Below are 56,045 nucleotides of genomic sequence, written 5' to 3' on the forward strand. Positions count from 1 at the left end.
CCACCGGGTTGTCCAGCAGAGCGGGCAGGGCAGGCCGGATCCGGCGGACCAGCGCCATGGAGGCGCGCAGGCTGGTGAGGAAGGCGGTGGCCTCCCGGTCGGTCCAGAAGCCGCCCGGGTCCAGCGCCACGTTGTCCCGGCCGAGCCCCCGCCGGGACAGCTCCAGCACCATCCGGGCCCCCAGCGAACTGCCGACCAGCGGGGCGTCGGCCAGCCCCGCCGTCTGCAGCCAGTCGGCCAGCACGTCGGTGAGCGAGCCGAAGCCCGCGTCCGGCAGCGGCGGGGTGGCGCCGGCGAAGCCGGGGAGGTCGACCGCCACCACCTCCCGGGAGGCGGCGAGCCCCGGCAGCACCGTCTCCCAGGAGCGCCACGAGCCGCCCAGGCCGTGGACGAGGACGAGGGGGTCGCCGGAGCCGGTCCGGTGCGCAGCCAGGTGCATGCCCTCCCCCCTACCCAGCCCGGCGGCTGGGCAGCCGCCGGCTGCCCAGGGACGTCCGGCGGGGGGTGGGACTGTGAGGATGTGCGCGGGGCGGGTGTGCGTGCGGGGACGCCGTCCGACAGCATGTGCTGGTCCGGCAGGAGCGCGGCAGGAGGAGTGCAGACGGTGAGCACGTCGAGGAGCAACCGGGTGCGTGCGGCCATCGGCACCGTCAGCCTGACCGGCGCGGCCATGGGGTTCATGACCGCCTGCGGCACCGGCTACGACGACGAGGAGGCCGAGGCCCGCACCGTCTACTGCGTCGACGAGCAGGACCAGGTCGTCGACGAGGACCTGTGCGAGGAGGCCGAGCGCAGCGGCGGGTACGTCGGCGGCTTCCCCTACTTCTTCCTGCTCGGTGGGTTCGGCGGCAACCGGTACTCGGTGGGCCAGACGATCCCGCAGCAGTACACCGGCGCGGCCAACCGGGTGAACCCCTCCGACACCTCGGCGCGGACGCGGGCCGGGCTGCCCGGCAGCGGCCGGGTCAGCTCCGGCAGCCGGATCTCCGGCGGGATCGGCTCCGGCCGGGTCGGCAGCGGCAGCGTCGGGTCGTGAGGCGGCTCTACGGCACGGCACGGCTCGGCTGGGAGGCCGAGATCGAGAGCCAGGGGCTGGTCTACAACAAGACGACCGTGCCCGGGGAGGACCCGCGCTCCTACTGGCGCGAGGACGTCTTCTACGACTTCACCGCCGACGAGGTCGACACCCTCGCCGACGTGACCGACCAGCTCTTCGCCGCGTGCGTGGAGGCCGGCGACGTCGCGCTGGCCGACGAGCGGCTGCTGGACCGGATGCGGATCCCGCGGGACGCCCGCGACGTCGTCCGGGCCACCTGGGACGCCGAGCCGCCCAGCGTCTACGGCCGGTTCGACCTGTGGTGGGACGGCAAGGACACACCCCGGCTGCTGGAGTTCAACGCCGACACCCCCACGTCGCTGGTCGAAGCCGCGGTCGTGCAGTGGGCCTGGCACCTGGAGACCGGGCAGGGCCGGGACCAGTGGAACCAGCTCGACGACCGGCTGGTGGCCGCCTGGCAGCGCAACCTCTCCCGCTGGGAGGGCCACCACCACCGCAAGCCCGTCGTGCACCTGGCCTGGACCGCCGGCGACCGCAGCGGCGAGGACTGGATGACGGTGGCCTACCTGGCCGACACCGTGCAGCGGGCCGGCTACGAGGCGGTGGTGATCACCACCGAGGAGATCGGGCTGGACACCGGCGACGCCCGGTTCTACGACCCGAAGGGCAACCGGATCGACGTCGTGTTCAAGCTCTACCCCTGGGAGTGGCTGCTCGCCGACGAGTACGGCCCGTCGGTGATCGCCGACATCCGCGACCCGGGCGGCACGACCTGGATCGAGCCGGTCTGGAAGCTGCTCTGGTCGAACAAGGGCCTGCTGCCGGTGCTGTGGCAGCGCTACGAGAACGACCCGGTGATCTCCCGGTACCTGCTGCCGGCGTTCTTCGCCGACGACCCGCGCGCCGGTGAGCTGGCCGCGACCGGGTACGCCCGCAAGCCGCTGTTCGGCCGGGAGGGCGGCAACGTCGAGCTGGTCGCGCCCGGCGGTGAGGTGCTGGCCGCGCAGGGCGGGCAGTACGGCGCGGAGGGGTGGATCGTGCAGCAGCTGTGCGCCCTGCCGGACTTCCCCGGCCCCGACGGCCCGCACCACCCGGTGCTCGGCGCGTGGGTGGTCGACGGCGAGGCCGCCGGGCTGGGCATCCGGGAGTCCGACGGGCTGATCACCGACGACCTGTCCTTCTTCGTCCCGCACACCATCGGCTACCAGCGCCCTCCGAACACCAGCTGGTCGGCCTGATCCAACAACAAGGGCCACGTGAGATTCTCACTCGTTGAGAATCCAAACAGCGCGGGGGTCCTTTGGCGACTTGCCGTTCCATCGAATGAGGTCCTCTGCCTCGAGCGCACGCAATCGTGCGGTCGTAGCAGGTCGACTGTATCCCAGAGCCTCCGCGATATCCCCAGTACCTAGCGCCCTGTCGGAAGCGCGCAAGATGTCGAGAACCTGCTGACTTCCCTTAGGTAGACGAGCGGCAACCCGCACATCAAGGCTGGGAACCGCCTGAAGGAAGAGGCGGACGCTTCCCCCACTCTGCTTGTAAACGGGGTCGGTCAAGCCCACGCGACGCATCTCTTCGAAGATTCTCTTGATCCCCTCCCCCAACTCTTGACCGATGCGCAGATCGGCACACACACGCGCCACACGAGGGTTGCGCGCGAACCGACTGATTTCCAAAGGCTTAGCTGGATTAGCAAGACCAGGGAAGCGCCCAGGACTCTCAATCTCCACACGGTTCGGGTAGATCTCAACCCTGATGTGATCCCCCGCGAGGCTGTAGGACCGGTGGATGACTGCGTTGACGAGCCCCTCGAGCCATGCGTCGCGCGGAACGATCGGGCGACCTTCGAAGCGCCCGCTCTCCACAAGTCGCCTACGTGAGGGAACCTCGCGCTCTATGATCCGACTCGCCTCTTGGATAGCCCACGGGATCGGGCCCTCAATCCGGTAGTCCGACCCCTCTTCGATGCCCAAACGAGCCCCGGTGCCGCGTTCAACATCCAGGAATTTTACTACTCGAATGAATGCTTGAGGGAACAGGTCCTGAGGGTTCTTGCCGAAAAGAAGATACCCAGCGTTCGTCATCTCCCCGGCGCGCGTCAGAAGACTGCGGGCTTGCAATAGGCCGGTGACCGTTCCAGTGGAACCTACGCGCTCGCGATAGTTCTCGAGCAGTCGACTATCGAGATCTGAAGCCGTGACACCCTTAGCGGCAAAGCCGTCGTATTGTGCTTGCCCCTTGTCGAACTCAAGCTCGGTGCGCTGCTGATAGTTGAGGCGGCGCGACTCGTCGCCGATCCGTAGGTAGCAATCCCCGTTCGGGAGTTCATGTACGCGCTCTCCAGGATCGATACGAGCCACCAGCAGCTCATCGTCCTCACCTGCATCGTTAACGCACGGAACCTCCTCGAACAGTGCGCGCACAGGGGGCACCGTGAAGTCGATCGGAGCCTGACGCAGGTCGTTGAGCTTCTTGCGGTTAGTGCGGGTTCCCTCAACCTTGCCGTTGTGGAGACCGATCACCAGGGTGCCACCCTCCGCGTTGGCGAAGGCAGTCAGAGGTACGGCCACGTCCTTCGCGGCTAGCTTGATGCTCTTGCGGTCGAACCACTGGTCTTCGATAAGCCCGAGAAGTCGCTTCCCCACCTCGGCGCGAGGCGCTGACAGCGCGGCATCTACCTCGTTCGCGGTCATGGCCCCTACTCTAAACTCTTGCAAGTAGCAGCTTCCCGGGGTTCGACGCGCCGAGCTTCGTCGAAGTTGCAAGTAGTGCTTCATGTAGACGGGGCAAGGATGAAAAACTGCAGGTCAGAGGCCTGCGAACGCTGTTCGATCACCTTGCAAGCGGCTTACATGCAGCGAGAATCGCCCAAGCTGAACCCTCGCGCACTCCTGCAGTGACGAGTCAACCCCCTAGGCAGGGCCTACAACCCTGGTCGCCGCCCCCACCAACGCGTCCTGGCGCCGACAGCGCGGTAGATCAAGACTCGAACACCACCTGGTCGGCCTGATCCGCCCTGCCTGACCCGGGCCGGTTCCGGTCCCCGCCGGCGCTGCCGAGAACTGCTGGAGCAGGTACTCGGCGATGAGGAGCGGCACACGGTGACGACGGCGGGGACGACGGCCCGGGACCAGCGGCGGGCGGTGCGCCCCACCGGGCAGGAGCGGGTGCTGGAGCCCGACGACCTGATCGTCTCCAAGACCGATCCGCGCGGGGTGATCACCTACGCCAACGAGGCGTTCCTGCGGGTGTCACGGTACGAGGAGGACGAGGTCCTCGGGCAGCCGCACAACCTGATCCGGCACCCCGACATGCCCAAGGCCGTCTTCGCACTGCTGTGGGACACCGTCGCCGCCGGCCAGGAGGTCTTCGCCTACGTCAACAACCTCGCCGCCGACGGCGCGTACTACTGGGTGCTGGCCAACGTGACCCCCAGCTACGACGCCCGCGGCCGGATCGTCGGCTACCACTCCAGCCGCCGCGCGCCGACCCGCCCGGCCATCGCCGCGGTGAGCGCGGTGTACGACCAGCTGCGCGCCGTCGAGCGCGCCCAGCCCAACGGCCGGGCGGCGGTCGAGGCCTCCACCGCGCTGCTGGGCACGCTGCTCGCCGCCCGCGGGGAGTCCTACGACGAGTTCGTCTGGTCGCTGATCTCCGAGGGAGGTTTCTGAGGTGGGGTTCCGTCCCTCGCCGGGCACGTCGGCCGAGCAGGAGCTGGCGGTCTACCGGGCGTTCGTGTCCGAGCTCAGCCGGGTGTGCCGCGCGGCGGCCGCCGGCGACCTGGAGGCGCGCAGCCGCGCGGTGGCCGGCTCCCGCGGGGTGCCCGAGCTGCGCGAGCTGCAGGACGGCGTCAACCAGCTGCTCGACGTCTCCGACACCTTCGTCCGCGAAGCCGGCGCTGCGCTGACCTCCGCCGCCGACGGGCGGTTCCACCGGCGGGTGCTGGAGCGCGGCCTGCCGGGCGCGTACCGGCGCGCCGCCGGCATCCTCAACCAGGCCGGTGCGGCGATGCGCGCGTCGGCCGACCGGGTCACCGAGGCGCAGGCGGCCCGGCTGGCGCTGGCCGACGAGTTCGAGTCGGTCGTCCTGGCCATGTCCGAGCAGGTGGCGACGGCGGCGACCGAGCTGAGTGCCTCCGCCGCCGGGCTGACCGGGGCCGCTGCCTCGGCCGGCACCGAGGTCGGCCGGGCCGAGGACAGCGTGGTCTCCCTCGACCGGTCCTCCACCGAGATCAAGGAGGTCATCGCGCTGATCGACTCGGTGGCCGCGCAGACCCGGCTGCTGGCGCTCAACGCCACGATCGAGGCCGCGCGGGCGGGACAGGCCGGCCTGGGCTTCGCCGTCGTCGCCTCGGAGGTCAAGGACCTCGCCGACCAGACCGCGAGCGCCACGGAGCGGGTGACCGCCCAGGTCGCGTCGGTGCGCGCCGCCTGCGGCGACGTCTCGGACGTGATGACCAACGTGGGGACGACGGTGGCGGACATGACCGGCCTGGTCGACGGGATCACCACCGCCGTCGACGGCGCGGCGGCCGACCCGCTGGGGACGACGTCGCCGGGGCTGTCCCAGCTGGCCGAGAAGCTGCGCGCGGAGATGACCACGTTCCTGGCCCACATGCGCAGCTGAGGAAGGACCCCGTCCCCCTCATCCCTCGCACGCTCGGGACGAGCCTCTGGACGGGGCCTGGCGACCACCGGCTCGGGCCAGGGCGGCCGCGGCGGGGAGCCAGTCGATGCGGCCGCCGTGCGGGTCGGTGTACGCCAGCGGCTCGCCGTCCAGCGCCAGCAGGAACCGGCGTTCCCCCGCGGCCGGGGCCTCCGGCAGCCGCGCCGCCACCGCGGGCAGCACCCCGACGCCCTCTTGGGAGACCCACCGCACCGGCAGCCCGCCGACCAGCTCGACGAAGGCCTCCTTCGCCGCCGCCGGCAGGTAGGCGAGCACCGCGGTGTGGACGACGACGACGGTGCAGTCGGCGGGCATCGCCGCGACCAGGCCGGGCAGCTCCGCCAGCAGGTCACCGCGCACGATCGACGCGGGCTCCCGGGCGGCGATCGCGGCCGCGGCGGTGAGCCGGTCGCGGCGGGCGTCCATGCCGGGCCAGACCAGCGCCTGCAGCCACGCGACGTCGTCGGGGTCGGCCGGGTCCAGCGGGTTCAGGTCGATGCCGGCCCGGCGCACCACCCGCGGCACCGCGGCCGGCACCGGCCCCCGTCCGGTGACCTCACAGCTCAGCTGGACCGGGCTGGACGCCGACCCGACCCGGACGCCGCCCTCGTCGTCGTCCCGGTGGTACTCGTAGCCGTACCGGTCGGGGTACAGGCACAGCCCGGCCGAGGCGCCCACCTCGATCAGCGCCAGCGGCCCGGGCAGGCCGGCCAGCAGCGGCAGCAGAGCGGCACAGCGGGCGGCCTCGTTGGTCTGGGTGGCCCGGGCGAGCATCGTCGCCCGCAGCCGGTCGGCGTCGCCCAGCACCCGCTCGTGCAGCTCGGCGCCGTCGCGCGGTGGGCCGCCGTGCAGGTACTGCAGCGCGCCCAGCAGCAGGTTGGCCTGCCGCTTCGGCGTCGGCAGCGTGCCCAGGAAGGCGAGCACGTCGTCGTCCCTGGCCACCGCGGCGGCCAGCTCCGCGTACCGCGGGGAGACCGGCGCGGCCTCCACCCCGGCGAACCACCGGTAGTGGTCGGCCAGGTCGGTGAGCTCCTCGTCGAGCGATCTCACGTGGTGGTCAGGTCCCGTGCCGTGCCGGCGAACCGGGCCAGGTCGTCGCGGGTGGGCTCGACGAGCACCCGCCCGTCGGGGGTGAGCACCACCGGGGACGTCGCGTCCTCCGCGCCGATCTCGGCCAGCAGCCGGCGGGCGGCGTCGTCGTCGGCGGGGTCGAGCCACTGGTGCGGCACGCCGTCCTCGGCCAGCTGCTCGCGCAGCGCGACGCTCGCCGGCCAGCGCCGGTCGCCGACCACCCGCAGGCCGCTGGCCTGCCCGATGAGCATCGCCCGGCGCAGCAGGAACGACCGGGTGACGACGTCGGCCAGGCTCCGGTCGCGGACGAAGGCGGCGCGCAGCTGCTCCAGGCTGAGCACGATCACCTCGCCGTCCTCGGCGGCCACCAGCGACCGCACCGGCCGCTGCCCGGCCAGCATGTTCAGCCCACCCAGGAACCGGCCCGGGCCGTTGACCGCCACCACCCGCTTGCCGCCGTCCGCGCCGTGCTCGAGCGAGCCCTCGACCACCGCGACGGCGCCGGACACGACGACGAAGAAGTCGAACTCCGCCTGCCCCGAGCGCAGCAGCACCTGGCCGCGCACCGTGCTCATCCGCCGCCCCATCCGGCGGAACACCGCGATGTGCTCGTCGGAGAGCCGGGGCGAGGAGCCGTCGTCGGGCGTCTCGGGGAGCGGGCCGCCGGGCAGCACGTCGATCGCCGGCATCTGCACCGGCGGGGAGAGGATCCGCAGCTGCTGCGCCGGCGCCACCGGCTCGGCCGGCGGCAGCAGGCCGCCGTGGCCCGGTCCGCGCGGGTCGGAGGCGACCAGCGCCGCGGCCAGCGACTCGGTGGTGGTCGGCCCCTCGTGCCGGACGCCGTTGACGAAGAACGTCGGGGTGCCCTGCACGCCGCTCGCCTCGGCCCCGACGACGTCGGCGCGCACGCGGGCGGCGTGCACGCCGGACCCCAGCTCCTCGGCGAACCGGCCGAGGTCCAGGCCCAGGGCGGCGGCGTGGTCGAGCAGCTCGTCGGCCTCCAGCTGGTCCTGGTGGGCGTAGAGCCGGTCGTGCATCGCCCAGAACGCCCCCTGGGCGCCGGCGGCCTCGGTGGCCTCGGCGGCGAGCTCGGCGTGCGGGTGCACGTCGGGCAGCGGCAGGTGGCGGAACACGTAGCGCAGGTCGTCGCCGAACCGGCGGCGCAGCTCCTCGACGACCCCGGTGGCGCGGCCGCAGAACGGGCACTCGACGTCGCCGTACTCCACCAGGGTCAGCGGCGCGTCGGCCCGGCCGCGCAGGTGGTCGGCCTCCGGGTCGACGGGCGGGTCGAGCTCGCGGGCCCCGGTCTCGGTGACCTGGGGCGCGCGGCGGCCCAGCACCCAGAACCAGACGGCGCCCAGGACGGCGGCGACCACCCCGGCGGCGAGGACGCCGATCATCGCCTCCTCGCGGAGGACCGCGTCGTCGAAGGCCAGGTCGGCGACGAACAGCGAGACGGTGAACCCCAGACCGGAGAAGGCTGCGCCGCCCCACACGCTGGGCAGGGCCACGCCCGGCGGCAGGGAGCCCATGCCGAACTTCACCGCCAGCGTGGAGACCAGCCCGATGCCGACGAACTTGCCGACGACGAGGCCGAGGAAGACCCCGATCGTCACCGGCGAGGTGAGCGCCCGGTCCAGCACCTCGCCGCTGAACTGCACCCCGGCGTTGGCCAGGGCGAAGACCGGGACGACGACGTAGCCGCTCCACGGCACCAGCAGCGCGCCGATCCGCTCGTTGGGCGAGATCGCCCGCTCGACGGAGAGCTTCGCCCGCCGGGCCAGGGCGACGTCCGGGGCCTGCCGGAAGGCGCGGGCCAGCGTGCCGGCGGACTCGACCTCGGCGCGGCGCGGGGTGTAGGCGCTGACCAGCAGGCCCAGCACCACGCCGCCGATCGTCGCGTGCACGCCGGAGGCGTGCATCGCCAGCCACATGACCACGCCGACGGCGAAGTAGGCCGGGCCCCGCCACACCTGCAGCCGGGTGAGCCACCCGAAGGCGACCACGCACAGCGCGGCGATCCCGAGGGCTACCAGGTCGATGTCCGCGGAGTAGAAGACCGCGATCACGGTGAGCGCGCCGATGTCGTCGACCACGGACAGGGAGAGCAGGAAGACCCGCAGCTGGGTGGGGGCGCGGGAGCCGACCAGGGCGAGCGCGCCGAGCACGAAGGCGGTGTCGGTGGCCATCGGGATGCCCCAGCCGTGCGCGCCCGGGCCGCCGGCGTTGATCACCAGGTAGATGCCGGCGGGCACCACCAGTCCGGCGATCGCGCCGAGGGCCGGCACCGAGAGCCGGCTGCGCTGGGTCAGCTCGCCCATCGACAGCTCCCGGCGCACCTCCATCCCGATCAGGAAGAAGAAGAACACCATCAGGCCGTCGTTGACCCAGTGCCGCAGGTCCATCGCGACCTCGGTCGAGCCCAGCTGCACGGCGAACTCGGTGTGCCACACCCGCTCGTAGGAGTCGCCCCACGGGGAGTTGGCCCACAGCAGGGCCAGCAGCGTGCCGGCGACCAGCAGCACCGCGCTGGAGGCCTCGGTGCGCAGGAACCGGCGGGCCGGGGTGGAGAGCTGGGCGAGCAGGTGCCCGGTCCGCGAAGACCGGCTCTGCGTGCGGGACGGGGGCGTCACGCGGTCTTCCTACCTCCCCGATGTGACGACGGGGAAACCGTCTGCGCCCCGCCGTCAGCCCAGGACGGCGAGCAGGTCACCGCCCTCGACCTGCTGGACGGCGCCGATCGCCACCCGCGTCACCGTCCCGGCCCGCGGTGCGGTGATCGCGGCCTCCATCTTCATCGCCTCGATGGTGGCGATCGCCGCCCCCGCCTCGACCGCGTCACCCTCGCCGACCTGCAGCGTGACCACCCCGGCGAAGGGTGCGGCGACCTGGCCGGGGTCGGTGCGGTCGGCCTTCTCGGCGGGCTGCACCTCCGACGTGACGGACCGGTCCCGCACGCTGACCGGCCGGAGCTGGCCGTTGAGGGAGCACATCACCGTGCGCATCCCGCGCTCGTCGGCGTCGGACACCGCCTCGATGCCGATCAGCAGCCGCACGCCGGGCTCCAGGTCGACCGAGTGCTCGGTACCGGACCGCAGCCCGTACAGGAACTCCTTGCTGGGCAGCACCGACACGTCGCCGTAGGACTCGGCGTGCGCCTCGAACTCCGCCGTCGGGCCGGGGAAGAGCAGCCGGTTCAGCGTGCGCCGCGGCTCCGCCGCCAGCCCGGCGAGGTCGGCGTCGGACAGCTCGGCCGGGGGCTGCGCCTCCCGCCGGCCCGCCAGCGCCTTCGACCGGAACGGCTCCGGCCAGCCGCCGGGCGGGTCGCCCAGCTCGCCGCGGAGGAAGCCGACGACGGAGTCGGGCAGGTCGAACCGGTTGGGCTCGGCGGCGAACTCCGCGACGTCCACGCCGGCGCCGACCAGCTGCAGCGCGAGGTCGCCGACGACCTTCGACGACGGGGTGACCTTGACCAGGTGGCCGAGCAGCCGGTCGGCGGCGGCGTACATCGCCTCCACCTCCTCGAACCGCTGCCCCAGGCCCAGCGCGATCGCCTGCTGGCGGAGGTTGGACAGCTGCCCGCCGGGGATCTCGTGGGTGTAGACCCGCCCGGTCGGCGCCGGCAGCCCCGACTCGAACGGCGCGTAGACCCGGCGGACCGCCTCCCAGTAGGGCTCCAGGTCGTTGACCGCCCGCAGGTCCAGGCCGGTGGCCCGGTCGGTGTGGTCGGTGGCCGCGACGATGCTCGACAGCGCCGGCTGCGACGTCGTCCCGGCCAGGGCGGCGCTGGCGCCGTCCACCGCGTCCACGCCGGCCGACCAGGCCGCCAGCAGGGTGGCCAGCTGCCCGCCGGGGGTGTCGTGGGTGTGCAGGTGCACCGGCAGGTCGAACCGCTCGCGCAGCGCCCGCACCAGCGTGGCCGCGGCGGGTGGACGGAGCAGCCCGGCCATGTCCTTGATCGCCAGCACGTGCGCCCCGGCGTCGACGATCTGCTCGGCCAGCGCGAGGTAGTAGTCCAGGGTGTACAGCGGCTCGGCCGGGTCGGAGAGGTCGCCGGTGTAGCAGAGCGCGACCTCGGCCACCGCCGTCCCCGTCTCCCGGACGGCGTCGATCGCCGGGCGCATCTGGCCGACGTCGTTGAGCGCGTCGAACACCCGGAAGACGTCGATGCCGGTGCGCGCGGCCTCGGCGACGAACGCCGTGGTCACCTGCTCCGGGTAGGGGGTGTAGCCGACGGTGTTGCGGCCGCGCAGCAGCATCTGCAGGCACACGTTGGGCACCGCCTCGCGCAGCGCGGCCAGCCGCTCCCACGGGTCCTCGTGCAGGAAGCGCAGCGCGACGTCGTAGGTGGCCCCGCCCCAGGCCTCGATCGACCACAGCTGCGGCAGCAGCCGTGCCTGGTGCCCGGCGACGGCGACCAGGTCCTTGGTGCGCACCCGGGTGGCCAGCAGCGACTGGTGCGCGTCCCGGAAGGTGGTGTCGGTGACCGCCAGCGCGGTCTGCGCGCGCAGGTCCGCGGCGAACCGCTCGGGGCCCAGCTCCCGCAGCCGGTCGCGGGAGCCGTCCAGCGGCGCCAGGTTCAGGTCGACGGCGGGCAGCTTCTCGGCCGGGTCGACCAGGTGCGGGCGCTCGCCGTGCGGGGCGTTGACGGTCACGTCGGCCAGGTAGCTGAGCAGCTTGGTGCCCCGGTCGGCGGACTGCCGGGCGGTGAGCAGCCCGGGCCGCTCCTCGATGAACGACGTCGTCACCCGGCCCGCGGCGAAGTCCGGGTCGTCCAGCACCGCCTGCAGGAACGGGATGTTGGTGGAGACGCCACGGATGCGGAACTCGGCGACCGCCCGCCGGGCCCGGGCCACCGCGATGTCCCAGGTGCGGCCGCGACAGGTGAGCTTGACCAGCATCGAGTCGAAGTGCGCCCCCACCTCCGCGCCCAGCGACGCCCCGCCGTCCAGCCGCACCCCGGCGCCGCCGGGCGAGCGGTAGGCGGTGATCCGGCCGGTGTCCGGGCGGAAGCCGTTGGCCGGGTCCTCGGTGGTGATCCGGCACTGCAGGGCCGCGCCGCGCAGCTGCACCGTCTCCTGGGACAGGCCCAGGTCGGCCAGCGTCGCCCCCGCGGCGATCCGCAGCTGGCTCTGCACCAGGTCGACGTCGGTGACCTCCTCGGTCACCGTGTGCTCGACCTGGATGCGCGGGTTCATCTCGATGAACACGTGCCGGCCCTCGCGGTCGAGCAGGAACTCCACGGTGCCGGCGCAGGAGTAGCCGATGTGGCGGGCGAAGGCGACGGCGTCGGCGCAGATCCGCTCGCGCAGCGCCGGGTCCAGATTCGGTGCCGGCGCCAGCTCGACCACCTTCTGGTGCCGGCGCTGCACGGAGCAGTCCCGCTCGAACAGGTGGATCACGTTCCCGGCGCCGTCGGCCAGGATCTGGACCTCGATGTGCCGCGGGTCGACCACGGCCTGCTCGCAGAAGACGGTGGCGTCGCCGAACGCCGACTCCGCCTCCCGCATCGCCGCCTCGATCGCCCCGCGCAGCTGGGCCCGGTCGTCGACCCGGCGCATGCCCCGCCCGCCACCACCGGCGACGGCCTTGACGAAGACCGGCCCGTCGATCTGCCCGGCGGCGGCGATCAGCGCGTCGACGTCGGTGCCGGGCTCGGTGCCCTGCAGCACCGGCAGGCCGGCCTCCCGCGCCGCGGCGATCGCCCGGGACTTGTCCCCGGTCAGCTCCAGGACGGCGGCGCTCGGGCCGACGAAGGTGATCCCCGCCCGGGCGCAGGCCTCGGCGAGCTCCGGGTTCTCCGACAGGAAGCCGTAGCCGGGGTAGACGGCGTCGGCGCCGGCGCGCTGCGCGGCCCGGACGATCTCGGTGACGTCGAGGTAGGCGCGCACCGGGTGGCCGGGTTCGCCGATCTGGTAGCTCTCGTCGGCCTTGAGCCGGTGGACGGAGTTGCGGTCCTCGTGCGGGAAGACCGCGACCGTCCCGGCGCCCAGCTCGTAGGCGGCCCGGAAGGCCCGGACGGCGATCTCCCCGCGGTTGGCGACCAGGACCTTCTCGAACACGGGCGCGTCCTCTCGGCTCACCGGGCGGCCGGCGCCGGCCCCTCGTGCCGCCCGACCGTAGCGGCGGGGAGGGGAGGACGGCGGGCGCAGCGAGCCGGTTGTGCACGACAGGCGTGCGCCCGGGACGCTCCGGGTAGCGGGGGAGCGTGACTGCCGAAGAGACCGCAGACCGGACCCGCGAGGTCGTCCTCGTCACCGGCGCCTCCTCCGGGATCGGGCGCGCCTCGGCGGTGCAGTTCGCCGAACGCGGCGCCGCCCTGGTCCTGGTCGCCCGCAGCCGGGAGTCCCTCGAGCAGGCCGCCGCCGAGTGCCGGGCCGCCGGGGCGCGCGAGGTGCAGGTGTGCCCGGCCGACGTGCTCGACGGCGCCGCGGTGCAGGCCGCCGTGGACCGCGCCGTGACCTCCCACGGCCGGCTGGACGTCGTCGTCCACTCCGCCACCGTGATGGCCTACGGGTCGATCGAGGACCTCCAGCCGGAGGTGTTCGAGCGGGTGGTGGACACCGCCATCAAGGGCACCTTCCACGTCTTCCGGGCCGTGCTGCCGCAGTTCCGCGCCCAGCAGCGCGGGTCGCTCGTCGTCGTCAGCTCGCTGCTGGCGTCGGTGACCACGCCGACGATGGGCGCCTACAACACCGGCAAGTGGGGCCAGCTGGGCCTGATCCGCACCGTGCAGCAGGAGCTGCGCGACCTGCCCGACGTGCACGTCTCCGCCGTCGCCCCGGGCGGGACGTCGACCCCGATCTACCGGCAGGCGGCCACCGTGCTGGGCAACACCGGCCACCCGCCGCCGCCGGTCTACACCCCCGAGCGGGTGGCCCGCGCCGTCGTCGCCCGGGTGGCCGACCCGCGCCGGCTGAAGCAGTCCGGCTTCGCGAACCCGCTGATCATCGCCGGGTTCCGGCTGCTGCCGCCGGTGTACGACGCGCTGGTCGGGCCGCTGCTGAAGGTGTTCGGCTACGCCCGCGACTCGGTGCCGCCGACCACCGGCAACGTCTTCGCCCCGGTGCCGGAGAAGGAGGCCACCCGCGGGCCGTTCGTCGGCATCTGACCCCGCGCCGGGACGGCGAGTGCGCAGTTGCGGTCGTCGACACGCACCGCCACGCCGAGGCAGGCGACCACCACTGACCACTCGGCGCCGGCGGGGCATCGGGGAGGATGGGCCGGTGACCGACGTCCGCACCTCGTTCTCCGCGGAGGTCTCCGACGCCGTCCGACGGCTCGCCGGGGTCGCCGAGCGGACCCCGCTGCAGCGCAACGCCCGCCTGTCCGAGCTGACCGGCGCCGAGGTGTGGGTGAAGCGGGAGGACCTCCAGGTCGGCCGCTCCTACAAGGTGCGCGGCGCCTACAACACGATCAGCCAGCTCGACGCCGCCGGCCGGGCCGCCGGGGCGGTCTGCGCCAGCGCCGGCAACCACGGGCAGGGCGTGGCCTACGCCTGCCGGGTCCTCGGCGTCCACGGCCGGGTGTTCGTGCCCGGGACGACGCCCCGGCAGAAGCGGCAGCGGATCGCCGCCCTCGGCGGGGACATGGTGGAGCTGGTGGTCACCGGCGACACCTACGACGACGCCGCCGCCGCGGCCGCCGCCTCGGCGCAGATGACCGGGGCGACCCTGGTGCCGGCGTTCGACGCGCTGTCCACGGTGGTCGGGCAGGCCACGGTGGCCGTGGAGGTGCTCGACCAGCTCGGCGGCGCCCCGGACGTCGTCGTCCTGCCGGTCGGGGGCGGTGGGCTGCTGGCCGGCTGCGGCACCTGGCTGCGGGAGCACAGCCCCGGCACCCGGCTGGTCGGCGTCGAGCCGGCGGGCGCGGCGAGCATGGCCGCGGCGCTGGCCGCCGGCGCACCGGTCGAGCTGCCCGAGATCGACACGTTCGTCGACGGCGCCGCGGTGCGCCGGGTCGGCGCGGTCACCCACCCGCTGGTGCGTGACGCCGGCGCGGAGCTGGTCGCGGTCGCGGAGGGGCAGATCTGCACCGAGATGCTGGAGCTCTACCAGGTCGACGGGGTGATCGCCGAGCCCGCGGGGGCGCTGGCCACCGCGGCGCTGACCGGGGGTGTGGTCCGCGTCGAGCCGGGCCAGACCGTCGTCTGCCTGCTGTCGGGCGGCAACAACGACGTCAGCCGCTACGCCGAGATCGTCGAGCGTTCCCTGGTGCACCAGGGGCTCAAGCACTACTTCCTGGTCGAGTTCCCGCAGGAGCCCGGGGCGCTGCGCCGCTTCCTGGACGAGGTGCTCGGCCCGGACGACGACATCGTGCTGTTCGAGTACGTCAAGCGGGACAACCGGGAGACCGGTGCGGCGCTGACCGGGATCGAGCTGGGCAGCCCCGAGGGCCTGGCGCCACTGCTGGCCCGGATCGAGGCGGGTCCGCTGAAGATCCAGCACCTCGCCCCTGGCACCACGGCCTACCGCTTCCTCGTCTGAGGCCCCGCCGCCCTCCGGCACTGTGCGCGGAGTGCCCGCTCCGGCATTGGAACGGGCACCCCGCGCACAGTGCCGGAGGGTTCGAGCCGGTCAGGGTTCGACGGTCACCTTGATCGCTTCACCGTTCTGCACGATGGAGAAGGCGTCGAGCACCCGGTCCAGCGGGATGTGCTCGGTGATCAGGTCCTTGACCGGCACCTGACCGGTGGAGATGTACTCCAGGGCGCGCTTGTTGTGCTCGGGAGCGGAGCCGTTCGCGCCGTGGATGTGCAGCTGCCGGTAGTGCACGACGTTGGAGTCGCAGGTGATCGTGGGGTTCGTCTTCGGCAGGCCGCCGAAGAAGGAGATCCGCCCGTTGCGGGCGGCCATCGCGATGGCCTGCTCCTGGGTCACGTTCGCCGCGGTCGCGGTGATGATGACGTCGGCGCCCCGCCCGCCGGTGAGCTCCATGACCCGGGCGACGACGTCGACCTCGGCGCCGTTGATCACCTCGTCGGGCTGCACGGCGTCGGCGGACATCTTCAGCCGCTGGGCGTTGACGTCGACCAGGATGACCCGGCCGACCTTGTGCACCCCGCGGGCGATGCGGATGTGCATGCACCCGATCGGACCGGCGCCGAAGACGACGAGGGTGTCGCCCTCCTCGATGCCGAGCAGCTCCTGGGCGTTGATGGCGCAGGCGAACGGCTCGGCGGCGGACGCCTCGTCGTAGCCGACGTTGTCCGGGATGCGGTTCAGGCCGTCCACCTTGAGCACCTGCTCCGGGACGATCATGTACTCGGCGAACCCGCCGTCGTACTGGTAGCCGACGGAGGTCTGGTTCTCGCAGACCGCCATCCAGCCCTTCCGGCACTCGTGGCAGTGCCCGCACGGCACCGCCGCGATGACCTGCACCCGGTCACCCGGCGCCCAGCTGCTGCCGTGGGTGGCGTTGACGTCGGCGCCGACCTCCACGACCTCGCCGGCGATCTCGTGCCCGATGGTGCGCGGCGGCGTCAGGTTCTGGTGACCGTTGTGGAAGATCTTGACGTCGGTGCCGCAGGTCGAGGTGTTCTTCACCTTGATCTTGACCTCGCCCGGGCCGCACTCGGGCTCCGGGACGTCCTCGAGCCGTACGTCCTCCGGGGCGTAGAACCGCAACGCCTTCATGTCGTCCTCCGGGGTGCTGTGTCGATGAGTGACGCCGTCCGGCGCCGGGGGCTGCCCACTGGCTGGATGCGTCGATCACTGTAGGACGGCGTCGCCGCACCCGGATGAGTGGATCTCTCTGCGTTCACGTTTGTTTGGACCCCTTGACCCGGCCTACGCGGGCGGATATACAGGCATACGCAGATTCTGGTGATCGGCGTCACAGCACCGCACACACAGTCCACCCGCCCGAACGACCCCTGTCGATCGCGGTTGCAGATCCAGCCCAGGAGGGTCCTTCATGGCCACGACCACCCGTCCAGCCGCGCGCTCGGGAGGGATGCGACTGCACGTCCAGCGGTTCGGCACCTTCCTGTCCAACATGGTGCTGCCCAACATCGGCGCGTTCATCGCCTGGGGGCTGATCACCGCCCTCTTCATCGAGACCGGCTGGATCACCCTGATCGGTGACGCGCTGGGCTACACCGGTGGCTACGGCTTCGTCGAGGACCTCGGCGCCTGGGGCTCCGGCGCCGAGGGCACCGGGATCGTCGGCCCGATGATCACCTACCTCCTGCCGCTGCTCATCGGCTACACCGGCGGCCGGATGATGTACGACGACAACCTCCGCGGCGGCGTCGTCGGTGCCATCGCCACCATGGGCGCCATCACCGGCGCCGAGGGCACGCCGATGTTTCTGGGCGCCATGATCATGGGGCCGCTCGGCGGCTGGTCGATGAAGAAGCTCGATGCACTGTGGGCGCACAAGATCCGCCCCGGCTTCGAGATGCTGGTCAACAACTTCTCCGCCGGCATCTGGGGCGGCTTCCTCGCCGTCATCGGCTTCGTGCTCGCCGGCCCGCTGGTGCAGGCCTTCAGCAACCTCGCCTCCGACCTCGTCGACGTCCTGGTCGAGAACAGCCTGCTGCCGCTGACCTCGATCTTCATCGAGCCGGCCAAGGTCCTGTTCCTGAACAACGCGATCAACCAGGGCATCCTCACCCCGCTGGGCACCACCGAGGCGGCCGAGGTCGGCCAGTCGATCCTGTTCCTGCTGGAGGCCAACCCCGGCCCCGGCCTGGGCCTGCTGCTCGCCTTCGCCGTCTTCGGCCGCGGCGTCGCCAAGGCCTCGGCGCCCGGCGCGATCCTCATCCAGTTCGTCGGTGGGATCCACGAGATCTACTTCCCCTACGTGCTGGCCAAGCCGAAGCTGATCGCCGCGGTCATCCTCGGCGGCATGGCCGGCGTGGCCACCAACCTGCTCTTCGGCTCGGGCCTGCGCTCGCCGGCCTCCCCCGGCTCGATCATCGCCGTCTGGGCGGCCTCCCCACCCAGCGCCCTGCTCGGCGTCACCGCCTCGGTGATCGTCGCCGCCGGTGTCACCTTCGTCGTCGCCGCCTTCCTGCTGAAGCTGGACAAGGACGACGACGGTGATCTGACCGCCGCGACCGCGGCGATGGAGGCCAACAAGGGGAAGAAGTCCTCGGTCGCCTCGGCCCTGGCCGGCGCCGGGGCGGCCCGCACCGACGGCCCGATCCGCTCGATCGTGTTCGCCTGCGACGCCGGCATGGGCTCCTCCGCCATGGGCGCCTCGGTGCTCCGCAAGAAGGTGCACAGCGCCGGCTTCGACGACGTCACCGTGGTCAACAAGGCCATCTCCAACCTGACCGACGACTACGACCTCGTCGTCACCCACGAGGACCTGACCGACCGGGCCCAGCAGAAGACCGGGTCGGCGGTGCACGTGTCGGTGTCGGACTTCATGTCCAGCCCGCGCTACGACGAGATCGTCGAGATGCTGAAGCGGACCAACGCCGCGCCCACGGCCGAGGCGGCCACCGCCGCCGCCGCGCCCGACGGTGCCGCCGTCCCCGGGCGCCATGCCACCGCCCCTGCCGCGGACGGCGGCCTCGGCCGGCTGACCGGCGACGGGCACGACGCCGGCAGCGAGGTGCTCGCCGTCGAGAGCATCGTGCTGGAGGGCACGGCCACGAGCCGCGACGAGGCGATCACCGAGGCCGGCGAGCTGCTGGTCGCAGCCGGCGCCGTCGACCCTGCCTACGTGCAGGCCATGCACGAGCGGGAGACCTCGGTGTCGACCTACATGGGCAACGGGCTGGCGCTGCCGCACGGCACGAACGAGGCGAAGCCGGCCATCCGGCGCACCGCGATCTCCTTCGTGCGCCACGCCCGGGGCGTCGACTGGAACGGCAAGGAGGTCTCGTTCGTGATCGGCGTCGCCGGCGCCGGGGACGACCACCTCAAGCTGCTCGGCCGGATCGCGGAGGTGTTCGTCGACCCCGCGCAGGTCGCTCGGCTGGAGGCGGCGCAGAGCCCGGCCGACGTCCTGGCCGTGCTCGGTTCGCTGCAGCCCGCGTAGGCGACCAGCACCCACGACGCCACCGGCCCGGTCCCCCGAGGGGGGCCGGGCCGGTGGCGTCAGCGGGCGTAGCGGGCCGCAGAGCGGGCGCGGGCCTGGGCGGCGAGCACCTCGCGGTCCCGGGGCGGCGCGGTGGTGACCAGGTCGGCGAGCAGGTGCTCGGTGGCGTGCGCGATCTCCTCGACCGCCCGGTCGAACGCCGCCTGGTTCGCCTGCGAGGGCTTGGCCGACCCGCTGACCTTGCGCACGTACTGCAGCGCCGCCGCCCGGACCTCGTCGGAGGTGGTGGCGGGCGCCAGGTTGTGCAGGACGTGGATGTTCCGACACATGCCCGGCAGCGTAGGACTCAGCGGGTGACGACGGTGGTCCGCTCGTCGCCGCCACGGGCCAGGGCGCGGCTGATCACCAGGCGCTGGATCTGGTTGGTGCCCTCGAAGATCTGCATGACCTTCGCCTCGCGCATGTACCGCTCGACCGGGAAGTCGCGGGTGTAGCCGTAGCCGCCGAGCACCTGGACGGCGTCGGTGGTCACCTTCATCGCGTTGTCGGTGGCCACCAGCTTGGCGATCGAGGCCTGCCGCCCGTACGGCCGGCCGGCGTCGCGCAGCCGGGCGGCGGCCAGGTAGGTGGCCCGGGCGGTCTCCACGGCGGCGGCCATGTCGGCGAGCAGGAACCCCAGCCCCTGGTGCTCGATGATCGGTTTGCCGAAGGTCTCCCGCTCCGCGGCGTAGGCGACCGCGTCGTCCAGCGCTCGCTGGGCGAGGCCGGTGGCGACGGCGGCGATCCCCAGCCGCCCGGCATCCAGCCCGGCGAGGGCGATCGACAGCCCCTCGCCCTCCGCGCCCACCCGGCGGCCGGCGTCGACCCGCACGCCGTCGAACCGCATGGTGGCCGTGGTCGAGCCGGTGAGCCCCATCTTGCGCTCGGCGGGGTCCGCGGACAGCCCGGCGGCGTCCGCGGGCACGAGGAAGCAGGAGATGCCGCGGGCGCCGTCGTCGGAGGTGCGGGCCATCACCGTGTAGAAGTCGGCGTGGCCGCCGTGGGTGGTCCAGGCCTTCTCGCCGGTGAGCACGTACGAGTCGCCGTCCCGCACGGCCCGGGTGCGCATCGCCGCGGGGTCGGAGCCGGCGTGCGGCTCGGAGAGGCAGTAGGCGCCCAGCTGCTCACCGCCCAGCAGGTCGGGCAGCCACGCCTGCTGCTCGGGCGTGCCCCGGGTGGCCAGCGCGAAGCAGGACAGCCCGTGCACGCTCACCCCGACGCCGACGCTGGCCCAGGCGGCGGCGATCTCCTCGAGCACCTGCAGGTACACCTCGAGGGACTGCCCGCCGCCGCCCAGCTCCTCGGGGTAGGGCAGGCCGAGCAGCCCGGCCCGGCCGAGGGTGCGGAACACCTCGCGCGGGAACTCCTCGTCGGCCTCCGCGGCCGCGGCCCGGGGAGCCAGCTCGGCGCGGGCCAGCTCCCGGGTCAGGTCGAGCAGGTCCGCGGCCTCCTGGGTGGGCACGAGACGGGCGACGGGCACGGGCGATACCTCCGGGACGACGGTGTCCTGCCAGCAGTACTGCAGGACGGTACGCAGTACTGGCAGCGGTCGTCGAGGTCAGCGCCGTTGTTACCCTCCGGTACCCCCGAGGGAGGCACGATGACGTCGCTGGACACCCGCAGCCCCCGCGCCACGGCCCGGCGCGCGGAGCTGCTGGACCACCTGGTCGAGCTGATGCTCGCCGAGGGGTTCGCGGCGTTCACCCTCGACGAGCTGGCCCGCCGGCTGCACTGCTCCAAGAGCACGCTCTACGGCATCGCGGCCAGCAAGGAGCAACTGGTCGTCGCCGGGGTGAAGCGGTTCTTCCAGCGCGCGACCACCGCCGTCGAGGAGCAGGCCGCCGCTCCGGCCGACCACCGCGAGCGGATCAGTGCCTACCTGCTCGCCGTCGCCGCGCAGCTGCAGCCGGCCTCCCCCACCTTCTTCGCCGATCTCGCCGCCTTCGCCCCCGCGCGGGACATCTACCAGCACAACACCCGCACGGCCGCCGCCCGGGTGCAGCGCCTGGTCGCCGAGGGGGTGGCCGCCGGCACCATCCGCCCGGTGCACGCCTCGTTCGTCGGGACGGCGGTGGCGCAGGTGATGGCCGCGATCCACCGGGGCGACGTCCGCGCCGCGACCGGCCTGGACGACGCCGCCGCCTACCGGGAGCTCGCCGACCTCGTCGTCGCCGGCGTCGCCCCGCGCTGACCCGGCCGAAGGGCCCCGCGGGCGGGCGCGGAGCCGTCTCGCCCACCCCACCGGCTGCCGCCCGGCCCGACCGGTGGGTAAGGTGAGCCTTCCCTGCCTGTCCGGGGTGTCGGCACGCCCCAGTCCACCGCCCCAGGAGCAGCCCGTGGCGCAGCGCACCGCCACCGCCGTTCCCTCGGCGGCCGCCGAACCCCGCCGCGGACTGCTCCACGGCGCGTTCACCCGCACGCTGGGGCTGTGGCTGCTGCTGGCCCTGACCGTGGTGGCCTGCGTCCTCAGCATCACCGTCGGCACCCGGTCCATCGGCCTGGGCACCGTCTGGCAGGCGCTGACCGACGCCTCCACCCCGGGCGACGAGACGCTGATCATCCGGGAGCTGCGGGTGCCGCGCACGCTGCTGGGCGTGCTCGCCGGGGTCAGCCTGGGTGTCGCCGGCGCGCTCATGCAGGGGCACACCCGCAACCCCCTGGGCGACCCGGGGCTGCTCGGGGTGACCGCGGGCGCGTCGTTCGCCGTGGTGCTCTCCATCTGGCTGCTGGGGCTCAGCACGCCGGGGGGCTACGTCTGGTTCGCCCTGGTCGGCGCCCTGCTGGGCAGCGTCACCGTCTACGCGATCGGCTCCGCCGGCCCGGGCGGGTCCACCCCGGTGACCCTGGCGCTGGCCGGCGCCGCGCTGACCGCGCTGCTCTACGCCCTGATCCAGGCGATCACCATCCGCGAGACGACGGCGCTGGACGCCTACCGCTTCTGGGTGGTCGGCGCGCTGGCCGGCCGGGACGCCGAGGTCGCCGCACAGGTCGCCCCGTTCATCGTCGTCGGCCTGGTGCTCGCCCTGGTCAACGCGCCGGCGCTCAACCTGCTCGGGCTGGGTGAGGACGTCGCCCGCGGGCTGGGCACCCGGATCTGGCTGGCCCGCAGCGTCGGGCTGGCGTCGATCACGCTGCTGGCCGGCGCGGCGACCGCCGCCTGCGGGCCGATCGTCTTCGTCGGGCTGGTCGTGCCGCACGTCGCCCGCGCGGTCACCGGCCCCGACCACCGCTGGCTGATCCCGTACTCCGCCCTGCTGGGCGCGATCTTCCTGCTGCTGGCCGACGTGCTCGGCCGCGTCGTCGCCCGCCCCGGCGAGCTGCAGGTCGGCATCGTGCTCGCCGTCGTCGGCGCACCGTTCTTCATCGCCCTGGTCCGCCGGCGGAAGCTGGCCGCGCTGTGACGCTCGCGCCGCCCACCCGTGCCCCCGAGCGCTCCCCCGCCCGGCGGGCGGTGCGGGTGGGGCCGTTCTCCGCCGTCTACCGGCCCCGGCAGCTCGCCGTCCCGGTGGCGGTGCTCGCCGCGCTGGTCGTGGTCAGCGCGCTCAACCTGGGCCGCGGCGACTACCCGATCAGCGTGCCGGAGGTGCTCGGCACCCTGGTCGGCGCCGGCGACGACACCCAGCGGTTCATCGTGCTGGAGCTGCGGGCGCCCCGGATCGCCGTCGGGCTGCTGGTCGGGGTGGCCCTGGGGGTCTCCGGGGCGCTGTTCCAGACCTTCGCCCGCAACCCGCTGGCCAGCCCGGACATCCTCGGGGTCACCGGCGGGGCGGCGGTCGGCGCCGTCGGGGTCATCGTGCTGGGCGGCACCGGCGCCGGGGCACTGCTGGGCGGGGTCGGGATCCCGGCCGCGGCGCTGCTCAGCGGCCTGCTCACCGCCGGGTTGATCTTCGGGCTGGCCTGGCGCAAGGGCATCGACGGCTACCGGCTGGTGCTGGTCGGCATCGGGCTGGCCGCGTTCGCCCAGGCCCTGATCGCCTACCTGCTCACCCGCAGCGACATCAACGACGCCGCCGCGGCCAACGTGTGGCTCACCGGATCGCTGAACGGCCGGGGCTGGGACCAGGCCGCGCCGCTGGCGCTGGCCCTGGTGGTGCTGCTGCCCGCCGCGCTCGCCCTGAGCCGGGCGCTCGGCGTGCTGCAGTTCGGCGACGACACCGCCCGGGCGCTCGGCGTGCGGGTGGGTCCGGCGCAGGGCGTGGTCGTGCTCGTCGCCGTGGCGCTGGCCGCCTTCGCCGTCTCCGCCGCCGGCCCGATCAACTTCGTCGCGCTGGTGGTGCCGCAGGTGGCCCTGCGCCTCACCGGCGGCTCCCGCCCCCCGGTGGTCGCCTCGGCGCTGCTCGGCGCCCTGCTGCTGATCGGCAGCGACCTGGTGGCCCGCACCGTGCTGCCCGACTCGTTCCCCGTGGGGGTGGTGACCGCCGTGGTCGGCGCCCCCTACCTGCTCTGGCTCCTCGTCCGCGGAAGGCGGCGATCGACCCTGTGACTGCCTCACCCACCCTCGCCCGCGACGCCTCCCGCCCCGACGCGCCCCCGGTGCGGCTCGCCGCCGACGGCGTCCGGCTCGCCTACGGCGAGAAGGTCGTCGTCGACTCCCTCGACCTCGAGCTCACCGACGGGTCGTTCACCGCGATCGTCGGCCCGAACGGCTGCGGCAAGTCCACCCTGCTCAAGGCGCTCGGCCGGCTGCTGCGCCCCACCGGCGGCACGGTGCTGCTCGACGGCCGGGCGATCACCGCCACCCCGACCCGCGAGGTGGCCAAGGTCCTCGGCCTGCTGCCGCAGACCCCGCTGGCCCCGGAGGGGCTGACCGTCGCCGACCTGGTGGCCCGGGGCCGGCACCCGCACCAGAGCTGGCTGCGGCAGTGGTCCTCCGACGACGAGGCGGTGGTCGCCGAGGCGCTGCGCTGGACCGACATGGCCGAGCTGGCCGACTCCCCCGTCGACGCGCTGTCGGGCGGGCAGCGGCAGCGGGCGTGGATATCCATGGCCCTGGCCCAGGGCACCGACCTGCTGCTGCTCGACGAACCGACCACCTACCTCGACCTCGCCCACCAGGTCGACGTCCTCGAGCTGGTCGGCCGGCTGCACGCCGAGCGCGGCCGCACGGTGGTCGTGGTGCTGCACGACCTCAACCTGGCGGCGCGCTACGCGCAGCGGCTGGTGGCGATGAAGGACGGCGTGCTGGTTGCGGCCGGCACGCCGGCGGAGGTGCTCACCGAGGAGTTGCTCGCCGACGTCTTCGAGCTGGAGGCCCGGGTCGTGCCCGACCCGGTCACCGGCACCCCGATGGTGGTGCCGGTCCGCCGACTGCGGTGACCTCGCCCCGCCGGTCAGTACCTGAAGGTGCTCACCGCGGTCCGCAGCTCGGCCGCCATCCGGGACAGCTCGTCGACGGCCTGCCGGGTCTGCCCGAGCGCCTCGGTGGTGGACGACGCCGCGGCCGACACCCCGGTGATGTTGACGGCGATCTCCGTCGAGCCGCCCGCGGCCTCCTGCACCGACCGGGACATCTCGTTGGTGGTGGCCGTCTGCTCCTCCACCGCGCTGGCGATGGTCAGCTGGTAGTCGTTGATCGACCCGATGACCTCGGAGATGCGGCCGATCGCGGCCACCGCGCCGCTCGTGTCGCCCTGGATGGCCTCCACCCGGCGCGCGATGTCCTCGGTGGCCCGCGCGGTCTCCTGGGCCAGCTCCTTCACCTCGTTCGCGACGACGGCGAACCCCTTGCCCGCCTCACCCGCGCGCGCGGCCTCGATCGTGGCGTTCAGCGCCAGCAGGTTCGTCTGCTCCGCGATGCTCGTGATGACCTTGACCACCGCGCCGATCTCCTGCGAGCTGGCGCCCAGCTTCTGGATCGTCCCGGTCGTCGTCTGGGCCTCGGTCACCGCCTGAGCGGCGACCCGGGTGGCCTCGTTCACGCTCTGGCTGATCTCCCGGATCGCCGAGTTCATCTCATCCGCCCCCGCCGCGACCGTGGCCACGCTGCGCGACACCTCCGCCGCCGCCGCCGAGACGACCCCGGACTGGGCCGAGGTCTCCTCCGCCGACGCCGAGATCTGGCCGGCCGACGCCGACAGCTGCTCGGATGCGGCCGCGACGGCGTCGGAGGAGGCGGTGACCGAACCGATCACCCCGCGCAGGTGCACCTGCGCGGTGTCGAGGGCCGCGGCCATCTGGCCGACCTCGTCGCGCGCCGTGACCCCGGCCGACCGGGTGAGGTCACCGACCGCCATCGCCTCCAGCGTGCGCTTGACGCGGCCCAGCGGGCCGGCGATCGACCGCTGCAGCAGCAGGCAGATGCCCGCGACCAGCAAGGTGCCCACCACGGCGGTCAGCACGGCGACCCGGTCGGCGGTGGAGATGGCGGACTGCAGCTCGCCCTGCGCACCGCTGGCCAGCGCGGCGAGGTCGTCCTTGGCGGCGCTGACCGCGGCGTCGGAGACGTCGTTGGCCTGCTGCACCTCCTCGTAGCGCAGGCGCATCCCGGCCTGGTCGGTGACCGCGCCCTGGATGAAGACCCCGATGGCACCCGTGTAGCCGGCGAAGGCCTCCGGGAGCGCGACGACGTCGGCGGCGATCGCCCCGTCGAGCGGGACGGCCGCCAGTTCGGCGAGCAGCTCCTCGGTCGTGGCCGTGTCGTCGGCCAGGTCCTGCAGCTGGGCCGTCGGGTCCTCGCTGACCAGGGCCTTGAGCGCGTCGACCTTGAGCTCGCTGGCCCGGGTGTCGAGCTGGAGCACCAGCGCCTGGGCGTCGGCGAGATCGCCCGCGATGCGGCTCTCCTCGCGGACGACACCGTGCGCGACCAGGGTGCTGGTCAGCAGCGCGGCGAACGCCACCGCGACGACGCCGAGCAGGATGCCGAACCGCACGGCCAGCCGGAGGTCGGCGAACCGCCCGGCCCGGTGCGGGTGGGACGGGGACGCGGTGCGCGACGCTGCCATGGGTGCTCCAGCTGACCTGTGGGGGGACGTGCCTGTCTCCGGACGGATCGGTTGTGCACCACCGGCTCTTGAGGCCGACGGGCGGACAACCCACGATCGGGCGAATCCGGGGCCCGGCCGTCCGTTCAACTGAACCGGTGGTTCTCGGTTCTGCCGTCCACATCGGCACCGTCGCGCCGGACTGGAGGGGACGGAGGTCCCGATCTCGTCCCGACGGCACCACCCGGCGCGTGCGCCCCACGCGCACGCGCCGGGGGAGTCACCCGCCGCCCGGACCCGCCCGGGACGACGACGACCCGTCCACCCGGGGAGGGTGGACGGGCCGTCGTCGGGACCGGTGCTCAGTCGCGGGCGTCCTGGGGCCGCCCCGCGGTGAGCTCCTCGCGCTCGGCCGGAGCCGGGCCGGCCACCCCGTTCCCGTCGACCGGGCTCGGCGTGGTGGCCCCGGCGGGCGCCGGCTCGACCACGATGACGAAGTCGTCGCCGTGCCGGCTGATCCCCTCGACCACCGCCTGCTCGACGGCCTCCGCGGCGTAGGCACGGCGCAGCACCATCGGGTCCGACCGCAGGTCCTTGGCCAGCGAGACGGCCAGGCCGATCATCACCACCGCGAACGGCAGCGCCGCGATGATGGTCAGGTTCTGCAGCCCGGTGAGCGCCTCGTCACCGCCGACCAGCAGCATGATCGCCGCGACCGCGGCGATGGTCAGCCCCCAGAAGACGACGATGAACCGGCTGGGGTGCACGGTGCCGCGCTGGGAGAGCGAGCCCATCACGATCGACGCCGAGTCGGCGCCGGTGACGAAGAAGATGCCGACCAGCAGCATGACCAGCACCGTGGCGATGGTCGAGAGCGGGAACTGCTCCAGGACGCCGAACAGCTGCCCCTCCGCGGTCGACTGACCGGCGACGTCCACCCCGTCGCGCTGGGCGTAGATGCCGGCGCCGCCGAAGACGGCGAACCAGACCAGGCTGACCACGCTGGGCACCAGCAGCACGCCGGTGACGAACTGCCGGACCGTGCGGCCGCGGCTGATGCGGGCGATGAACAGCCCGACGAACGGCGTCCAGCTGATCCACCAGGCCCAGTAGAAGACCGTCCAGCCGCGCAGCCAGGCGGCCATGGCGTCCCCGCCGGTGGCCTCGGTGCGGCCGACCATGTCGCCCAGCTGGGAGAAGTACGCGCCCACGGCCTCGGGCACCAGGTTGAGGATGAAGACCGTCGGGCCGACGACGAAGACGAACACCGCGAGGATGCCGGCCAGCACGACGTTGGTGTTGGACAGGTACTGGATGCCCTTGGCCACGCCGGAGACGGCGGAGGCGACGAAGGCGGCGGTGAGCACCGCGATGATCGCGATCAGCACGCCGTTGCCGACGCTGCCGGCCCAGCCGATGATCTCCACGCCGCTGCCGATCTGCAGCGCCCCGAGCCCGAGGGAGGCGGCCGAGCCGAAGAGGGTGGCGAAGATCGCCAGCACGTCGATGAGCTTGCCGGCCGGGCCGTCGGTGCGACGGGTGCCCAGCAGCGGCGCGAACGTCGAGCTGATCAGCTGCCGGCGACCGCGCCGGAAGCTGCTGTAGGCGATCGCCAGGCCGACGACGGCGTAGATGGCCCACGGGTGCAGGGTCCAGTGAAACAGGGTGGTGGCCATCGCCGTCTGGACCGCCTCGGGGGTCACCCCCTCGACCGTGCCGGGCGGCGGCGACGTGTAGTGCGACAGCGGCTCGCTGACGCCGTAGAACATCAGCCCGATGCCCATGCCGGCGCTGAACATCATCGCGATCCACGAGATGGTGCGGAACTCCGGCGGCTCACCGTCGCGGCCCAGCGGGATCCGGCCGTACTTGCTGGCGGCCAGCCAGATCACGTAGACCACCAGCGCGCTGGTCAGCACGACGAACAGCCAGCCGAGGTTGGCCTCGATCCAGGTCAGCGCCGAGGAGCTGACGTCGCCGAGGTTGCCCGGGCTGCTGACCCCCCAGGCGACGAAGGCCAGCGCGAGGACGGCGGAGATGCCGAAGACGACGGTGTCCAGCCGACCCGTCCCTTCGGCCTCGCTGACCGGTGGCTGGGCGAGGGCGGGGTGCGTGACGGCCTTGCTGCGGTCCCGCTTGGGGAAGTGCGGGCGGCGCGGACGGCCGGGTGGTTCGGCAGGTGTGCTCACAGTCGATACGGCCCGGCGTGCGGGCGCTCTCCTCTCCGGTCGGGGGGCAGCGGTCGTCGGTCGCGGTGGCGCTCCCTGAGCTCAGGACGGTCGCCAACGCTCCACGCTCCCTCGCACAGCTGCCCCACGGCAAATCGGGGAACATCACGATCTGATGACCACGGGTGAGAACGGTCACCCGCCGCAGGCTGCAGCGCCGTCCCCGGCAGGCCAGACTGGGCAGTGATGGACGCGCTCGTGGATCTCTGGAACTGGCTGCGCAGCGCGGGGCTCGAGGCGCTGCTCATCGTGCTCGGCGCGGTGCTGCTCGCCCGCTTCGTCAGCTGGGCGGGCACCCGGATCACCGACCGGATCGACGCCACCGCCCGGGAGTCCGACGCCCTGGTGCGGTCGGAGGCGGCGAAGCACCGGCACTCGCTGACCCAGGTGGTCACCTGGGCGGCGATCGTGCTGGTCTGGTCGATCGCGGTGTTCTTTGTGCTGGAGCGGCTCGGCGTCCCGATCACCGGCCTGGTCGCCCCGGCGACGGTGCTCGGCGTCGGGCTGGGCTTCGGTGCCCAGCGCGTCGTCGGTGACGTGCTGGCCGGCTTCTTCCTGATCACCGAGCGCCAGTACGGCTTCGGCGACGTCGTCTCCATCCAGGTGGTCGGGGGATGGAGCCCGCGTCCGGGACGGTGGAGGACGTCACACTGCGGATCACCCGGGTGCGCTCCGTCGACGGTGAGGTCGTGATCGTGCCCAACGGCCAGATCGTGAAGGTGACCAACCTGTCCCGCGACTGGGCCCGGGCGGTGGTCGACGTGCCGGTGCCGGCGACCACCGACGTCACCCGCGTTCAGGAGGTGCTGCGGGAGGTCGGGCAGCGGGCCTTCGCCGACCCGCGGCTGCACCAGCTGCTGCTGGACGAACCCAGCGTCATGGGCGTGGAGAGCATCACGCTGGACGAGGTGAACCTGCGGATGGTGGCCCGGACGCTGCCCGGCAAGCAGTTCGAGGTCGGGCGTGACCTGCGGGCCCGGGTCGCGCTCGCGCTGTCCCGCGAGGGCGTGTCGCTGCGGGCCACCACCACCGACGCCCCCAGCGCGCAGGACGAGGCGATGGCCGAGGACCGGGCCCGGGCTGGAGGAGCAGCATGAGCACCCCCGACGAGCAGCCGACCACCGTGCAGAACCGCACCGCCGAGCAGCCCGACATCGCCACCGCCCCGGAGTCCGCCAGGACCCCGGTCTGGCGACGCCGGCCGCCCGCCCGCCTCGGCCGCGCGCGCACCTCGACCGTCGTGCTCGGCGTGCTCTTCGTGACGTTCTTCGCGCTCTGGCTGGGCATCCGCCCCGAGTACGTCGACGTCCCGCTGCCCGGCGGGGGACTGCCCGGGTGGCGTGCTCGCAGGTGAGCACCTGCGGCGAGCCGACGCCGAGCGAGACGCCGGCGCCCAGCGAATCCCCCACGGAGCCGGTGGTCCCCACCGAGAGCAGCAGCGTGCCCCCGCCCACCAGCCGGGCACCGCAGCCCACCGGTGACGACGACGAGACGCCGACCACCACCCCGCGGACCAGCCGCGCGCCGTCGCCGACCACCGGGAGCACCCCGACGACGACCGACGAGGAGCCGACGACCAGCCCCGACGAGGACGAGCCCGACGCGTCGCCGACCGACGGGGCGACGACCGGCTGACCGGGGTCAGTCCCGGGAGCTGCTCTGGGTGAGCCCCCACGCCGCGGTTCCCAGGAACAGCACGACGCCCACGACGAAGAGCCAGAACAGGCCCTCGACGAGGGCCCCGATCACGGTCACCACCAGCCAGGCGACCAGCAGCAGTGCGATGAGCGCCAGCACGGTGCCCTCCTCAGCTCGATGTCGGTGCCCGGGTACCCATCGTCGTGCCCCGGCAGGCGGCTGAGCGGGGAGGTCACCAGAACGTCATGTCCCGCACGGGCGGACGACGGCGATCCCCGGCGCGCGGCCGACCGCGGCCAGCGCGGCACCGGCGTCGTCGAGGCCGAGCTCGCGGGTGACCAGCAGGTCGGGCGGAGCCGGCCGGCGGAGATGAGCGAGAGCATCGCCGGGTAGTCGCCGGCCGCCATGCCGTGGCTGCCGAGCACGGCCAGCTCGCGGGCGATGACCAACTCCATCGGGATCTCCGGCCGGCCCGTCGCCGGCGGCAGCAGCCCGACCTGCACGTGCCGTCCGCGCGGGCGCAGGCTGCGGATCGAGTTGGTGCACGTGCCCACCGAGCCGAGCGCGTCCAGCGAGAGGTGGGCGCCCCACCGGTCAGCGCGGCGACGGCGGCGGGCACGTCGGGAGCGGCCCCGTCGACCACGTGCTCGGCGCCCATCCGGCGGGCGTGGTCGAGCGCGCCGGGGGCCACGTCGACCGCGACCACCCGGGCGCCGGCGGCGACCGCGACCTGCACGGCCGACAGCCCCACCCCGCCGCAGCCGTGCACCGCGACCCACTCCCCGGGACGCACCCGGCCCACCCCGGTGAGCGCCCGGAAGGCGGTGGCGAATCGGCAGCCCAGACTGGCCGCGGTGGTGGCCGGCAGCCCCTCGGGCAGGGCGACGAGGTTGACGTCGGCGGCGTCCAGGGCGACGGACTCAGCCAACGACCCCCAGTGCGTGAACCCCGGCTGGGTCTGGTTCAGGCAGACCTGCCCGTTGCCCTCCCGGCAGGGCGCGCACCGGCCGCAGGCGCAGACGAAGGGCACGGTCACCCGGTCGCCGACCGCCCAGCGGCGCACCTCGGGGCCGGCGGCGGCGACCGTGCCGGCCAGCTCGTGCCCGGGGACGTGCGGGAGGACGACGTCGGGGTCGTGCCCGGACCAGGCGTGCCAGTCGCTGCGGCAGATGCCGCTGGCCTCGACCCGCACCACCACCCCGGCGGGCGCCGGCCGCGGGTCGGGCACCTCCCGGACCTCGAGCGGACCACCGAAGGACTCGAACACCAGCGCGCGCACGCCGACAGCCTGCCCCGCCGCGGGCTCAGCGGCCGAGCAGGTCGCCCAGCAACGCGTCGGTGCCACCGTCGACCTCCACCACCTTGGTGCGGGACGTCGCCCCGGTGACCAGCGTGACGGCCGACCGGCGCACGCCGAAGGCGCCGGCGACGGCGGCCAGCGCCGCCTCGGTGGCCTTGCCGTCGACGGCCCGGGCGGACACCCGCACGAGGAGGGCACCGTCGTGCTCCCCACCGACCGCCGTCCGACCGGCCCCGGGCCGGACCCGGATGGTGATGCGCACCCGCTGATCCTGCCCGGTCAGTCGGTCAGCCGGCCCGATCGACCGGTGATCAGCTCACGGTGAGGGCGACGAGGACGGCGACCGCCAGCAGGAAGGACAGCAGCGCGACCAGCCCGGCCCGGTGCAGCCGCTGGGACCGCCGGGCGTCCCGCACGGTCGCCGCCAGGTCGGGGTCCGGCGGCCCGGTCACCGCGGCGAGCGCGGCCAGGTGCCGGTCGAGCTGCCCGGCCACGTCGTCGTCCGCACCGCCCAGCCGTGCGCCGAGGCGGGCGAGGGCAGCGCGGTCCTCCTCGGCCACCGCGGCGGCGTCCCCGCCGACGGCGTCGGCGACGTCCGCGTCGCTCAGGTGTTCCCCGTGCCGCAGCACGAGCACGGCGCGGGACCGGGCCGGCAGCTGCGCCAGCGCCTGGCCGACCGGGGTGCGGGGTGTGACTGCAGCGGACCCTCGGGCCAGGCCGTTCAGCGCGGGGACGGCGGACACCGTCTCCCCCACCCGGGTGCGCCGGTGCCAGGCGGCGTGCGCGGCCACCAGAGCACGGCGGAGGGTCCGGTCGTCGGTGCGGGCGTCCCGGCCGGCGACGCCGGTCAGCGCCTCGACGACCAGCTCCCGGGCCTGCACGTCGTCGCCGGTGAGCAGGTGCGCGATCCGGAGGAGAGCGGGGCCGCGGTCGGCGAGGAGGACGGCGAGCTCGGCGTCGGTCACGTCGACGACGGGTCCGGCCAGCCGGCCAGGTGTCCGATCCAGGCCAGCGCCAGCCACGCACCGGACAGCTGGCCGTTGGTCGCCCCGTCGGTCAGGGTCAGCGTCCAGCCGGCCTCGGCCCAGCGGGCCGGCTCCGACCCGTCCGGGACGGCGGTGACCACCCGCAGCTCGCCGACCGGCACCGGACGCGGCGGCCGCCCCGCGCCGGTCGCCCAGACCCCACGCCGGCTCGCCTGCACCTGTTCGGCCGGGGCGTCCTGCGGCCAGCGCAGCCGCACCGCGCCGAGCCCCAGGTACGCGTCGGGGTCGTGCGGCGCCGCCCAGCTGGGTCGCTGGGCGCCGATCGCGGCGTCCGCGCCGAACGTGGCCACCGTCGAGGCCAGGTGGAACAACCCACCCAGCGCCCGGCCGGCCCGCGCCCGCAGCGGTGGGTCGGTGACCGGCCACTCGACCTGGTCCCGGAGCTCGGCCTCGGACACCGGCGCTACTCCACGCGGCGGACGGCGCGGTGGGCGTCCAGCCGGTCGGTGTAGCTGACCGCGTTCGCCCGGATCGCCGCGACGTCGTCGTCGGTCGTCTGTCGTCGCACCTTCGCCGGCACCCCGGCGACCAGCGAGTTCGGCGGCACCACGGTGCCCTGGGTGACCACGGCCCCGGCCGCGATGATCGACCCGGTCCCGATGTGCGCGCCGTTCAGCACGGTGCTGCCCATCCCGACGAGCACCTCGTCGTCGACCCGGCAGCCGTGCAGCACCACGCCGTGGCCGACGGTGACCCGCTCGCCCAGCACCAGCGGGAAGCCGGGGTCACTGTGCAGCGTCGAGCCGTCCTGCACGTTGGAGTCGGCGCCGATCTCGATCACCTCGGCGTCGGCCCGGGCGACCGCGCCGTACCAGATGCTGGCCCGCGGCCCCAGCGTCACCCGGCCGACGACGACCGCCGTCGGCGCCACGAACGCCTCCTCGTCGATGGTCGGCGAGCCGTAGGCCAGCTCGCCGACGAACGCGCCGTCCCCGACCGTCACAGGTCCACCTCCGCGAGCACCCGCGGTACCTCCCGGGGCAGCTCCCGGGCCAGGAAGCCCAGGCGGCCGATCTGCGCGGCCAGCCGCTCCCCGGCCCGGCCGTGCAGGTGCGAGGCCCACACCGCGGCCTGCGCCGGCTCGGCGCCCCGGGCGAGCAGCCCGGCCACGATCCCGGCCCGCACGTCGCCGGACCCGGAGACCCCCAGCCCCGCGCCGCCGTTCTCGTCCTCCCAGGCCCGGCCGTCCGGCGCGACGACCCAGCTCGTGCCGCCGCCGAGCCCGACCACCGCCTGGGCCGACTCGGCGAGCCGCCGGGCGGAGCCGACCGGGTCGTCGGCGACCTCGTCGTGTGCCACGTGCAACGCGATGGCCAGCTCGGTCGGGTTCGGCGTCAGCACCACCTGCCCGCCGAGGTGGTGCAGGCACGCGGGTGCAGCGGTGACCGCGGCCAGGCCGAGGGCGTCCAGCGCGACCGGGCCCTCGAGGTCGGGCAGCAGCTGCTCGACCAGGCCGCGGGTCTCCGCCTCGTCGGCCATCCCCGGGCCGATCAGCACCGCCGACGCGCCCTGCGCGAGTTCCAGCACCAGCTCCGCCGCCGACGCCCGGATCGCGCCCGCCTCGGTGTGCGGCACACCCCGCACCAGCGCTTCCGGCAGCGAGATCGACACGTGCGGGGCGACCTTCGAGGGGACGACGACCTGCAGCTTGCCGGCGCCGGAGCGCAGCGCCGCCTCGGCGGCCAGCAGCACCGCGCCCACCGTCTCGGTGCTGCCGCCGACGACGAGGATGGAGCCGCGGGACTCCTTGCCCCCGGTCGGCTCCGGCAGCCGCCAGTCCCGCAGCACCTGCGGGGTGACCAGGGTGGGCTCAGGCCGGGCTGGGGACATCGGTCTCCTCGGTGACGGGTGTGTCGGCCCGACCGTCGTCGGTCAGGTGGTGCACGCCGTTGAACTCGACCAGCCGCAGGTCGCCGTCGTCGTCGCGCCGGTAACGGGTGACCGAGGTGTTGGCGACCTGGTCGGTGCGGTCGATCTCCAGCAGCTGCTGCTCGGTGAGCTCCTCGAGCACGTACCGGAACACCATGATCACCGCTTGGTGGGCGACGCAGAGCAGCCGCTCGCCGTCGTGGCGCAGCGCCTCGGTGGCCAGCAGGCTGCGGATGCGCAGCGCGACGTCGGCCCAGCTCTCCCCGCCTGGCGGCCGGTAGTAGAACTTGCCCAGCAGCTCGCGGCGCTCGGCCTCCTCCGGGTGCTCGGCGCGGATGCCCGAGCGGGTCATGCCGTCGAAGACCCCGAAGTCGCGTTCCCGCAGCCGCTCGTCGTGCCGAATCGGCAGCTGCAGCCCAGCCGCTGCGACCGCCCGCTCCGCGGTACCGAGCGCCCGGGCGAACGGCGAGCTCAGCACGGCCGTCGGCCGCTCATCGGCCGGCAGGCCGGCCAGCCAGGCGCCCAGCGCGTCGGCCTGCTGCTCCCCGGTGCCCGACAGCCGGACGTCGGGGTCGCGGACGTCGAGCTCCAGCCGCCCGGACCCCGTCTCGTGCGCCTGCGCGTCGGCCAGGTTGCCCACGCTCTCCCCGTGGCGGACCAGCCAGAGCGCGGAGGGCCCGGGTGTCTGTGGCATCGCCGTCCCGTCGTCCTGCGGCGCCCCTGCTGAGCGCCGTCCAGTCAGCCGTTAGCCGACCACCTCGGCGACCAAACCGCGACCCCTGCACGTCCAGCCCCCTGGACGCCGACGGCCGGACTGCGGACGATGACCGGGTGGCCGACGAGGACTTCCCGGTGCTGCCCTTCGCCACGGCCGCGGACTTCGACACCTGGCTGACCGCCGAGCACGACCGGGCGCCCGGGTTGTTCGTGAAGCTGGCACGGAAGTCATCCGGCATCCCGTCGATCACCGCACCGGAGGCGGTCGAGGTCGCGCTGTGCCACGGCTGGATCGACGGCCGCAGCAACCGGGTCGACGACACGTGGTTCACCGTTCGCTACACCCCGCGGCGTCCCCGCAGCGTGTGGTCGCAGAAGAACGTGGCGACGGTCGCCCGGCTGGTCGCCGCGGGGCGGATGCGCCCGGCCGGGCTCGTGCAGGTCGAGGCGGCCCGGGCCGACGGGCGGTGGGACCGCGCCTACGCCGGCCCGGCCACGATCACCGTGCCGGCGGACCTCGCCGCGGCCCTGGCGGAGATCCCCGGTGCCGCCGCGGCGTTCGAGGCGCTGCGGTCGCAGGACCGGTACGCCGTCCTCTACGGGGTGCACGCGGCGAGGACCCCGCAGACCCGCGCGCGGCGGATCGCCGCCGCCGTCCAGCAGTTGGCCGGCGGGTGACCGTCAGCCGGTGACGCGGCGGGCACCGACGTAGCCGCCCTGGTCCACGCTGGTGACGGCGACGGGCTTGCCGGTCACGCTGGCGTGCACCATCTGGCCGTTGCCGATGTACATGCCCACGTGGCTGATCGGGGAGTAGAAGAAGACCAGGTCCCCGGGCTGCAGCTCGCTGCGCGACACCGGCACGCCCAGCTGGGCCTGCGCGCGGCTGGAGTGCGGCAGCGAGATGCCCGCCGCGGCGTAGGCGTACTGGGTCAGACCGGAGCAGTCGAAGCGGTCCGGCCCGCTCCCGCCGGGCAGGTACATGTCCCCGACCTGGGCCAGCGCGGTCTGCACCGCCTCGCCGGCGGCCGCGGTGGGCGCGGGGGCCGGCGCGGCGACGACGTCGGGGCCGGCGATCGCGGTCTGCACGCGCACCCGGTCGGCGGCGGAGAGCCGGGCGAAGTCCGCCTCGTAGCGGTCCATCTCGTCCTCGAGCTCGTCGGCCCGACGCTGCAGGTCGGCGGCGGCCTGCTCGGCGGCGGCCGCCGCGGCGGTCGCATCGGCCTGCGCCTGGTCCGCGGCTGCCCGCGCGGCGGCGGCCTCGCCGACGACGGCGTCGGCGTGCGAGGCCAGCTGGTCGAGGGTGTTCATCTGCTGCACCAGGTCGTCGGCCGACCCGCTGGTCAGGAAGGCCGCCAGCCGGCCGCGCGTGGTGCCCACGAACCCGGACTGGGCGATGGAGCGCAGCTGGGGCTCCAGCGCGTCCAGCTGCACCTGCGCCTGGGCGGCGGCCGCTGAGGCCGCCTCGGCGGCGGCCCGCTCCTGCTCGGCGGTGGCGGTGGCCTGGTGCACCTCCTCGTCCAGCGCGCTGAGCTTCCGGCCGGTCTCGGTGACCGCCTGGCGGGCCTCGTCGGCGGTGGTCGGGGCCGCGGAGGCCGTCGCGGGGACGAGCGTGAGCGCCGCACCGGCACCCAGCGCCAGCGCTGCGCCCCGGGTCCACCGGCGGGTGGTCGATCGGGTCACCGTGCCTCCGTCTGCGCGTGGCGGCCCGGGGAAGGGGCGACGTGGTCCATGCGCGTCGAGCACGGAACGTAAGGAGACTTCGACGGCGCGTCGCCCTCGGCGCGCCGGGGGACGACCGGTCCGCTCGTCGAGTTGGTCCCACCGACCCCGCTCGTCACTCCCGTCCCACGCGGGCGCGGCGGTGACGGTAGAGCGCGCCGTCCCACCCCGGACATGCGACGAGGCCGCCCGCCGGTTCCCCCCGGCGGACGGCCTCGAGTCGAGCAGGGCCGAGCAGTGCTCAGCCGGCGAGCGGCTCCTGGCACTCCAGGGCCTCGACGACGGCGACGTCGCGCAGGATCGCGGCGAGCTCGGCGGAGGTCCACGCCTCGCAGCAGTCGCAGGTGCCGGAGTCGGTGAAGCTGCGCAGACCCAGGCTGCCGCCGGCCTGGTCCTCGGCGAGGGCGAGCTGCCCGTCGGCCGGGTTCCGGTGACAGCGGCAGGAGGCGGCGCACATGCCCAGACCCCACCCGGAGACGATCACGGACGGGCCGTTCTCGTGGACCTTGCCCAGCTGGAAGATCGAGGGCTTCTGTCGGTACGTCATGGCTTGGCTCCCCTCGCCGTCCTGCCGGAGCAGGGGGTCGTCGTCGGCGTCAGGAGAAAAAGTAGTCGGCATCTTGTTTCGAGTCAGTTACTCCGGGGAATGACAGGCCGATTCGCCCGTGGACCGTGCGCACCAGTCCCACGGGGCGCGCTCACCCCACGCGTTCCGGTGTGCGGGGCGCCGGCTGGTCACAGCGACCGGTAGAGGTCCAGGTGCGCCCGCGCTGCGGCGTCCCAGCTGTGCCCGGCGGCCAGCGCCCGCCCGGCGGCCCGCTGCGCCGGGGAGCCGCCGGCCAGCAGCCCGGCGGCCAGCCCCGCCGGGTCGTCGGCGAAGGCCGCCGCGCCGTCGAACACCTCGCGCAGCACCGGGAGGTCCCGGGTGACCACCGGGACGCCGGCGGCGAGCGCCTCCATCGCGGCCAGCCCGAAGCCCTCCTTGGTGGAGGGGAAGGCGAAGGCCTCGGCCGCGGCGACCAGGGTGGGCAGCGCGTCGTGGTCGACCGGCCCGAGGACGACGGGTGCCACCCCGAGCTGCGCCGCCCGGTCGAACACCCGCGTCCGGTAGTCGCGGTAGTCGAACAGCGTCTCGCCCCCGGCGACCACGAGCGAGAGCTCCGGCCGCTGCCGCTGGACCAGCGCGAACGCCTCCACCAGGTCCAGCGTCCCCTTGCGGGGCTCGATCCCGCCGACCGCGAGCACGTACCGTCCGAGCCGCTCCCGCCAGGCCCGCCGTCCGGCCGCCCCCGCCGGACCGGCCGCCGCCGCGAACCGGCCGGCGTCCACCCCGTTGGGGATCACGGTCGCGACCCGCCCCCAGCCGGTGGCCACCTCGGCGGCGACCGCGGCCGAGACGCAGACCAGCGCCCGGGGCGCGACGACCGCCCGCTCGTGGCAGGCGGCCAGCTCCGGGGTGGTGAAGGTGTCCAGGTGGTGCACCGTGCGCACGCAGTCACCGACGGCGTTGGCGCTGATGCAGTCCTGGGCGTGCACGACGTCGGCGTCCCCGGCGGTGAACGCCGCACCGAGCACCTCGATCGAGCGCAGGATCCGCGCGCCGACGTCCTCACCGGGCACGTCGGGGAAGGGCACCAGCCGCAGCCGGACCGCCGGGGCGACCGGGCGGAAGAACGCCGCGTCGCCGCCGCGGCCCAGCGACCAGACGGTCACCTGCTGCCCGGCGCGGGCCAGCGCCTCGGCCAGCGCGAGGGTGTGCACGACCCCGCCGCGGGGCCGGGTCGAGTAGGTGAGCAGGGAGATCCTCACGCGTACGCCCCGGGACGGCGCTCACGCAGGTGGTCCAGGACCAGCCGGGCCCGGCTCACCTCCGCGGCGACGTCCAGCTCGGCCAGCGCCAGCCCGGCCTTCGCCCAGGTGCGGGCCAGCACGTCGCCACCCGGGCCCACCACCTTGGACTGACCCAGGAAGCGGAGCCGGCCCATCGCGCCGGTCTGGTTCGCCGACACCCAGACCACCTGGTTCTCCGCGGCGCGGGCGCAGTCGTAGAGGTCGAACAACCGCGACTGCCGGTCCTGCACCAGCCGCGGCGCCCGGTTGGTGAGGCTGGCCGGCCACGCCGAGAGGCAGGCGACCAGCTGTGCGCCGTCGGCGGCCAGGGTGCGGGCGGACTCGGGGAAGGTCTTGTCGTAGTCGATGAGCATGCCGATCCGGCCCAGCGGGGTGTCGAAGGCGGCGAACCGGTCGCCTGCGGCGTAGGCGGGCAGCTCCCCCACCGGCTGGTGCACCTTGCGGTGCCGGCCGAGCACGCCGTCCCCGCCCAGGCAGACGGCGCTGTTGAAGAACCGGCCGTCCGCGGCCTCCCGGTAGCCCACGCAGACCACCGTCTCCCCCGCGGCGGCGGCGATCCGCGCCAGCTCCGGGGCGTCGCCGTCCAGCGCGGGCGGCAGCCCGGTGTCGCCCGCGCGCCCCAGGTCGCCGAGGTACCCGCCCAGGGTGGCGTCGGGGAAGACCAGCAGGTCGACTCCGCGGCTGCGGGCGTCGGCGACGATCGCCTCGACCCGGGTCAGGCACGCGGCGACGTCCCGCCCGAAGTGCGCCGCGACCGCCGCGACCCTCACGCGGGCCCCCCGCCGCGCCAGCTTTCGGCGCCGAAACCCGGCCGGGTTTCGGCGCCGAAACCTGGGGGGACGGCGCGCCTCACGCCATGGGGGCCGCGGACGCCGCGGCCAGCCCACCCCGCGCGCCGGTGAGCTCGGTGATCCGGTCGGCGAGGAACTCCGCGTCCCGGGCGACCCCGGAGAACCGGCCCGACCCCCAGGTGTGCAGCCAGGGCAGCCCCAGCAGGTAGAGCCCCGGCGCGGCGGTGACCCCGCGGGCGTGCGCCGGCCGGCCGGCGCCGTCGAAGACCGGCACGTGCACCCAGCTCCAGTCGGCGCGGAACCCGATCGCCCAGACGACGGCGGCGACCCGGTCCACCGGGAGCGCCGTGGGCTCGACCGACGGCGTCCACACCGGCGTGTACCGCGGCTCGGTGGGGGCATCCAGACCGGCGCGCTCGATGTGCGCGTCGACGAGGTCCTTGCAGTTCTCGCTGACCCGGTCGGCGTGGTCGAGGTTGGCGGCGAGCTCGGGGGCGAAGGTCAGCACGCCGTCCCGGACGCCGGTCAGCGGCCCGTAGAGCTGCATGCCCTCGAGGGCGAACTGCCGCAGGTCGATGTCGCGCCCGCCGCCCCGTCCGGTGACGTAGTGGTTCGTACCGGTCCGGGCCGCCTCGCCGTCGCGGTGCTGCTCGATCGGCATCTCGTAGTGGCCCATGTCGTGCAGCCAGGCGACGACGTCGCGCCCGCGGTACCGCCGGGCGATCCGGGGGGCGCCGCCCACGGCCAGGTGCACCCGCCGCCCGGTCAGGTGCAGGTCCTCGGCGATCTGCGCGCCCGACTGCCCCGATCCCACGACCAGCACGTCACCGTCAGGGAGCTGCTCGGGGTTGCGGTACTGCTGGGAGTGCAGCTGGACCACCCCGGCGGGCAGCGCGCCGGCCCAGGGCGGGACGACGGGCAGGTGGTAGCCGCCGACGGCGAGCACCACCTGGTCGGCGGTCAGCTCCCCCGCGCTGGTGGTCAGCCGGTAGCCGCCGGCCGGGTCCGCCGCGAGCCGGGTGACGGCGACCCCCTCGTGCACCGGCGGACCGAAGGAGGCCGCGTAGCCGCGCACGTACTCCACGATCTCCTCGCGCAGCATGAAGCCGTCGGGGTCGTCGCCGGCGTAGGGCCAGCCGGGCAGCTGGCACTGCCAGTTCGGGGTGACCAGGCAGAAGCTGTCCCAGCGGGCGTCGGCCCACTCGTGCCCGACGGTGTCGCGCTCCAGCACCACGTGCTCGATGCCGCGCTGCACCAGGTGCCAGGAGATCGACAGCCCGGCCTGCCCGCCGCCGACGACGGCGACCGGCACGTGCGCGGGGAGCGGTGGGGTGCCCTCGGTGGCGGTCATGCCATCGCCCCGGCGCGCACCCCGTAGGCGTCCGGACGGCGGTCGCGCAGGTGCGCCATCGACCGGCGCGCGCCGTCCAGCAGGCCGCGGACGTCGACCTCGGCGACCGCCGTGCCGGGCGCGACCCCGGTGGTGGCCAGCACCTCGCCGCCGGGGCCGACCACCTTGGCGCTGCAGACGAACCGCAGCGACCCGAAGGTGCCGGCCTGGTTCGCCGACAGCCAGACCACCTGGTTCTCCAGCGCGCGGGCGGCGTCGAACAGGTCGAAGCGCCGGGTCCAGCGGTCCTGCGCCAGGTCCGGGTCGCTCATGGTGCGCGCCGCCGGCCAGGCGGACATGCAGGCGATCACCTCGGCGCCGTCCATCGCCAGGGTGCGGGCGGACTCGGGGAAGGCCTTGTCGTAGCAGATCAGCATGCCCATCCGGCCGATCGGTGAGTCGAAGGCGCGGAAGCCGTCGCCGGCCGCGTACGAGGCGTTCTCCCCCAGCGGCTGGTGCACCTTGCGGTGCACGCCGAGGACGCCGTCCCCGGTCACCGCGACCGCGGTGTTGTACCGCTGCGCGCCGTCGGACTCGCAGAGCCCGGCGGTGACCACCATGTCCCCGGCGATCGCGGCCAGCCGGGCGACCTCCGGGCCGTCGACGTCCAGCGCCGGTGGCAGGTCGGGCGTCCCGTCGCCACTGAGGTCGGCCAGGTAGCCGCCCAGCGCGGCCTCGGGCAGGGCGAGCAGCCGGACGCCGCGCGCCCGGGCCTGCGCGACGAGCTCGGCGACCAGCGCGAAGCCCGCCTCCAGGTCGCGCCCGAAGGGCGCCGCGACGGCGGCGACGGAGATGGTCATGGGGTCTCCCTGGGGGTGGCGGCGCCCAGGCCGGTGACCGGCCCGGGGACGGCGGGGGTGAGCGACCCGTCGGGCCAGCGCAGCTGCACGCCGGCGCCGGGGACGAGCTCGCCGCAGACGGCGGTGGTGGCCGGCCCCGCGTCGGCGACGGCGCGGCCGGGGACGTCGGTGGTGAGGAACGCGGTGCCGGGGAAGCAGCTGAACCAGTCGCCGACGGTGGCGACGGTGGGGCGGGGGACGGCGGCGACGTCGAGCACCGCGCCGCAGCCACTGGCCTCGGCGAGCATGCCGAGGGTGCCGACCAGCCCGGCCATGCTCACGTCCTTCGCCGCCGCCGGGGCGGTGCGGGCGACGGCCGAGCCCATCCGCTGCAGCTCGGCGGTGGTGCGGGCACTGGTGGAGTCCCACTGCCGGCCGGTCTGGCCGGGCCGCCAGCCGCCGCCGAGGTCGGCGGTGAGCCGCACCTGCTGGCCCGGGCGGCCACCGCCGGCGGGCACCGGCCACGCCGTCCGCCCCAGCGCGGTCACCGACAGCGCCGCCGGCACGCCGAACTGGGTGTGCCCGCCGAGCACCGGCACGCCCCAGGCGTCCGCCGCCGCGCGCAGCCCGGACAGCACCCGGGCGGCGAACGAGGCGTCCCGCGCCCCGACCGCGTCGAGCAGGCCGAGCGGAGCAGCACCCATCGCGGAGAGGTCGTTGACGTTGACCAGCACCCCGCACCAGCCGGCCCACTCCGGGTCGCGCTCGACCATCGCGGGCAGGATCGCGTCGCAGGCGGCGATCACGTCGGTACCGGGCACCGGGGCGCCGTCGTCGCCGACGAAGCCGGCGCCACCGAGCTGGAACCCGGTCAGCAGCCCGCCCAGCGGAGCCTTGGTGGCGGCGGCCAGCGCGGCCAGCCGGCCGATCGGCCAGGTCACCGCCGTGTGCGCCCGCCCGCCGACCTCCGCCGGCCCGGTCACGTGCCAGCCCAGCCGGGTGAACATCCGGGCGTAGCGGTCCTGCACGGTCGCGTCGAACCGCAGCGCCCCGGCGGCCTCCGCGCGGGCGCAGGCGGCCCGGACCAGCGCGGGCCCCAGGCCGGCCGGCGACCCGGGCGCGACGACCAGCCGGGAGCCGGTCCACCAGCCGACGTCGGGGCCGGCCGGGTCGGCGGGGCCCAGCCGCACGCCGCCCAGCACCGCCCCTCCTGTTCCACGTGCAACAAGGGTCACGCCGCGCGGGTCGTCGTCGGCGTCGTCCCGGTCGGTGCCGGCGAACAGGCCCTGGTCGTCGACGAACGCCGCGCGGCGGAGCTCGTGGTGGGCGGCGAGACCAACGGCGTCCGCGGGTTCGATCCGCCAGGCGGGGGCGGTCGGCGGGGTCCGGAAGTCGACGAGCAGCACGTTCCGGTCCAGCGCGAGCCGGTCCGGGTCGACGGCCCTCATCCGCCGGCCGCCTGCAGCGCGCTGCACGCCCCGCACGCCGCGCAACCGGCGCCCTGGTCGGCGCCGCGCATGTCCAGCCGGCGCAGCCCCGCGGCGACCCGCTCGGTCACGTCCCGCAGGACGGCGGGGTCCGGGGCTCCGACACCGTCGGCCATCGCGAGCGTCCCGGCCAGCGGCCGGTAGGGGACGACGAAGGGGTAGACGCCCCGCCCGGCCAGCCGCAGCGCCCCGGTGACCAGCTCGTCCGGGTCCTCCCCCAGCCCGACCAGCAGGTAGGTCGAGACCCGGTTGCGACCGAAGACGCGCACCGCCTCGTCCCACGCCGCCTCGTACTGGGCCAGCGGCACGGTCGCCTTGCCCGGCATCCAGCGCCGGCGGACGTCGTCGTCCAGCGACTCGACGTGGATGCCGATCGCGGTGGCCCCGGCGTCGTGCAGCTCCTGCAGCACCCCGAGGTCGGCCGGCGACGGCGGCTCGCACTGCACCTGGACCGGCAGCCCGGGCACCGCGGCGGTGACCGCCCGCACGCAGCGGGCCAGGTGGCGGGCGCCGCGGTCGCGCCCGTTCGTCGTCCCGGTGGTCAGCACCATCTGCCGCACACCGTCGAGCCGGACGGCGGCCTCGGCGACCTCGGCCAGCTGCGCCGGGGTCTTCACCGCGGTGGTGGCGCCGGCGGCCAGCGACGCCTCGATGGCGCAGAACCGGCAGCGGTCGGCCTCGGCGTACCGGATGCAGGTCTGCACGACGGTGGTCGCCAGCACGTCCCGCCCGTGCAGCCGGGCGAGCTTGTCGTACGGCACGCCGTCGGCGGTGGCCAGGTCGTAGAACCGGGGCCGCTCGATCGCCTCGGCCTCGAGGCCGAGGTCGGCGCCGTCGAGCAGCAGCCGGCCGCCGGAGATCGAGTAGGGCGAGTCGGGGTTCAGCGGCAGCGCCGCGCCGTGCCCGCCGAGCAGCACGTGCCCGTCGTCGCTCGGCCCGGCCCCGGCGCGGCGCTGCACCGGGGCGTCGACCCGGACCCCGAGGATGGCGACGTCGACCCGGGTCGACGCCCGCGTCGGCGTCAGCGTCATCAGAGGTTGTAGGTGGAGTTGATGATCGCGCCCTTGCGCGCGTAGTGGATCAGCGCGTCCTGCACGTCGAGCGGGTGGCAGGGGATGCAGCCGGCGATGAGGTCCTCCTCGCGCAGGCCGTGCAGCGAGAGGCCGAACCGGCAGACGTAGACCGTGCCGCCCTCCTCGATGAACTTCTCGATCTGGCTGTTGATGTTCTGCTCGCCGGGGAAGGCGGAGTCACCGGTGGTCGGGAAGCCGCGGGTGGCCATCGCGTTCATCGCCGCCGGGCCGTAGAAGTACAGGACCGACTCGTAGCCCTTGCGCAGCGCGCGCAGCGCCTGCAGGCAGGCGACGAAGCTGACCGAGGACTCGTGCGCGATGCCGTGCACCAGGGTGAAGTACGACTCGCCCTCGCCGGCCTGGTAGTCGGGGAAGATCTTGGTCGAGCCGTACAGGTTGCTGCCCGGGGGCAGCGAGGGGTGCGGGATCTCGCCGAGGCTCTCGGCCTGCTTGGCCTTGAGGTCCGCGTCGCTGATCAGCGGGGTGCCGGTGGTCGCGGGCAGGGTCTGGGTCATCTCGGTGCTCCTTCTGTCGGGGTTCAGCGGCCGTGCAGGGTCTGGAAGTTCGTGCGGAAGACGAGGTCGGTGAGCTCGGTGCCGGCGACGGCGGCGAGCAGCCGGGCGTGCTCGCCGGCGAAGTCGCCCCAGGGCTGGTCGGAGGCGAACAGCACCCGGTCGGCGCCGATGCCGTGGCGTTCGATCTCGGCGGCCAGCCAGCGCGGCGCGAAGCCGATGGCCCAGCTGGTGTCGGTGTAGACCCGCTTGCCGGCGGCGACCCAGTCGAAGAACCGGGAGCCGATCAGCTTGATGTGGCCGCTCATCCCGCCGCCCAGGTGCACCAGGTGCACGGCGACGTCGTCGGCGTACCGGTCGACCAGCCGGCCGACCTGGTCGATGTCGCTGGCCGCGCCGGGGCTGGTGTGCACGTGCACGACCAGGCCGTGCGCCCGGGCCGCGTCGAAGATCGCGTCCAGCTGCGGGCGGCAGGCCTCGTCGTCGACGCCGCCGCCGAGCAGGAAGGAGAGCTTCAGCGCGGTGACGCCGTCCTCACCGGCGAGCGCGAGGGCCTTGTCGGTGTGTGCGGCGTCCTGCGGGCGGGGGCTGGTCCACAGCCCGGCGCGGACCCGCTCGTCGCGCTGGGCCGCTTCGACCACGAGCTCGTTGAGCGCGAAGGAGGCGCTGACGTCGGGGACGCCGTAGTTGGGGATGACCAGCGCCCGCTCGGTGCCCTCGGCGTCCAGGTCGGCGATCAGCTGGTCGATCGTGGCCCGGGCGGTGGTGTCGGGGTTGACCGGCGGGCCGCCGTAGAAGGGGTGCGCGGGCAGCACGCCGAGGTGGCGGTGCGCGTCGTGCACCCGTCCCGGGGCCCGCGTCGTCATGCCGAGAACGCTCTCGGCCTGCGGTTTCCCCGTGGTGACGGTCGGAACGAGTTGTCGTTACGAACCGCTCACCGGCGGGGTCCCCGGTTACGCCCCGGTGGCCGGACCCGCACGGTCGGGCCGCCTACCGGCGCCCGACGAGGGCGGTGACCGGCACGTCCTCCTGCATCGGCGCGTCCACGAAGGGGTTGAGCACCGCACGGAGCCCGTCCTCGAATCGGGGCCGGTGAGCCGTCGGGAGGACGTCGGCGTCGAGCGCGGAGTAGAGGTGACCGATCACGTGGTCGGCGTCGACGTCCGCCTGGTAGTGGTGGCGGAGCACCGCCACGTCGGCGAACCCCGCAGCTTCCAGCTGACCCTGCCGGTCGCGCAGCGCCTCCTCGTCACTGCCACAGCCCGCCGTCAGGGGACGGCCGAACCAGTCGGCCAGGTACGCGTTGACCGCCTTCGCCCAGGCGGCTCCGCCCAGCCAGAGCGGGATCCCGTGCGTGATGACCGCGATCGCTCCGCTCGGGGCGAGACCCCGGTGCGCTGCTTCGAAGAGGGCGGGTGCGTCCATCCAGTGCAGCGCGTTGGCGACCGTGAGCAGGTCGCACCGGCCCAGGGTGCCCAGCAGAGTCGGCACGTCCCGATCAGCGGCCAGCACGCACAGCAGTGTCCGGAGGCCTTCCTCCTCGCCGCGCCGGCGCAGCTGAGCCAGCATGTCCGGTTCCGGTTCGACGGCCAGCACCGCACCGGCGCGGGCGGTGAGGGGGACGGCGACCTGGCCGGTGCCGGCTCCGAGATCCAGGACGACGGCGTCGCCGGCGAGCCCGACGTGAGCCGCCAACCGGTCGAGCAGCGGACCCGGGACGTCACGGCGGTGACGCCGGTAGTGCGAGGCGGTCGGACCGGCGAAGGCGGGGCTCACCCCCTGACCGTCCCCGATCGGCGTCAGGTCGCGTGCGCGTTTCGCGCAGGGCGCAGCGCGACCGGCGGCCCGGCACGCCTACCGCGGGTCGGCCGCCTGGACGCCGACGGAGGACCCACCGAACCGGACTCCGGGCACATCCGGGTACGCCTGACCCCCCAGCACGAGCGAGATGCTGGCCTCCGGCCCGGGGCGCACGGCTGCGACCTCCTCCGCCGTCAGTGTCGACGACACCGCCGTCGTCGTCGACACTGACGGCCCAGCCGCCGGCCGCCGCGTCCCACGCGACCGCGCCGGCCCGGAGCAACGCCTGCTCGTCCACGATCTCGACGGTGTAGGTGACCGTCACCTCACAGGTCGCCACGGACCGATCGTGCCAGCTCAGCGGCCGGTGAGGTCGACAGCAGGGTGTGTTGTTCTGTGCGCAAGTCCCGCTACGTCCCGCGAGAGAACCGGGCGCGGCCGACCGCGGTCGGCACGCGCAGCGGAGACGATGGACCACCCAGGCCCGGAAGCAGCCTCCTCGTGGTTCTCGGCGGTTCAACGGCTCGGTGGTGTGCGTTCGTGGCGGCTTCCGCGTCCAGAACCCGCCATGACCGCACATTGCTCGGGCCCGCCGTCGGCGGACGGCCGAGCTGTGCGGCCGTGGCCCCCTGGCGAACTGCTCCTCCTGCGGGCCGCCGTCCACGCCGCGTGACTAGTGAACGACAGCGGGACTCACGCACATCTGCCACACCTTGCTGCCGAACTCAGCGGCCGGTGAGGTCGACCTCGGGGTAGAGCGGGTGGGCGCCGACGATCTCGGCGGCCCGGGCGCGCACGCGCCCGGCCACGGCCTCGTCGAGCCGGTACTTGACCTTCGAGTCGCCCTCGGCCTGGGTGTTGTCCAGCACGTCGGCGATCAGGTCACCGACCTCGGCCATCTCGGCCTCGCCGAACCCGCGGGTGGTCAGCGCGGGGGTGCCCAGCCGGACGCCGGTGGTGTACCAGGGGCCGTTCGGGTCGGCCGGGACGGCGTTGCGGTTGGTGACCAGGCCGGCGTCCAGCAGCGCGGACTCGGCCTGCCGGCCGGTGAGCCCGGAGCTGCGCACGTCCATCAGGACGAGGTGGTTGTCGGTGCCACCGGTGACCAGCCGGACGCCGCGCTTCTGCAGCCCCTCGGCCAGCGCCTGCGCGTTGTCGACGATCTGCTGGGCGTAGCCGGCGAAGTCGGGCCGGCGGGCCTCGGCGAACGCGACCGCCTTCGCGGCCATGACGTGCGGCAGCGGGCCACCGAGCACCATCGGGCAGCCGCGGTCGACCGAGGGGGCGTACTCCTCGGTGCACAGCACCATGCCGCCGCGCGGCCCGCGCAGGGACTTGTGCGTGGTGGTGGTGACGACGTCGGCGTGCGGCACCGGGTCGAAGTCGCCGGTGAGCACCTTCCCGGCGACCAGGCCGGCGAAGTGGGCCATGTCGACCAGCAGGGTCGCGCCGACCTCGTCGGCGATCTCGCGCATCTTCGCGAAGTCGACCCGGCGCGGGTAGGCGGAGTAGCCGGCGACCAGGATCAGCGGGCGGAACTCGCGGGCCCGCTCGCGCAGCGCGGCGTAGTCGATCAGCCCGGTCTCCGGGTCGGTGCCGTAGCTGGACTGCTCGAACATCTTGCCGGAGATGTTCGGCCGGAAGCCGTGGGTGAGATGGCCGCCGGCGTCCAGGGCCATGCCGAGCATCCGCTGCGTGCCGAACGACCGGCGCAGCCGCTCCCAGTCCTCCGGGGTCATCGCGTCGACGTTCTTCACCCCGGCCTCGGCGAGCGCGGGGGTCTCGACCCGGTGGGCGAGGATCGACCAGAAGGCGACCAGGTTGGCGTCGATGCCCGAGTGCGGCTGCACGTAGGCGTGGTCGGCGCCGAACAGCTCGCGGGCGTGCTCGGCGGCCAGGCGCTCCACGGTGTCGACGTTCTGGCAGGCGGCGTAGAACCGGCGCCCGGCGGTGCCCTCGGCGTACTTGTCGCTGAACCAGTTGCCCATGGCCAGCAGCACCGCCGGGGAGGCGTAGTTCTCGCTGGCGATGAGCTTGAGGCTCTCGCGCTGGTCGGTGAGCTCCTGGCCGATGGCGGCGGCGACCCGCGGCTCGACCTGGGCGATGACGTCGAGGGCGCTGGTGAAGGCGGCTGTCTCACGGGTGACGGTGCTGGTCATGGCTCTCCTCCGGGAGGACGACGGGGAGCCCAGGCGCGCGGCACGGCTTCGGAGCCGCTCCCCGGTGGTCGTCCACCTGTCTGCGCCAGTCACGGCCCGGTTCCCAGGGTAGCCAGCCCGCGGGCCGGGGGACAGCGCGGTGCTCCTCGCCGGCGGCCGACGTGGCGACGGTCACCCACGGGGACCCGGGTGCTTGACAAACCGGTTTGCCGGAGCGGCAATGGACCGGTGACGGACGACGCCGCGCTGCCCCAGGAGGTGCTCGACGCCGTCGGGCCGCGGCTGCGGGCGCTGCGCCAGCAGCGCCAGGTCACCCTCACCCAGCTGTCGGCGGCCACCGGCATCTCGGTGAGCACCCTGTCCCGGCTCGAGTCCGGCGGACGCCGGCCCACGCTGGAGCTGCTGCTGCCGCTGGCGCGGGTGCACCAGGTGACGCTCGACGAGCTGGTCGACGCCCCGCCCACCGGCGACCCGCGGGTGCACCCGCGACCCGTCGTCCGGCACGGGCTGACCATGCTGCCGCTCACCCGCCGCCCGGGCGGCGTGCAGGCCTACAAGATGATCTTCCCGCCGCACGCCCGGACCGAGGACCGATCGCAGAAGACGCACGAGGGCCACGAGTGGCTCTACGTGCTGTCCGGCCGGCTGCAGCTGCTGCTCGGCGAGCACGACATCGACCTGGGGCCCGGCGAGGTGGTCGAGTTCGACACCCGCACGCCGCACTGGTTCGGCAACACCGGCAGCGCGCCGGCCGAGGCGCTGGCCCTGTTCGGCCCGCAGGGCGAGCGGATGCACGTCCGCGCCCGCCCGGCTCGCGACGCGGACTGACCCGCCGGGGCCGCCGCACCCCGGGTGTTCCGGCGGGGTCGCCGGGTAGTGGGGGCGCATGTCGATGAGCGCACCGATCGAGCCGGACCTGCCGAACCGCGACCAGGGGATCCCCGCCGCCGACCCCGGCGCGGGCGCCCCGGACACCGCCGAGGGCTTCGGCATCGGTGGCGAGCAGCCGGACACCGCCGAGGGCGCCGCCGACCAGCAGGCCGGGGAGCAGCAGCGGGAGGCCGCGGAGCCCGAGCGGACGCCCTTCCACACCCCCGACCCCGACGAGGTCGGCCCCGCGCGCTGAGCCCTCCGGTCGAATGGTTAGGTGAGGCTCACCTTGCCCCTGACCACTCGACCGAGGAGCCACCGTGTCCCGCCGCACCACCCTGCTCGCCGCACTCGCCGTCGGCGTCACCCTCGTCCCGCTGACCGCCTGCGGCAGTGAGGACGCCGCCGCCGAGAACGCTGCCGCGGACGGCGCCGCCGCCGGGGCCTTCCCGGTCACGATCGACCACCTGTGGGGCAGCACGACGATCGAGGAGGAGCCCGAGCGGGTCGTCGTCCTCGGGGTCACCGACTCCGACCCGGTGCTCGCGCTGGGCACGGTCCCGGTCGCCGTCCAGCCGTACACCTTCTACAGCGAGACCGGCGTCGGCCCGTGGGCCGAGGAGTACCTGCAGGGGCAGGAGCTGGAGGTCATCCCGTCCACGGGCGAGGTCGACGTGGAGCAGGTGGCCGCCTACGACCCCGACCTGATCGTCGGCGTCTCGGCCGGTTTCGACGAGGCCGTGTACGAGCAGCTGTCGCAGATCGCCCCCACGCTGGTCCGCCCGGCGGGCACCCGCGCCTACGGCGTCCCGCGGGACGACGCGACCCGGATGATCGCCCGGGCCCTCGGCAAGGAGGACGAGGCCGAGGAGCTCATCGCGGAGGCCGACGCCGCCGTCGCCGACGCGGTCGCCGAGAACCCGCAGTTCCAGGGCGCCACCGCCACCGTGCTGCTGCCGTTCAGCGGCGTCTACGGCGCCTACCTCCCCGCCGACGCCCGCGGCCAGTTCATGACCGAGCTCGGCTTCGAGGTGCCGGCCCCGATCCTGGCCGAGGACGACGGGGAGACCTTCTACGTGGAGCTGTCCCAGGAGCGGCTCGACCTCGCCGACGGCGACGTGCTCGTCGTCCTCACCGACGAGGCCAGCCGGGCCGTGGTCGAGCAGGACGCCGTCCTGCAGCAGCTGCCGGTCGTGCAGGACGGCGGCCTGGTGCTGCCGGACCTGGACGTGCGCGGGGCGATGACCTACAACACCGTGCTCTCCGCCCCGTATGCGGTCGAGGAGCTCACCCCGCTGCTCCGGGACGCGCTCGCCGCCACCAGCTGACGAGACCGCGCCACCGTTGTGCACTGATCGTCGTTCGGCCCGCGGCAGACCGACGATCAGTGCACGACGGGTGAGGTCAGCTGGCGGGCGACACCGAGCTCATGTTGAAGTCAGGCACCCGCAGCGTCGGCATCGCGGCCCGGGTGAACCAGTCGTTCCACTCCCGCGGCAGCGTCCGCTCGGTGACGCTGGCCTGGGTGGCCCGGGCGAGCAGGTCGACCGGCGACTCGTTGAACCGGAAGTTGTTCACCGCGCCGGTGACCTCCCCGTTCTCGACCAGGAAGACGCCGTCGCGGGTGAGCCCGGTGAGCAGCAGGGTCTGCGGGTCGACCTCCCGGATGTACCAGAGCGTGGTGAGCAGCAGCCCCCGCTCGGTGCCGGCGATCATCTCCGCCTGCGTGGCGGTGGCGTTCGGGTCGGCCAGGATGAGGTTGTCGACGGCGGCGGTGGCCGGCGCGGTCTGCTTCAGCGCCCACGCCCGGGGCCGGATCAGGTTGGTCAGCACGCCGTCGCGGATCCAGTCGACCGCCGGCGTCGCCATGCCGTTGTCGAAGACCGACGACGAGCCCGAGGAGCCGCCGACCACCTGGAACGGCGCCGACTCGAGGCCGGGGGCGAAGGGGTCGCTGCGCAGCGTCAGCGGCAGCTGCGCCAGCCGGTCACCGATCCGGTTGCCCCCGCCGGCCCGTGCGTAGACGTTGCGGCCCTCGTCGGCGTCCCGCGCCTCCATCGTCCAGTAGGCGTAGATCATCAGGTCGCTCACCGCCGACGGCGGCAGCAGCGTCTCGTACCGCCCGGCCGGGAGCTCGACCCGCCGCTGCGACCAGGCCATCTTCTGCTGCACCTCGGCGGCCAGCGCCGCGACCGAGACGTCGGCGAAGTCGCGGGTGCCGACGCCGGCCCACACCGACCGGCCGAAGTCGCGGTCCTTGCCGTTGAGCTCGACCCGCCCGGTCGGCTGGTCGTGCCGCAGCCGCAGCCCGGTCGAGCTGCCCAGGTAGGTGGTGGTCATCGCGTGCTCGGCGAAGCCGAACAGCAGCTCCTCGCGCCCCTGCGCCTCGGCGAACGCCTCGCCCAGCGCGGGGGCGAACTCGCCGAACACCCCGATCGAGGTCTCCGCCGGGGGCGCGTCCCAGTCGCCCGCGCCGGGGGCGCCGTGCCGTCTCCGGGGGCGACCAGCGGCATCGCGTCCTCGGCCGGGCCGGCGTCACGGGCGGCCTGCTCGCTCATCGCGACCAGCTCGGCGACGTCCGGGGTGCCGGTGCGGGCGACCGTGCCCACGGCCATCCCGGCGCCGCCGTCGACGAAGCTGATGACGACGACCTGACGGGACCGCATCGACCCGTTGGTGGTGAGGCTGTTGGAGGCCCAGCGCAGGTTGGCCTCCGAGCCCTCCACCACGTAGGTGACCTGCCCGTCGACGGTGGAGGCCGCCAGCGCCTGCTCGACGATCTCCTGAGGGGTGAGCTGGCTCATCGGCCGGACTCCTGCGCGGTGTTGAGGATCGTGGTGTTCTCGAACAGCGCGACCGGGCAGCCGTGGCTGACCGCCGCGACCTGGCCGGGCTGGGCCTTGCCGCAGTTGAGCGCGCCGCCGAGCTGGTAGGTCTGCGGGCCGCCGACGACGCTCATCGAGCCCCAGAAGTCCGTCGTCGTCGCCTGGTAGGCGACGTCGCGCAGCTGGCCGGCGAGCCGGCCGTTCTCGATGGCGTAGAAGCGCTGCCCGGTGAACTGGAAGTTGTACCGCTGCATGTCGATCGACCAGCTCTTGTCACCGAGCACGTAGATCCCGCGCTCGACGCCGCCGATGAGCTCCTCGGTGGAGGGCCCGGCCGGGTCGGGCTGCAGCGAGACGTTGGCCATCCGCTGCACCGGCACGTGCGCGGCGGAGTCGGCGTACGCGCAGCCGTTCGAGCGGTCCATGCCCCGCAACCGGGCCATGTTGCGGTCGACCTGGTAGCCGACGAGGACGCCGTCGCGGACCAGGTCCCACTGCTGGCCGGCGACGCCCTCGTCGTCCCAGCCGACCGTGGACAGCCCGTGCTCCACGGTGCGGTCACCGGTGACGTGCATCAGCGGGGAGCCGTACTGCAGGCTGCCCAGCTTGTCCACGGTGGCGAAGGAGGTGCCGGCGTAGGCGGCCTCGTAGCCCAGCGCGCGGTCGAGCTCGGTGGCGTGGCCGATCGACTCGTGGATGGTCAGCCACAGGTTGGTCGGGTCAACGACGAGGTCGTAGCGCCCGGCCTGCACCGACGGGGCCTTGGTCTTCTCCCGCAGCAGCTCGGGGATCTCGGCCAGCTCACCGCGCCAGTCCCAGTGGGCGCCGGTCAGGTACTCCCAGCCGCGGCCCACCGGCGGGGCCAGGGTGCGCATCGACTCGAACGCCCCGGTGGCCCGGTCGACGGTGAGCGCGGTGAGCTCCGGCTCGATCCGCACCCGCTGCTGGCGGGTGCGGGTGCCGGCGGTGTCGGCGTAGAACTTCTGCTCCTTGACCTGCACCACGCTGCTCTGCACGTGCTCGACGCCGTCGCCGGCCAGCAGCCGCTCGGACAGCTCGGTCATCAGCGCGGTCTTCTCCGCGTCCGGGACGGCGAACGGGTCGACCTCGTAGGCGGACACCCACTCGCCGTCGTAGCTGGGTTCGGGGGCCAGCTCCACCCGGTCGGTGTTGATCGCCGCGGACACCTGGGCGACGGCGACCGCCTGCTCGGCGAGCCGCACCGCCTCGGCCGCGGTGAGCACCACGCCGGCGGCGAAGCCCCAGGTGCCCTCGAGCACGACCCGGACGGCGAGGCCGAGGTCCTCCCCGTCCGAGAGCGACTCCAGCCGGGCGTCGCGCAGCCGCAGCGACTGGGTGCGGATCCGCTCGACCCGCAGGTCGGCGTGCTCGCACCCCAGGTCGACGGCGCGGGTCAGCGCCGCGTCGGCCAGCGCGGACAGCGGGAGGGCGAGGAAGGACTCGTCGACGGAACGGGGTTCTGCCACGGGTCCGTGTCTACCAGGCGGGCCCGACAGCGCACGACGGAGATCCTGAGCACGGCTACGGATCGCCTGGGCCCACCGTTGTGCACTTCTCGTCGGTCCGCGGGCGGCAGACCGACGGAAAGTGCACAACGGCGTCGCCGGCCGGGACGGGATGGCCGCGCATCGCCGACGCTCCCGCCGGGTAGCCGACCGGGCATGACCGCACCGGCAGACGACGTCACGCTCACGTTCGGCGGCACCGCGACGACGCTGCTGCGACTGGGCCCGTTCACCCTGCTCACCGACCCGAACTTCCTGCACCGGGGGCAGCGGGCGCACCTGGGCTACGGGCTGCGCAGCAAGCGGCTGACCGACCCGGCCCTGGTGCCCGCCCTGCTGCCGGAGCTGGACGCCGTCCTGCTCAGCCACATGCACGGCGACCACTGGGACCGGGTCGCCACCCGGTCGCTGCCGAAGGAGACCCCGGTGGTCACCACCCCGGAGGCCGCCGGCTGCCTGGCGAAGCGGGGGTTCACCCAGACCTCCGACCTGCGCCCCTGGCAGACCCACGAGATCGGCGCCGGCGACGACGTCCTGCGGATCACCAGCGTGCCCGGGGTGCACGGGCCCGGCCCGCTCGCCCGGCTGCTGCCGGAGGTGATGGGCAGCGTGCTGGAGCTGGTCCGCGGCGGCCAGGTGACCTGGCGCGGCTACGTCACCGGCGACACGCTGTACCGGCCGGCGCTGGGCGAGGTGCTGCAGCGGTGCGGGCCGCTGGACGTGCTGGTGCCCCACCTGGGCGGCACCAAGGTCTTCGGGGTCACGGTCACCATGGACGCCGGGCAGGGGGCCGACCTGGTCGAGCTGGTGGAGCCCCCGGTGACCGTGCCGGTGCACTACGACGACTACCCGGTGTTCCGCGACCCGCTGGGGAACTTCGTCGCCGAGGTCGCGGCCCGCCGGCTGCCCGGGGAGGTCCGCGTCGTCGGCCGCGGGCAGACGGTCTCGCTGCGCGCCTGAGGCTCAGCCCAGGAGCGGGCGCAGGTTCTCCGTCCAGACGTCCCAGCCGAGCCGGCCGATCAGTGCGGTGACGACGACCAGGAAGACCACCCGGATGAACCGGCTGCCGCGCGCGGTCGCCGTCCGGGCGCCCAGGTAGGCCCCGAGCACGTTGGCCGCGCCGAGGAGGAGCCCCAGGCCCCAGAGGACGGCGCCGTACGGCGCGAAGAAGAGCAGCGCGCCCAGGTTGGTGGCGACGTTGACGATCTTGGCCTTGGCGCTGGCGTTGAGGAAGTCGTAGCCCAGCAGCGAGACCAGGGCGAACACCAGGAACGACCCGGTGCCCGGCCCGAGGATCCCGTCGTAGAAGCCGATCGCCGCGCCCGTCGCCGCGGCGACGCCGTGGTGGCGACGGCCGGTGTGGCGCAGGGCGGTCACCTCCCCGAGCGAGGGGCGCAGCACGGTGAACGCCGCGATCGCGACGAGCGCGACGACGATGACCGGCTTGAACACCGCGGCCGGCAGCGCGGCGGCCACCGAGGCACCGGCGAAGCTGCAGGCCAGCGCCACCCCGGCCATCGGGAGGGCGGTCCGCAGGTCGGGGCGCACCCGGCGCTGGTAGGTGACGGCGCTCGTCGTGGTGCCGAAGATCGACGCCAGCTTGTTCGTCGCCAGCGCCTGGACCGGGCTCAGCCCCGGCACCAGCAGCAACGCGGGCAGCTGCACGAGGCCGCCACCCCCGACGACGGCGTCGATCCACCCGGCCGTCAGCGCGGCGACCAGCACGAGCGCGAGCACCGCGGGGGTCAGCCCGTCGGGCAGCAGGTCGCCCGGGAACGCGTCCGTCATCGCGGGGAGTCTGTTCTCCACCCGCCCCGGCAGCCCGCGCCGACGCGCGAGAGATCGGCGACACCCGCCGACCAGCGACTGCTCCGGCCGGCCCGTCGGTCCCCGGGATGACCCGTCGGGCTGCGCGGATCACCCCGGCGGCCGATGCCCGCTGACGCCGGCCGGCCCGACGCTGATCGCGGTCACCGGGCGGTGTCCGACGAGACGCGGAGGTCGACGTGAACAAGGTCCTGCTGGGTGTGGCCGGTGCGGTGCTCGCGATCGGCGCTGCCGTGGTCGGCGGCGTCGTCGTCGCGATGCCGGTGGGTGTGTCGGGACCGGGCGCGGTGCTCGCCGAGCTGCAGGGCCACACCGACACCGACAGCTTCGCCGACGCCGGTGACGCCCCCGACGGCTGGCTGCCCGGCTGGGTGAGCGGCAGTGACGTCGTCGTCGTGCGGCCGGGGGAGGCCGCCGGCGACGACAGCGGCGCCATCCGGGCCGACCTGGTGCTCGACCCGGGCACCGAGCTGCCGGCCGACTGCACGCCCGCGGACTCGATCAGCATGCCGTGGGACGGCGGCGGTTCCTGGCCCGAGCTGACCGATCAGCAGCGCTGCGGTGACTGGGTGGCCGTCCAGCTCGGGGACCACCTCTACCTCTGGGGCGAGACCTCCGCCGGGGTGTGACCAGCGTTCAGCACTGTGCGCTGGGTGCCCGTTCCGGCCACCGAGTGGGCAGTCAGTGCACAGTGCTCGCGGCTCGGGCGCGGTACACCGCAGCGATCTCCGCCTGGCACGCCGCGGGTTCACGGGTGAGCCGGGCGCAGCTGAAGCGCAGCACCAGCCAGCCACGGGCAGCGAGCGCCGCATCGCGCCGCAGGTCGCGTTCCCGGGCCTCCCGGCTGCCGTGGAATGCCGCACCGTCCAGCTCCACGGCCAGCAGCAGG

At 74.3% G+C, this 56,045-nt stretch carries 55 protein-coding genes, 1 pseudogene and 1 riboswitch (2 of these 57 running past the window's edge); of the genes and pseudogenes, 21 read left to right on the top strand and 35 right to left on the bottom strand.

The annotated features are described in order from the left end of the window. A protein-coding gene (locus JD78_RS16170; protein WP_153358245.1) for an alpha/beta fold hydrolase crosses the window boundary here: on the bottom strand, positions 1-439 show its 5' portion. It extends 350 nt beyond the left edge of the window; 439 of the gene's 789 nt are visible here — the first part of the coding sequence; its start codon is at positions 437-439; the stop codon falls past the left edge of the window. Between the two features lie 165 nt (positions 440-604). On the opposite strand from JD78_RS16170, the gene JD78_RS16175 reads away from it, so the two are divergent. Next, complete coding sequence (locus tag JD78_RS16175; RefSeq protein ID WP_153358243.1) at positions 605-1,036, top strand: hypothetical protein; 432 nt, start codon at positions 605-607, stop codon at positions 1,034-1,036. Continuing rightward, entirely contained in the window at positions 1,033-2,295 is a 1,263-nt protein-coding gene (locus tag JD78_RS16180) for a glutathionylspermidine synthase family protein (RefSeq protein WP_153358241.1), read from the top strand. The genes JD78_RS16175 and JD78_RS16180 overlap by 4 nt, the downstream gene beginning before the upstream one ends. A gap of 27 nt (positions 2,296-2,322) precedes the next feature. Here the strand turns inward: JD78_RS16180 and JD78_RS16185 are convergent, their stop codons facing one another. Next, complete coding sequence (locus tag JD78_RS16185) at positions 2,323-3,750, bottom strand: ATP-binding protein (RefSeq protein WP_153358239.1); 1,428 nt, start codon at positions 3,748-3,750, stop codon at positions 2,323-2,325. Positions 3,751-4,158: 408 nt separating this feature from the next. On the opposite strand from JD78_RS16185, the gene JD78_RS16190 reads away from it, so the two are divergent. Both JD78_RS16190 and JD78_RS16195 read left to right on the top strand, forming a co-directional pair. Continuing rightward, a complete protein-coding gene (locus tag JD78_RS16190) occupies positions 4,159-4,728 on the top strand; it encodes a PAS domain-containing protein (protein ID WP_153358237.1) in 570 nt (189 codons plus the stop codon). Position 4,729: 1 nt separating this feature from the next. Next, positions 4,730-5,683, top strand: a complete 954-nt coding sequence (locus tag JD78_RS16195; protein WP_208104123.1) for a methyl-accepting chemotaxis protein — start codon at positions 4,730-4,732, stop codon at positions 5,681-5,683. A gap of 18 nt (positions 5,684-5,701) precedes the next feature. Here the strand turns inward: JD78_RS16195 and JD78_RS16200 are convergent, their stop codons facing one another. From JD78_RS16200 to JD78_RS16210, 3 genes are read right to left on the bottom strand one after another with little or no spacing between them, the layout of a single operon-like run. Then, complete coding sequence (locus tag JD78_RS16200) at positions 5,702-6,772, bottom strand: DUF2332 domain-containing protein (RefSeq protein ID WP_228394997.1); 1,071 nt, start codon at positions 6,770-6,772, stop codon at positions 5,702-5,704. Beyond that, entirely contained in the window at positions 6,769-9,426 is a 2,658-nt protein-coding gene (gene nhaA / locus JD78_RS16205; RefSeq protein WP_153358235.1) for a Na+/H+ antiporter NhaA, read from the bottom strand. The genes JD78_RS16200 and nhaA overlap by 4 nt, the downstream gene beginning before the upstream one ends. Positions 9,427-9,480: 54 nt before the next feature. Further along, on the bottom strand, positions 9,481-12,855 hold the full coding sequence (locus tag JD78_RS16210) for a pyruvate carboxylase (RefSeq protein WP_153358233.1): 3,375 nt from the start codon (positions 12,853-12,855) through the stop codon (positions 9,481-9,483). 146 nt (positions 12,856-13,001) lie between these two features. Between JD78_RS16210 and JD78_RS16215 the strand changes: the two genes are divergently transcribed. Continuing rightward, the gene (locus JD78_RS16215) at positions 13,002-13,904 is read left to right on the top strand and encodes an SDR family NAD(P)-dependent oxidoreductase (protein WP_153358231.1); all 903 of its coding nucleotides are present in this window, start codon (positions 13,002-13,004) and stop codon (positions 13,902-13,904) included. Positions 13,905-14,019: 115 nt separating this feature from the next. After that, on the top strand, positions 14,020-15,279 hold the full coding sequence (ilvA, locus tag JD78_RS16220) for a threonine ammonia-lyase IlvA (protein WP_153358228.1): 1,260 nt from the start codon (positions 14,020-14,022) through the stop codon (positions 15,277-15,279). A 90-nt stretch (positions 15,280-15,369) separates the two neighbouring features. On the opposite strand, the gene JD78_RS16225 is transcribed toward ilvA, so the two are convergent. Continuing rightward, positions 15,370-16,428: a zinc-dependent dehydrogenase gene (locus tag JD78_RS16225; RefSeq protein ID WP_153358225.1), complete on the bottom strand. Its 1,059-nt coding sequence runs from the start codon at positions 16,426-16,428 to the stop codon at positions 15,370-15,372. A gap of 319 nt (positions 16,429-16,747) precedes the next feature. Here JD78_RS16225 and JD78_RS16230 point away from each other — a divergent pair, with 319 nt between their 5' ends. Further along, a complete protein-coding gene (locus JD78_RS16230; protein ID WP_243731058.1) occupies positions 16,748-18,787 on the top strand; it encodes a PTS mannitol transporter subunit IICBA in 2,040 nt (679 codons plus the stop codon). Between the two features lie 59 nt (positions 18,788-18,846). On the opposite strand, the gene JD78_RS16235 is transcribed toward JD78_RS16230, so the two are convergent. Then, complete coding sequence (locus JD78_RS16235; RefSeq protein WP_153358223.1) at positions 18,847-19,116, bottom strand: DUF2277 domain-containing protein; 270 nt, start codon at positions 19,114-19,116, stop codon at positions 18,847-18,849. Positions 19,117-19,133: 17 nt separating this feature from the next. Continuing rightward, entirely contained in the window at positions 19,134-20,306 is a 1,173-nt protein-coding gene (locus JD78_RS16240; protein WP_153358221.1) for an acyl-CoA dehydrogenase family protein, read from the bottom strand. 120 nt (positions 20,307-20,426) lie between these two features. On the opposite strand from JD78_RS16240, the gene JD78_RS16245 reads away from it, so the two are divergent. The 4 genes from JD78_RS16245 to JD78_RS16260 all read left to right on the top strand — a co-directional run bounded on the left by JD78_RS16245 (position 20,427) and on the right by JD78_RS16260 (position 24,142). Then, a complete protein-coding gene (locus JD78_RS16245; protein WP_153358219.1) occupies positions 20,427-21,017 on the top strand; it encodes a TetR/AcrR family transcriptional regulator in 591 nt (196 codons plus the stop codon). 145 nt (positions 21,018-21,162) lie between these two features. Further along, positions 21,163-22,227, top strand: a complete 1,065-nt coding sequence (locus JD78_RS16250; protein WP_153358217.1) for a FecCD family ABC transporter permease — start codon at positions 21,163-21,165, stop codon at positions 22,225-22,227. Further along, on the top strand, positions 22,224-23,309 hold the full coding sequence (locus tag JD78_RS16255) for a FecCD family ABC transporter permease (RefSeq protein ID WP_166521231.1): 1,086 nt from the start codon (positions 22,224-22,226) through the stop codon (positions 23,307-23,309). Before JD78_RS16250 ends, JD78_RS16255 begins: the two co-directional genes overlap by 4 nt. Then, on the top strand, positions 23,306-24,142 hold the full coding sequence (locus JD78_RS16260; RefSeq protein ID WP_243731059.1) for an ABC transporter ATP-binding protein: 837 nt from the start codon (positions 23,306-23,308) through the stop codon (positions 24,140-24,142). The genes JD78_RS16255 and JD78_RS16260 overlap by 4 nt, the downstream gene beginning before the upstream one ends. Positions 24,143-24,156: 14 nt before the next feature. Here the strand turns inward: JD78_RS16260 and JD78_RS16265 are convergent, their stop codons facing one another. Continuing rightward, complete coding sequence (locus JD78_RS16265) at positions 24,157-25,767, bottom strand: methyl-accepting chemotaxis protein (protein ID WP_153362586.1); 1,611 nt, start codon at positions 25,765-25,767, stop codon at positions 24,157-24,159. Positions 25,768-26,108: 341 nt separating this feature from the next. After that, positions 26,109-27,935: a BCCT family transporter gene (locus JD78_RS16270; RefSeq protein WP_166521232.1), complete on the bottom strand. Its 1,827-nt coding sequence runs from the start codon at positions 27,933-27,935 to the stop codon at positions 26,109-26,111. Positions 27,936-28,160: 225 nt separating this feature from the next. Here JD78_RS16270 and JD78_RS22655 point away from each other — a divergent pair, with 225 nt between their 5' ends. The 4 genes from JD78_RS22655 to JD78_RS16285 all read left to right on the top strand — a co-directional run bounded on the left by JD78_RS22655 (position 28,161) and on the right by JD78_RS16285 (position 29,609). Beyond that, entirely contained in the window at positions 28,161-28,667 is a 507-nt protein-coding gene (locus JD78_RS22655; protein ID WP_279526847.1) for a mechanosensitive ion channel family protein, read from the top strand. Then, positions 28,589-29,071, top strand: a complete 483-nt coding sequence (locus JD78_RS22660; protein ID WP_279526848.1) for a mechanosensitive ion channel family protein — start codon at positions 28,589-28,591, stop codon at positions 29,069-29,071. The genes JD78_RS22655 and JD78_RS22660 overlap by 79 nt, the downstream gene beginning before the upstream one ends. Continuing rightward, on the top strand, positions 29,068-29,328 hold the full coding sequence (locus tag JD78_RS16280; protein ID WP_166521233.1) for an Rv3103c transmembrane domain-containing protein: 261 nt from the start codon (positions 29,068-29,070) through the stop codon (positions 29,326-29,328). The genes JD78_RS22660 and JD78_RS16280 overlap by 4 nt, the downstream gene beginning before the upstream one ends. 62 nt (positions 29,329-29,390) lie before the next feature. Further along, positions 29,391-29,609 carry a hypothetical protein gene (locus tag JD78_RS16285; protein WP_166521234.1) on the top strand — a complete coding sequence of 73 codons (219 nt, stop codon included), beginning with the start codon at positions 29,391-29,393 and terminating at the stop codon, positions 29,607-29,609. 6 nt (positions 29,610-29,615) lie between these two features. Here JD78_RS16285 and JD78_RS16290 read toward each other — a convergent pair whose 3' ends face one another. The 8 genes and pseudogenes from JD78_RS16290 to JD78_RS16325 all read right to left on the bottom strand — a co-directional run bounded on the left by JD78_RS16290 (position 29,616) and on the right by JD78_RS16325 (position 34,521). Further along, entirely contained in the window at positions 29,616-29,771 is a 156-nt protein-coding gene (locus JD78_RS16290; protein WP_166521235.1) for a hypothetical protein, read from the bottom strand. Then, positions 29,726-30,957 (bottom strand): annotated as a pseudogene (locus JD78_RS22765) (zinc-binding dehydrogenase). The gene JD78_RS16290 and the pseudogene JD78_RS22765 overlap by 46 nt, the downstream one beginning before the upstream one ends. Further along, on the bottom strand, positions 30,917-31,174 hold the full coding sequence (locus tag JD78_RS16300; RefSeq protein WP_153359712.1) for a DUF167 domain-containing protein: 258 nt from the start codon (positions 31,172-31,174) through the stop codon (positions 30,917-30,919). Before JD78_RS16300 ends, JD78_RS22765 begins: the two are co-directional and overlap by 41 nt. 49 nt (positions 31,175-31,223) lie before the next feature. After that, entirely contained in the window at positions 31,224-31,877 is a 654-nt protein-coding gene (locus JD78_RS16305; protein WP_153359710.1) for a SigE family RNA polymerase sigma factor, read from the bottom strand. Continuing rightward, a complete protein-coding gene (locus tag JD78_RS16310; protein WP_153359708.1) occupies positions 31,874-32,356 on the bottom strand; it encodes a hypothetical protein in 483 nt (160 codons plus the stop codon). Before JD78_RS16310 ends, JD78_RS16305 begins: the two co-directional genes overlap by 4 nt. A gap of 5 nt (positions 32,357-32,361) precedes the next feature. Continuing rightward, positions 32,362-32,901, bottom strand: coding sequence for a gamma carbonic anhydrase family protein (locus JD78_RS16315; protein ID WP_194290453.1), 540 nt, complete (start codon positions 32,899-32,901; stop codon positions 32,362-32,364). Next, entirely contained in the window at positions 32,898-33,788 is an 891-nt protein-coding gene (locus JD78_RS16320) for an NAD(P)H-hydrate dehydratase (RefSeq protein WP_153359706.1), read from the bottom strand. The genes JD78_RS16315 and JD78_RS16320 overlap by 4 nt, the downstream gene beginning before the upstream one ends. After that, positions 33,769-34,521 (bottom strand): histidine phosphatase family protein, encoded by a 753-nt coding sequence (locus JD78_RS16325; RefSeq protein ID WP_153359704.1) that lies wholly within the window; start codon positions 34,519-34,521, stop codon positions 33,769-33,771. Before JD78_RS16325 ends, JD78_RS16320 begins: the two co-directional genes overlap by 20 nt. A 137-nt stretch (positions 34,522-34,658) precedes the next feature. On the opposite strand from JD78_RS16325, the gene JD78_RS16330 reads away from it, so the two are divergent. Beyond that, positions 34,659-35,222 (top strand): YdeI/OmpD-associated family protein, encoded by a 564-nt coding sequence (locus tag JD78_RS16330; protein ID WP_153359702.1) that lies wholly within the window; start codon positions 34,659-34,661, stop codon positions 35,220-35,222. 3 nt (positions 35,223-35,225) lie between these two features. Here the strand turns inward: JD78_RS16330 and JD78_RS16335 are convergent, their stop codons facing one another. The 12 genes from JD78_RS16335 to JD78_RS16390 all read right to left on the bottom strand — a co-directional run bounded on the left by JD78_RS16335 (position 35,226) and on the right by JD78_RS16390 (position 48,108). Next, complete coding sequence (locus tag JD78_RS16335) at positions 35,226-36,227, bottom strand: C40 family peptidase (RefSeq protein WP_153359700.1); 1,002 nt, start codon at positions 36,225-36,227, stop codon at positions 35,226-35,228. Positions 36,228-36,507: 280 nt separating this feature from the next. Beyond that, a complete protein-coding gene (locus JD78_RS16340) occupies positions 36,508-36,813 on the bottom strand; it encodes a hypothetical protein (protein ID WP_153359698.1) in 306 nt (101 codons plus the stop codon). 188 nt (positions 36,814-37,001) lie between these two features. Next, the gene (locus JD78_RS16345) at positions 37,002-38,075 is read right to left on the bottom strand and encodes an MSMEG_0565 family glycosyltransferase (RefSeq protein ID WP_153359696.1); all 1,074 of its coding nucleotides are present in this window, start codon (positions 38,073-38,075) and stop codon (positions 37,002-37,004) included. Beyond that, on the bottom strand, positions 38,072-38,887 hold the full coding sequence (locus JD78_RS16350) for a carbon-nitrogen hydrolase family protein (RefSeq protein ID WP_153359694.1): 816 nt from the start codon (positions 38,885-38,887) through the stop codon (positions 38,072-38,074). The genes JD78_RS16345 and JD78_RS16350 overlap by 4 nt, the downstream gene beginning before the upstream one ends. Before the next feature lie 79 nt (positions 38,888-38,966). Beyond that, a complete protein-coding gene (locus JD78_RS16355; RefSeq protein ID WP_153359692.1) occupies positions 38,967-40,259 on the bottom strand; it encodes an MSMEG_0569 family flavin-dependent oxidoreductase in 1,293 nt (430 codons plus the stop codon). Beyond that, positions 40,256-41,098: a carbon-nitrogen hydrolase family protein gene (locus JD78_RS16360; RefSeq protein ID WP_153359690.1), complete on the bottom strand. Its 843-nt coding sequence runs from the start codon at positions 41,096-41,098 to the stop codon at positions 40,256-40,258. Before JD78_RS16360 ends, JD78_RS16355 begins: the two co-directional genes overlap by 4 nt. Further along, on the bottom strand, positions 41,095-42,525 hold the full coding sequence (locus tag JD78_RS16365; RefSeq protein WP_153359687.1) for an MSMEG_0567/sll0787 family protein: 1,431 nt from the start codon (positions 42,523-42,525) through the stop codon (positions 41,095-41,097). Before JD78_RS16365 ends, JD78_RS16360 begins: the two co-directional genes overlap by 4 nt. After that, a complete protein-coding gene (locus JD78_RS16370) occupies positions 42,522-43,595 on the bottom strand; it encodes an MSMEG_0568 family radical SAM protein (protein ID WP_153359685.1) in 1,074 nt (357 codons plus the stop codon). Before JD78_RS16370 ends, JD78_RS16365 begins: the two co-directional genes overlap by 4 nt. Beyond that, the gene (locus JD78_RS16375) at positions 43,595-44,152 is read right to left on the bottom strand and encodes an MSMEG_0572/Sll0783 family nitrogen starvation response protein (RefSeq protein ID WP_208104124.1); all 558 of its coding nucleotides are present in this window, start codon (positions 44,150-44,152) and stop codon (positions 43,595-43,597) included. Before JD78_RS16375 ends, JD78_RS16370 begins: the two co-directional genes overlap by 1 nt. A 23-nt stretch (positions 44,153-44,175) precedes the next feature. Further along, positions 44,176-45,015: an amidohydrolase family protein gene (locus JD78_RS16380; protein WP_153359683.1), complete on the bottom strand. Its 840-nt coding sequence runs from the start codon at positions 45,013-45,015 to the stop codon at positions 44,176-44,178. A 124-nt stretch (positions 45,016-45,139) separates the two neighbouring features. Further along, positions 45,140-45,925, bottom strand: coding sequence for a class I SAM-dependent methyltransferase (locus JD78_RS16385; RefSeq protein ID WP_166521236.1), 786 nt, complete (start codon positions 45,923-45,925; stop codon positions 45,140-45,142). A 749-nt stretch (positions 45,926-46,674) separates the two neighbouring features. Further along, positions 46,675-48,108, bottom strand: coding sequence for a glycine hydroxymethyltransferase (locus JD78_RS16390; RefSeq protein WP_153359679.1), 1,434 nt, complete (start codon positions 48,106-48,108; stop codon positions 46,675-46,677). A gap of 20 nt (positions 48,109-48,128) precedes the next feature. Continuing rightward, a riboswitch (ZMP/ZTP riboswitch) is annotated at positions 48,129-48,211 on the bottom strand. Between the two features lie 125 nt (positions 48,212-48,336). Between JD78_RS16390 and JD78_RS16395 the strand changes: the two genes are divergently transcribed. From JD78_RS16395 to JD78_RS16405, 3 genes are all read left to right on the top strand, one after another. Further along, positions 48,337-48,936 (top strand): helix-turn-helix domain-containing protein, encoded by a 600-nt coding sequence (locus JD78_RS16395; protein ID WP_208104125.1) that lies wholly within the window; start codon positions 48,337-48,339, stop codon positions 48,934-48,936. 64 nt (positions 48,937-49,000) lie between these two features. Continuing rightward, positions 49,001-49,234, top strand: coding sequence for a hypothetical protein (locus JD78_RS16400; RefSeq protein ID WP_228395117.1), 234 nt, complete (start codon positions 49,001-49,003; stop codon positions 49,232-49,234). Between the two features lie 64 nt (positions 49,235-49,298). Beyond that, positions 49,299-50,306 carry an iron-siderophore ABC transporter substrate-binding protein gene (locus JD78_RS16405; protein ID WP_153359672.1) on the top strand — a complete coding sequence of 336 codons (1,008 nt, stop codon included), beginning with the start codon at positions 49,299-49,301 and terminating at the stop codon, positions 50,304-50,306. Positions 50,307-50,382: 76 nt separating this feature from the next. Here the strand turns inward: JD78_RS16405 and JD78_RS16410 are convergent, their stop codons facing one another. The 3 genes from JD78_RS16410 to JD78_RS16415 are packed head-to-tail and all read right to left on the bottom strand — an operon-like array spanning position 50,383 to position 53,290. Next, the gene (locus JD78_RS16410; protein WP_243731060.1) at positions 50,383-51,408 is read right to left on the bottom strand and encodes a metallopeptidase TldD-related protein; all 1,026 of its coding nucleotides are present in this window, start codon (positions 51,406-51,408) and stop codon (positions 50,383-50,385) included. Further along, complete coding sequence (locus JD78_RS22355; RefSeq protein ID WP_243731061.1) at positions 51,315-51,782, bottom strand: PmbA/TldA family metallopeptidase; 468 nt, start codon at positions 51,780-51,782, stop codon at positions 51,315-51,317. The genes JD78_RS16410 and JD78_RS22355 overlap by 94 nt, the downstream gene beginning before the upstream one ends. Next, positions 51,779-53,290 (bottom strand): TldD/PmbA family protein, encoded by a 1,512-nt coding sequence (locus tag JD78_RS16415; protein WP_153359668.1) that lies wholly within the window; start codon positions 53,288-53,290, stop codon positions 51,779-51,781. The genes JD78_RS22355 and JD78_RS16415 overlap by 4 nt, the downstream gene beginning before the upstream one ends. 195 nt (positions 53,291-53,485) lie before the next feature. On the opposite strand from JD78_RS16415, the gene JD78_RS16420 reads away from it, so the two are divergent. Beyond that, positions 53,486-54,289 carry an MBL fold metallo-hydrolase gene (locus JD78_RS16420; RefSeq protein WP_153359667.1) on the top strand — a complete coding sequence of 268 codons (804 nt, stop codon included), beginning with the start codon at positions 53,486-53,488 and terminating at the stop codon, positions 54,287-54,289. Positions 54,290-54,292: 3 nt separating this feature from the next. Here the strand turns inward: JD78_RS16420 and JD78_RS16425 are convergent, their stop codons facing one another. Continuing rightward, a complete protein-coding gene (locus JD78_RS16425) occupies positions 54,293-55,117 on the bottom strand; it encodes a sulfite exporter TauE/SafE family protein (RefSeq protein WP_153359665.1) in 825 nt (274 codons plus the stop codon). A 218-nt stretch (positions 55,118-55,335) separates the two neighbouring features. Between JD78_RS16425 and JD78_RS16430 the strand changes: the two genes are divergently transcribed. Continuing rightward, entirely contained in the window at positions 55,336-55,785 is a 450-nt protein-coding gene (locus JD78_RS16430) for a hypothetical protein (RefSeq protein ID WP_153359663.1), read from the top strand. A 52-nt stretch (positions 55,786-55,837) separates the two neighbouring features. On the opposite strand, the gene JD78_RS16435 is transcribed toward JD78_RS16430, so the two are convergent. Next, positions 55,838-56,045 carry the 3' end of a DUF559 domain-containing protein gene (locus JD78_RS16435; RefSeq protein WP_153359661.1) on the bottom strand. The gene runs 710 nt beyond the window's last position, so only the last 208 of its 918 coding nucleotides appear in the window; the start codon falls outside the window, past its right edge — the gene reads right to left on this strand; the stop codon is at positions 55,838-55,840.

Source organism: Modestobacter roseus, from assembly GCF_007994135.1.
In the GTDB taxonomy this organism is placed as follows: Bacteria; Actinomycetota; Actinomycetes; order Mycobacteriales; family Geodermatophilaceae; genus Modestobacter; species Modestobacter roseus.

Bases quoted from the DNA above. Each gene is read 5' to 3' on its own strand.
- JD78_RS16185 (WP_153358239.1), bottom strand. From the start codon at position 3,750: ATGACCGCGAACGAGGTAGATGCCGCGCTGTCAGCGCCTCGCGCCGAG.
- JD78_RS16225 (WP_153358225.1), bottom strand. From the start codon at position 16,428: ATGAAGGCGTTGCGGTTCTACGCCCCGGAGGACGTACGGCTCGAGGAC.
- JD78_RS16230 (WP_243731058.1), top strand. From the start codon at position 16,748: ATGCGACTGCACGTCCAGCGGTTCGGCACCTTCCTGTCCAACATGGTG.
- JD78_RS16235 (WP_153358223.1), bottom strand. From the start codon at position 19,116: ATGTGTCGGAACATCCACGTCCTGCACAACCTGGCGCCCGCCACCACC.
- JD78_RS16245 (WP_153358219.1), top strand. From the start codon at position 20,427: ATGACGTCGCTGGACACCCGCAGCCCCCGCGCCACGGCCCGGCGCGCG.
- JD78_RS16265 (WP_153362586.1), bottom strand. From the start codon at position 25,767: ATGGCAGCGTCGCGCACCGCGTCCCCGTCCCACCCGCACCGGGCCGGG.
- JD78_RS22655 (WP_279526847.1), top strand. From the start codon at position 28,161: ATGGACGCGCTCGTGGATCTCTGGAACTGGCTGCGCAGCGCGGGGCTC.
- JD78_RS22660 (WP_279526848.1), top strand. From the start codon at position 28,589: ATGGAGCCCGCGTCCGGGACGGTGGAGGACGTCACACTGCGGATCACC.
- JD78_RS16280 (WP_166521233.1), top strand. From the start codon at position 29,068: ATGAGCACCCCCGACGAGCAGCCGACCACCGTGCAGAACCGCACCGCC.
- JD78_RS16320 (WP_153359706.1), bottom strand. From the start codon at position 33,788: ATGTCCCCAGCCCGGCCTGAGCCCACCCTGGTCACCCCGCAGGTGCTG.
- JD78_RS16325 (WP_153359704.1), bottom strand. From the start codon at position 34,521: ATGCCACAGACACCCGGGCCCTCCGCGCTCTGGCTGGTCCGCCACGGG.
- JD78_RS16340 (WP_153359698.1), bottom strand. From the start codon at position 36,813: ATGACGTACCGACAGAAGCCCTCGATCTTCCAGCTGGGCAAGGTCCAC.
- JD78_RS16355 (WP_153359692.1), bottom strand. From the start codon at position 40,259: ATGACCGCCACCGAGGGCACCCCACCGCTCCCCGCGCACGTGCCGGTC.
- JD78_RS16360 (WP_153359690.1), bottom strand. From the start codon at position 41,098: ATGACCATCTCCGTCGCCGCCGTCGCGGCGCCCTTCGGGCGCGACCTG.
- JD78_RS16365 (WP_153359687.1), bottom strand. From the start codon at position 42,525: ATGAGGGCCGTCGACCCGGACCGGCTCGCGCTGGACCGGAACGTGCTG.
- JD78_RS16370 (WP_153359685.1), bottom strand. From the start codon at position 43,595: ATGACGCTGACGCCGACGCGGGCGTCGACCCGGGTCGACGTCGCCATC.
- JD78_RS16375 (WP_208104124.1), bottom strand. From the start codon at position 44,152: ATGACCCAGACCCTGCCCGCGACCACCGGCACCCCGCTGATCAGCGAC.
- JD78_RS16380 (WP_153359683.1), bottom strand. From the start codon at position 45,015: ATGACGACGCGGGCCCCGGGACGGGTGCACGACGCGCACCGCCACCTC.
- JD78_RS16390 (WP_153359679.1), bottom strand. From the start codon at position 48,108: ATGACCAGCACCGTCACCCGTGAGACAGCCGCCTTCACCAGCGCCCTC.
- JD78_RS16400 (WP_228395117.1), top strand. From the start codon at position 49,001: ATGAGCGCACCGATCGAGCCGGACCTGCCGAACCGCGACCAGGGGATC.
- JD78_RS22355 (WP_243731061.1), bottom strand. From the start codon at position 51,782: ATGAGCCAGCTCACCCCTCAGGAGATCGTCGAGCAGGCGCTGGCGGCC.
- JD78_RS16420 (WP_153359667.1), top strand. From the start codon at position 53,486: ATGACCGCACCGGCAGACGACGTCACGCTCACGTTCGGCGGCACCGCG.
- JD78_RS16425 (WP_153359665.1), bottom strand. From the start codon at position 55,117: ATGACGGACGCGTTCCCGGGCGACCTGCTGCCCGACGGGCTGACCCCC.